Origin of the sequence: Janthinobacterium sp. PC23-8, from assembly GCF_002250505.1 — a bacterium.
GTDB lineage: Bacteria > Pseudomonadota > Gammaproteobacteria > Burkholderiales > Burkholderiaceae_D > Janthinobacterium.
Genome location: NZ_NJGY01000001.1, coordinates 599,594 through 657,264, shown reverse-complemented (window position 1 = coordinate 657,264; position 57,671 = coordinate 599,594). Strand labels below are relative to the sequence as shown.

Here is a 57,671-nt window from a genome sequence, read left to right as displayed (position 1 = left end):
GCGCGCCACCGAGTCGCTGCGCCACCTGCCGGTGATGCTGCTGTCGGCGCGCGCCGGCGAAGAAGCCAAGGTCGAAGGCTTGCGCGCGGGCGCCAACGACTATCTGGTCAAGCCGTTTGCGGCCAGCGAACTGCAGGCAAGGGTGCAGCGCCAGGTCGACCTGGCGCGCGAGCGCCGCCAGCAAAGCCAGGAGGCGTTCAAGCAGGAAGCGTATTTCCGCACCCTGATCGATGCGTCGCCCGTGATGCTGTGGACCACCGACGTTTACGGCAGTTGCACCTACCTGAGCCAGCGCTGGTCCGACTTTACCGGGCGCCGGCAGGATCAGGATCTGGGCTTTGGCTGGCTGGAAAACCTGCATGCCGACGACCTGTCGCGCACGCGCGAGCAATTCCTGGCCGCCAATGCCAGCCACGCCCCGTTTTCGTTCGACTACCGGCTGCGCCGCCGCGATGGCCAGTACCGCTGGGCGATCGATATCGGCATGCCGAGGGTCGACGACGACGGCCAGCCGGCCGGCTACGTGGGCACGGTGATCGATGTGCATGAACTCAAGCTGCTGCAGGAACGCGCCGAGGCGCTGGCGGGCGAGCTGGGCGAGAAGAACCGCATGCAGAGTGAATTCCTGGTCACCCTGGCGCACGAGCTGCGCAATCCGCTCGCGCCGATCCGCACGGGCCTGGAACTGATGCGCGCCGGCGCGCCGGCCGCCTCGCGCCACGATATTGGCGCCATGATGGAGCGCCAGGTCAACCATATGGTGCACCTGGTCGACGACCTGCTGGACATGGCGCGCCTGACCAGCGGCAAGCTGACCCTCAAGCGTGACGCGGTGACGCTCGCTGCGGTGGTCAGCCAGGCGATCGAAATCAGTATGCCGCTGATCCGCGCGGGCGGCCATCAACTGAGCGTCGAACTGCCGCCCGACAGCGTGGCGCTGCATGTGGACCGGCACCGGATCGCGCAGGTGCTCAGCAACCTGGTCAACAACGCCGCCAAATACACGCCGAAAGGCGGCGCCATCACCGTGGCCGCGCGCATTGATGCAGTGGCGAACCAGGTGGTGATCGAGGTGCGTGACAATGGCGTGGGTATCGCCGCCGAGGTGCTGACGACCGTGTTCGATCTGTATGCGCAGGCGCCCGGCACCGAAGGCATGTCGCAGGGCGGCCTGGGCGTGGGCCTGAGCCTGGCGCAGCGGCTGGTGCAACTGCATGGCGGCCAGGTCGAGGCGGCCAGCGCCGGTATCGGCCATGGCAGCCGTTTTACCGTGCGCCTGCCTTTGTTTGACCATGAAGCGGTGCCTGAGGCAGCAGGGGAGATCGCACCACCGGCATCGACTGCACCTGCGGCAACCATGAAGGTACTGCTGGTGGACGACAATGTCGACGCGGCCGAAACCCTGAGCGCGCTGATGGAGTTCAGCGGCTATGACGTGATGGTGGCCCATGACGGCGCCAGCGCGCTGGAAAAAGCGGCGCAGTGGCCGGTGCCGCTGGTGCTGCTCGATATCGGCCTGCCCGACATGGACGGCTATGCGGTGGCGGTGGCCATGCGCAAGATGGACGGTATGCAGGATGCGACGCTGATCGCGCTGACCGGCTGGGGCAGCGAGCAGGACCGGCTGCGCTCGCGGCAGGCCGGCTTTGACCTGCACCTGACCAAGCCGGTCGATTTCGCGGCCCTGCAAGCGACCCTGGCGCAAGTGGCGGCCAGGCAAGCATAGCCATTGTTCCCCTTGCTGCTGTGGGCGCTGTGGCTGCGCCGGCCGATACATCGTTCGTCGTCAGGCACGACCGGCGCACATGGCGTCGCTTACCACATGCCCGGTGCGCCTTCCTCGATGAACTTCATGACGGCGCGGCAGGCGAGGGTCAGATGGCCGTGGCGCGACATGGCCAGCGCAATGTGGCGCGATAGTTCGGGCTCCACCACCCGCGCCGCCTGCAGGCGCAATTGCGCGTTCGCGCCGGCAATCGCATACGGACCGAGTAGCGCATAAATGCCGCCGTCGCTGACGATGCGTGTCTGCAGCGCCAGCGAATCGGCTTCGGCCGCTACATCAAGCGTGATGCCGCGCTCGGCCGCGACCTGGTCGAGGCGGTCGCGCCAGGAATTGGGCCGGCAGAACAGCACCAGCGGCAGATGGTCCAGGACGTCGAAGCGCACCGTCCCCTCGCGCGTGAGCGCGTCGCCCGGTGGCCCCACCAGAAAGGTCGGCACCTGCGCCAGATAGATATCGCCATGGTTCGGCGACGGGCTGTGCCGATACAGGACCGCCAGATCGACGTCGCCGTTGTCGAGCCAGGTTTCAAGCTGGGCGCCCTGGCCTTCGCGCACGATCAGCTGGATCAGCGGATAGCGCTGTTTCAATTGATGGTAGAGCGTGCTGGCCAGCGGATGGGCCGTCGATGGCAGGATGCCGATGCGCACCGTGCCCACCGGCGTACCCGACGTGGCGCGGATATCGTTGGCCAGCTGCTCGGTCTGCGTGATCCAGCTGCGGATGCGCGGCGCGATGCGGCGCCCCAGCTCCGTCAATACCACGCCGCGCCCGGTGCGCTGGAACAGGCGGCCGCCGCATGCGCGTTCCAGTTCGCCGATCTGGCGGCTGATGTGCGGCTGCGTGGTGCCATGGACGGCGGCCGCCTTGGTCAGGCTGCCCAGCTCACTGACGTCGATAAACAGTTTCCATGCCGTGTAGTCCACCGCACCCTCCGTTATGCCAATTTACGAATATCTGAAATGCCAGATTGCTATCTTCTCGCATATCGTAGCATGGCCTACACTCGTCCGTAACACTGGTCAAGCCAGCCTATCGACGACAAAAGGAGACAAGCAATGAAGTTGGTCGCATACGAATATAAGGGGATCGCCACCTACGGCGTGCTGTCCGGCACACAAATTATCGAACCCGACGCCAGCGTGCTGGCGCGCTATCCCGACATCCGCGCCGTGCTCGACGCGCAGGCCTTGCCGGAGCTGGCCGCCGCCGTCGCCGGCCAGCCGGCCACGCGGCAGCTGGCCGAGGTGCGCCTGTTGCCGCCGGTGGGCAATCCGCGCAAGATCTTCTGCGTCGGCCTCAATTACAAGTCCCATGTGGCCGAGACCAAGCGGCCCGACGCGGCCCATCCCGCGATCTTCGTGCGCTTCGCCGACAGCTTGAGCGCCGACGGCGCGCCGATGCGCTTCCCGGGCGCCAAGTCGCAGATGTTCGACTATGAAGGCGAACTGGCGGTGGTGATCGGCAAGGGCGGCACCGATATCGCCGAAGCGGACGCGTTCGCACATATCGCCGGCTACGCCTGCTTCAACGACGGCACGGTGCGCGACTGGCAGCGCCATACCCATCAATGGACCCCGGGCAAGAATTTCGCCGGCACCGGCGTGTTCGGCCCGGCGCTGGTCACGGCCGACGAGGTTGCCGACATCACGCAGTCGCAATTGACCACGCGCCTGAACGGCGAGATCGTCCAGCAGGCGCCGATCTCCGACCTGATCTTCACGCTGCCCGTGATCATCGCCTATCTGTCGAGCTTCACCACGCTCAGTCCCGGCGACATCATCGCCACCGGCACCCCGGGCGGCGTCGGCGACCGGCGCGATCCACCCGCCTACATGAAGGACGGCGACATCGTCGAAGTCGACATCAGCGGCATCGGCCAGTTGCGCAATGCAGTGCAGGTCGTTTAAATCATCTCAACCGGAGAAATCGCATGACTAGCCCAAGCAACCCCGGCAAACGCAATGCCGGCCATCTGCGCATCGCCGTCGATATCGGCGGCACCTTTACCGATCTCGCGATCCTGAACGAAAAAACTGGCGAGCTGTCCTTTGGCAAGGCGCTGTCGACCCACGGCCAACTGGTCGACGGCATCCAGAATACGCTGGACAACGCCGGCGCCCACGTCGAAAACGGCGGCCTGTTCCTGCACGGCTCGACCATCGCCATCAACACCCTGCTCGAACGCAACGGCGCCAAAACGGCGCTGTTGATCACCCAGGGTTTCCGCGATATTTACGAGATCGGCCGCGTCAACCGTCCGGACGCCTACAATCTGTTTTTCTCCAAGCACGAACCGCTGATCCGCCGCTCGCTGCGCTACGAAGTGCCCGAGCGCCTGCTGGCCGACGGCAGCGTGCACGTGCCGCTCGACGAGGCGCGCGTGCGCGAACTGGCGCGCGAACTGAAGGCCGAAGGGGTCGACGCCGTCGCCATCCTGCTGCTGCACTCCTATCGCAATGCGGCCCATGAAATCCGCGTGCGCGAGATCGTGCGCGAAGAGCTGCCCGGCGTGTTCGTCACCGCCTCGCACGAACTGTCGCAGGAGTACCGCGAGTTCGAGCGCGTCTCGACCGTCGCCGCCAACGCCTATGTCGGCCCGCGCGTGTCGGCCTATCTGGGCGAGCTGGAAACCCACCTGACCGAGCAGGGTTTTCCCGGCGACTTTTACGCCGTGCAATCGACCGGCGGCCTGTTCCCGCTCGAGCATGCGCGGCGCGAATGCGTGCGCATGCTGGAATCGGGGCCGGCGGCCGGCGTGATCGGCGCCCAGGCCATCTGCGCCCAGCTTGGACTGGGCGACGCCATCGCCTTCGATATGGGCGGCACTACCGCCAAGGCCGGCGTGATCAGCGAGGGCAAGCCGCTCACCAGCAGCAGCGCCCTGATCGGCGGCTACGAAAAGGCGCTGCCGATCCAGATCCCGATGATCGATATCTTCGAAGTGGGCACCGGCGGCGGCAGCATCGCCCGCCTGGAGGGCGGCAAGGCGCTGCGCGTCGGCCCGCAGAGCGCCGGCTCCAACCCCGGTCCGGCATGCTACGGCCGCGGCGGCGCCGAACCGACCGTCACCGACGCCAATCTGCTGCTGGGGCGCCTGGACGAGCATAACTTCCTGGGCGGCGAAATGCTGCTCGACAAACAGGCCGCGCACCAGGCCATGGCCGAACGCATCGGCAAGCCGCTCGACCTCGATCCGGTCAAGGCCGCCGACGGCATCCTGCGCATCGCCGTCACCTCGATGTCGCACGCGGTCAAGGCTGTCACCACCGAACGCGGGCTCGACGCCGGCCGTTTCACGATGGTCGTGTATGGCGGCGCCGGTCCCCTGCACGCCTCGGCAATCGCGCGCGAACTGGGCATCCGCAAGGTGCTCATCCCTTATGCGCCCGGCTATTTCTCGGCCTACGGCATGCTGTTCTCCGATCTGCGCTACGACTATGTGCGCTCGGTGTTCCGCAAGCTCGACGAGGTCTCGTTCGAGGACATCGAGGCAATCTATGCCGAGATGGAGGACGAAGGCCGCGCCGCGCTGGCGCAGTCGGCCGTTACGCCGGAGGCCATCGTCATCGAGCGCGCCGCCGACATGCGCTATGTCGGCCAGGAGCACGCGGTGGCGGTCGATCTGGAGACTGACTACTTTGAGCGCCAGGACCGCGGCGCCATCAAGCAGCGTTTCGACGCCGTCCATGCGGTGCGCTACGGCACCTCGGCGCCGGCCGAGCCGGCCGACCTGGTCAGCCTGCGGGTGACGGTGCTGGGCGTGATGCGCAAGCCGCCGCGCCACGCGGTGGAAGAGGGTAGTGCCACGCCGCAGGCAGAGGCGCTGCGCGCCAGCAAGCCGGTGTACTTCCGCTCGGCGCAGGGCTTTGTCGACGCCAACGTCTACAAGCGCCATCTGCTGCGCAGCGGCAATCGGATCGACGGCCCGGCGCTGATCGAGGAACACGCCTCGACCACCGTCGTGCAGCCGGGCGACTCGGTGCTGGTCGACGCCTGCGGCAACCTGCAAATTTCCATCGGGAGCGAACTGTAATGAAGACCACACAACCGGTCGACGCCGTCACCGTCGAAATCATCCGCAATGGCCTGATCGCCGTGACGGAGGAAATGAAGTCCAACCTGACCCGCACCGCCTACAACCTGATCATCTATGAAGCGCTCGACTTCACTGTCGGCCTGTTCACCGTCGAAGGCGATTCGATTTCGATCGGGCTGGGCCTGCCGATGTTTATCCGTGGCATGAGCGAAACGGTCAAGGCCAAGATCCGCCATTTCGGGCTGGAGAACATCGAGCCGGGCGACATCCTCGTCACCAACGACGCCTACACCACCGGCAGCCATTTGAACCACTTCACGTTCACCATGCCGGTGTACCATGAAGAGCGCCTGATCGGTTTTACCTGCTGCATGGCGCACTGGCTCGACGTCGGCGGCACGCTGGGCCAGATCACCACCGACATCTACTCGGAAGGAATCCAGATTCCGATCGTCAAATACCGCAAGCGCGGCGTCGTCAACCAGGACCTGGTCGACATCATCGCCATGAACGTGCGCCTGTCCGAGCGCGCCATGGGCGACCTGCGCGCGCAGATCACCGCCATCACCACCGGCGAGCGCCGTTTCCTGGAACTGGTGCAGCGTTACAGCTGGCCGGCGGTGCAGGGCGCGGTGGCGCAGATCATGGACCATTCCGAGGCGCTGGCGCGCGCCAACACGCTCACCATCCCGGACGGCGTGTACGAAGCCGAGTCGTTCATGGACGACGACGGCCTGGAAGTGGGCAAGCGCATTCCGATCCGCGTCAAGGTGATCGTCAGCGGCGATGAAATGACGATCGACTTCAGCGACGTCGCCAAGCAGGTGCGCGGCTTCTACAATTCCGGCTTTACCACGGGCATCGCCTGCGCTCAGGTGGCCTACAAATGCCTGACCACGCCGACCGATTATCCGGTCAACGACGGCAGCTTCAGGCCGCTGAAGGTCATCATGCCGATGGGCACCGTGATCAGCGCCGAGCGGCCGTTCCCGATGCGGGTCTGGATGACCTTCCCGATGACGGTGATCGACACCATCTTCAAGGCGCTGGCGCCGGCCATTCCCGACCGCGCCATCGCGGGCCATCATGCCGACCTGGTGTTCCCCAACATCCACGGCATCTCGCCGGAGGACGGCCGCCTGTTTATCGTCGGCATCGGGCCGCTGGGCGGCGGCTGGGGCGCCAAGTCGCGCGAGGACGGCGTCTCGGCCACCGTCTGCATCAACGACGGCGACACCCACAACAGCCCGACCGAGCAGCTCGAGGCGAAGTATCCGGTGCTGGTCGAAAGCTACCGGCTGCGCGAGGATAGCGCCGGACCGGGCCGCCAGCGCGGCGGCCTGGGCGCCGAGATGGTGGTGCAGGCGCTGTCGCCTTTCGCCGTCACCACCCGCATCGACCGCGTCCACTGCAAGCCGTGGGGGCTCGATGGCGGCCACGATGCGGCCGGCAACGGCATCGGCATCCGCCGCAACGGCGTATGGGACGAGGAGCAGCCGAACGCCAAGATTTTCAATGTGCGGCTGGCGCGCGGCGACGCCTACAAGATGCGTTCGGGCGGCGGCGGCGGCTTCGGCCCGCCGGCCGAGCGCGATCCCGAACTGGTGGCGCACGATGTACGCGAAGGCTATGTCAGCGCCGCCCAGGCGGCCGACGCCTACCGGGTGGGGCTGACGGCCGACGGCCAGGTGGACGTGGACGCCACCGAGCGTCTGCGCGGCGGCCAAGCCAGGGAGGCTTGAGGCCATGGCGCCGTCCCACCCAGGTTCGGCGGCCAGCGATGCGCAGGAACTGCTCGATATCTGGCAACGCCTGTCGAGCCAGCACGTCGCCCTGGCGACGGGCTGCGCCTGCGGCATCGGCGGCGTCACCTTGCGTCTGCAGGACTTCGAGCAGGACATCGCCGATTACCTGCTGGCGCAGGCCGAGCGCGGCCAGCGCGCCGACATCGTCGCCTTCCTGCGCCGCCACGGCTTCGACGAGGCGGCCGGCCTCTGGCGCCTCGACGCCTTGCTCGGGGCCTTGATCGACGCCCCGGATGGCAGCGCCGCCGAAGCCGAAGCGTCCGATTTTCTCCTGTCCCGGCTGGGCAAGACATTGCGCTCGTTTGCCAAGCTGCACGGCTAAAAAAAGGAAACCACATGAACCAAGCGAACCACCCTGCGACCTTGCCCGTCACTGTGCTGACCGGTTTTCTCGGCAGCGGCAAGACCACCTTGCTGTCGCACATACTGCGCGATCCGGCGTTTGCCCGTACCGCCGTCATCATCAACGAATACGGCGCCGTCGGGCTGGACCACGAACTGCTGGAACAGACCCGCGAGGAGCTGGTGTTGCTGGCCAACGGCTGCGTGTGCTGCACGGTGCGCGGCGATTTGCTGACGGCCCTGAACCGCCTGCGCGTCGACGGCGGCGCGCTCGGCGTTGACCGCGTGCTGGTGGAGACGACCGGACTGGCCGACCCGGCGCCCATCCTGCACACGCTGATGTCGGACGAGACGCTGCGCGAGCACTTCCATTTTGACCGGCTGATCACCACGGTCGACGCCGTCAACGCCGGCTCCACGCTGGACCAGCACGCCGCCGCCGTGAACCAGGTGGCGCTGGCCGACCGGCTGGTGCTGACCAAGGACGACCTGGTGACGCAGGAAGCGCTGCAGGCTTTGCTGCAGCGCGTGCAGCGGCTGAACCACGACGCGCCGGTAAACCTGGTGCGCCATGGCCGGATCACGCCGGAGCTGCTGTTCGGTGGCGCGCCGGCCGGCCAGCACGCCGGTCACCAGCACGGCCATGACCACGGCCAAGACGATGGGCACCAGCATCCTCACGACGCACCGCACGCGCACCACCACGACGATGGCATCCGCTCGTATGCGGTGGTGCTCGACGAGGCGATTTCCCGGCAGGCCTTCGATTCCTGGCTGGCCTTGATCACCGCCATGCGCGGCCCCGACCTGCTGCGCATCAAGGGCCTGGTAAATGTGCGCGAGCATCCCGACCGGCCGCTGGTGATCCACGGCGTGCAGCATGTGTTTCACCCGCCCCGCATCCTCGACGCGTGGCCCGGCGAAGACCATCGCACGCGGCTGGTGTTCATCACGCGCGGCATCGAACAGGAGGAAATAGACGGCACGCTGACCATCTTTACTCAAAAATAAGCCAACGCCGCGCAGACGGCGGAACAACCCTAATAACGGAGACAACATGAGCACCGCATCATACCCGACGGGATCGCAACAAAAAGACCTTGACACCACCCCCTCCGGCGCGCCCGGCACGCGCGCCGCCGGCCTGCTGTTCCGACTCGAAAATGTCCACATGTGCCGCTGGCACACCAGGGCGCGCATCGTCATGGGCACCGCCACCTTCTTCGACGCCTTCGACGCCCTGTCGCTGGCCTTTGTGCTGCCGGTGCTGATCGGGCTGTGGCACATCACGCCCGGCCAGGTCGGCCTGCTGATCGCCGCCGGCTATCTGGGACAGGTGATCGGCGCGCTGTTCTTTGGCTGGCTGGCCGAACGGATCGGCCGCGTCCCCAGCGCCGGCATCACCATCGCCGTGATGTCGGTGATGAGCATCGTCTGCGCCTTCACCGGCAACCTGCACATGTTGTTTGCGGCGCGCTTCGTGCAGGGCATCGGCGTGGGCGGCGAGGTGCCGGTGGCGGCGACCTATATCAACGAGCTGTCGCAGACCCACGGCCGCGGCCGCTTCTTCATGCTCTACGAAATGATCTTTCCGATCGGCCTGCTGGGTGCGGCGCAGATCGGCGCTTTTGTGGTGCCCCGTTACGGCTGGGAGTGCATGTTCCTGGTAGGCGGTCTGCCGGGGCTGATCATCACGTATTTTGTCTGCCGCCTGCCCGAATCGCCGCGCTGGCTGATCTCGCGCGGCCGCTACGACAAGGCCGAAAAAATCATCGCCAGCGTCGAAGCGGCAACGCCCGGACGGCACATTGACCCGGCCGACAGCGCCGCCGTCGGGCAGCGCGTCGCCGCCATCACCAGCACGTTGCAGAACCAGCGCAAGCGCTCGTGGAAAGAGTTGTTCTCGCCGATCTACCGTCCGCGCACGCTGGTGGTCTGGGTATTGTGGGCCAGCGCCTATTTCATCGCCAACGGCATCAATAACTGGCTGCCCAGCCTGTATAAAACCGTGTACCACCTGCCGCTGCAGGAAGCGCTGCGCATGGCGTCGCTGTCGAATGTGCTCAGCACCTGCGCCGTCATTTGCTGCGCGCTGATCATCGACCGCGTGGGACGGCGCCGCTGGGCCATCGGCAGTTTCTGCGTCGCCGGCCTGCTGCTCCTGGGGTTGGTCGTGCTGGGCACGGAAAGCGCCACCAACGTGATGATACTGGCCTCCGGCGCCTACGCGGTGATGGGCACCACCACCGTCATGCTGTACCTGTACACCTCGGAGATCTATCCGACCCGGATGCGCGCCATCGGCACCGGCCTGGCGACGTCGTGGCTACGGGCGGCGTCGGCCGCCGCACCGGCGATGGTTGGCCTGGTGCTGGCCAAGCAGGGCATCGCCATGGTGTTCCTGGTGTTTGCCGGCGTCACCGTCGTCGGGCTGGTGGCGAGCTGGCGCATGATCGAAACGAGCAACCGCTCGCTGGAAGAGATCTCTCCCTGAGCTGCGGCGATTTCGACACTGTAAAGACTATTTGTTTGCGTTAATAAATTCCCGGGCGTGGCCTGAGACTGCACCAGGATAAAAAAAGGAGACATCATGTATAAAACCTGTTTGCCCATGCTGGCAGTTGCCGCCCTTGCCGGCGGCGCCGCCATCGACGCCCGCGCCCAGTCATCGATCGAGGTGTATGGCCTGGTCGGCGCCTACGCCGGAAAAATGCAGCGCAGCGGCGACGCGGCGGCGGTACAGCAAGTCAATGGCGGTGGCCTGACCACCTCGTTTCTCGGTTTTCGCGGCAAGGAAGACCTGGGCGGCGACCTGAAGGCGATCTACGCACTCGAGAGTTTCTTCCGTCCCGATACCGGCGAACAAGGCCGCAGCGCGGCCGATCCGCTGTTCTCCCGCAACGCGTGGGTCGGCCTGGAGGGCAGCTGGGGCGGCCTGACCCTGGGCCGCCAGACCAATCCGGCCTACGCCGCGATGACTCAACTGAGCCCCTTCGGCTCGTCGGTGGTGTTCTCGCCGCTGGTGCTGCAGACCTTTGTCGCCACCTACGGCAGCAATGTGCTGGGCGACACGGTGTGGAACAACGTCGTCCAATACACGACGCCCACCGTCAAGGGCTTTCGCGGCACGGCGCAATATGGCCTGGGCGAGGTGGCTGGCCGTGCCGGGGTGGCCAATCTCGGCCTGCACGGCGTCTACACCAGCGGCGCATTCGTGGCGGCGCTGTCGGCGCAACGGCTGAGGGTCAATGTACTGACGCCGCTGGCGGTCGAGCAGAACGCGGTGCTCGGCGGCGCCAGCTACGACTTCGGTGCGCTCAAACTCTACGCCAACGGCTCGCGCACCAGCATCGATCGCGGCCGTTCCACGCGTACCGCCGACATCGGCGTTTCCGTGCCGGTCTCGGCGGCCGGAACGCTGATGGCGGAAGTGGCCCGCTCGCGCATCGAGGCGCCGGGCGTGGCCGAAGCGCATCGCACCACCTCGTCTTTCGGCTACGGTTACCGGCTGTCGAAGCGCACCGATGTCTATGCGATCTACTCGCGCGACAAGCGCAGCGGCGCCGCCTCCGCCGGTAGCGAGGCGCTCGGGCTCAGGCATGTATTCTGAACGACTGGCGCTACCAAATCATCAAGATCAACAACTGGGAGAAAATCATGCGAACCATGTTTAAACTGGCAATGGCGTCACTGTTGATCAGCTTTGCCGGCATGTCCGTTGCAGCATCTGACCGGGGTACGGCTGACGAGGCTGTCGCGATGGTGAAGAAGGTCATCGACGACATGAAGAAAGAGGGCAAGGAGAAAGTCATCCAGGATGTGCAGGCCGGCAGTGCGCGCTACAAGGACCGCGACCTGTATGTGTTCATCAGCGGCATGGATGGCATCACCCGGGCCAACGGCGCCAATCCCAAGATCGCGGGCAAGAATCTGAACGATATCAAGGATGCCGACGGCAAGTCCATCGGCAAGGAGCGCTTCGAGTTGGCCCGCACCAAAGGCAAGGGCTGGCAGGACTATCGCTGGCCCGATCCGCTGACCAGGCAGAGCCGGATGAAATCGACCTACCTGGAAAAGTACGAGGATATGGTGGTCAGCTGCGGTATCTACAAGGACTGAGGCATTTGCTGGTGCCCGTGACATCGCGGGCGATGCGCACGGCACGTGACGTGACGTAATGGAAGGTATTTATGCGCTGGTTCTACAATCTGAAAATCGCCACCAAGCTGTTTGTCGCCTTTGGTATCGTACTGCTGTTGACGCTGGCCATGGGGATCAGTTCGATCTATTCGATGGGCCGCGTCAATCAGGCCAGCCGTGACCTGGCGCAGGACTGGATGCCCAGTGTGCAAATCGCCATGAGTCTGCGCACCGACCTGGCCGAGATGCGCCGCTGGGAACTTGCCCACCTTCTGGCGGACGATGACAAGGCGATGGCCGGCTACGAGAAGCGGATGGACGAGATCCAGGCAGTCACCAACGCCGACCGCGCCGCGCTCGAGAAGTTGATCTCGACCGCCGACGAGCGCGCCCTTGCCGCTGCCTTCGACCACGACTGGGCCACCTTCATGACCGAGCACCCCAAGGTCATGGCCCTGTCGCGCCTGCACCAGAAGGCCGAGGCGCGCGCCTTGTTGATCGGTCCGTCGGCCAAGGCGCTGACGGGCATTTTCGACACTGTCAACAAGCTCGTCAAGCTGAGCATCGCCGGCGGCGCCGCCGCCAGCGATGCCGCCGGCGTCACCTATGATCACGCGCGCCTCACCGCCGCCGTACTGCTGGTGCTGAATATCGGCATCGGCATCGCGCTGGCGGCCGGCATTGCCCGCGTCGTTTCGGCGCCGCTGCGCGAAGCGGTGATGCTGGCGCGCGCCGTCGCCAGCGGCGACCTGACGCATGATATCAAAGTCACGTCGGCGTGCGAAACCGGCCAGTTGATGCAGGCGTTGAAGGACATGACAGCCAATCTGGGGCAGCTGGTGAACCAGGTGCGCGGCAGCACCGAGACCATCGCCACCGCGTCGGCGCAAATCGCGGCTGGCAACATGGATCTGTCGTCGCGCACCGAAGAGCAGGCCAGTTCGCTGGAGGAAACGGCGTCGTCTATGGAGGAGCTCACCAGCACCGTCAAACTGAACGCCGACCATGCCCGCCAGGCCAACGAGCTTGCGCTGTCCGCATCGGGCATCGCCGTCCGTGGCGGCACGGCGGTGGCGAAAGTGGTCGAAACCATGGAATCGATCAACGCCTCGTCGGCGAAGATCGTCGATATTATCAGCGTGATCGACGGCATCGCGTTTCAGACCAATATCCTGGCCTTGAACGCGGCGGTCGAGGCGGCGCGCGCCGGTGAGCAGGGACGTGGCTTTGCCGTGGTGGCGAGCGAGGTACGCACGCTGGCGCAGCGTTCGGCGGCGGCCGCCAGGGATATCAAGGCGCTTATCGGCGACTCGGTCGATAAAGTCGGCGCCGGCTCGCAACTGGTCAACGTGGCGGGAGCGACGATGGATCAAGTCGTCACCAGCATCACGCGCGTGACGGACATCATGCGCGAGATTACTGCGGCCAGCGCGGAACAGAGTCTGGGCATCGAGCAGGCCAACCAGGCCATCACGCAAATGGACCAGGTAACACAGCAGAACGCAGCGTTGGTCGAACAGGCCGCCGCAGCCGCCGCATCGATGCAGGAGCAGGCGGTCCGCCTGTGCGATGCGGTGAGCGTGTTCAAGCTGGCGCGCGCGGGCCATCGTCCCGGCCGGCCCGGTTCGCACACGGCTGTCCGCTCCTTGGCGCCACCGGCCTGGGCAATATAGCAGCTTGCGCGGCGCGCCGTCGTTGTAGCTCAGGCCCGTCGCGCCTTACTTCTTGTGGTACACCTTGTGCGTCAGCTTGTTGACATTGACCTGCACCGATCGGCATGGCGTTGACGATGGCGTAGCCGCGCTGCTTGGCGCTCAAGGCGCCGCCGGTGGGGTGTTCGAACTGCCGGGCGCCGTCGGCGTTGACCTCTTCCGGTTGACGATCACCATCACGCTCGCGCCTGCCGATACATCGTCGGTCGTCAAGCACCATCAGCGCGCAGTGCATCGCTTGCCACATGCCCGCTGCGTTTTTTCCTCGATGAACTTCATGACGGCGCGATAGTTCAGGGCCCGCCACTCGCAACGCCGGCGGGGGCGACGAGGTGTTCGCGCCAGTCGCGGTTGACGAGATCGCCGACATCACCAGCAACACGCTCACCATCGCGGACCGCCTCTGCGAAGCCTTGTCTTGCAGGGCGACGATGGCCTGGAAGTGGGCCAGCACGTGCCGCTGCACTGCCCAGGCAGAGCCCGATGAAATCGACCTGCCTGGAACGTACGAGGATATCGCCGGTAGCGGCCGGGACGACCTGCGTGCCGGCTTTGTCACAAACTTGTTAAATGGCAGATGCTCAATTAAATGTGCTCAAATACAACAATTTACGCAAATTATTTGATGCTCTATTGAAAAACATATATGATGAATTCATCAAAAAAATAATTAATAAAACAAATTAATCAATTTTTGTGTGCATAAGAAGCAACTGTATTTTTAAATTGGAAATATTGCTCAACGATGCAGAATGGCGTACAGCGCAGGCTGGCGCCAGTAGTGGGTGCTACACGCGATGACGGCGCCTGAAATGTGATGGTGGCATCTGCCAAAAATAGCCAAAGGAGAAAAAATGAATTCGTCAAACCTCAACCAGGCACTTTCCGGCGCGGCGCGCCTGCGGGCCTTGCCACTGGCGCTCATGCTGGCCGTCGGTGCGGCCCAGGCGCAGGACGCCGGCAGCATGTTCAGCTACAGCGGTTTCGGCACCGTCGGCGCGCTGCACTCGTCGTCGAACGAGGGCGATTATGTCAGTACCCGGTTTCAACCGTCCGGCGCCGGCGCCTCGCACGATTGGGATATCGGCGCCGACACCAAGCTCGGCGCGCAGGTAAACGCCAGGTTCAGCGACCGATGGTCGGCCACCGTGCAAGTGGTAGCGATGCCGCGCACCAACAATACCTACGGGCCGCGCATTGAGTGGGCCAATCTGCAATATGCAATCACCCCCGATCTCAAGGTGCGGGTCGGGCGCACGGCGCTGGCCAGTTTCATGGTCTCCGACACGCGTCTGGTGGGCTACTCCAATACGTGGGCACGTCCGCCGGTGGAGGTCTACAGCAGCGCGCCGATGACCAATGTCGACGGTGTCGACGTCTCTTACAAGCATCGCTTCGGCAATGTCACCAATACGCTGTCGGTGTTTGGCGGAAAAACCAAGATCGACTCCCTCACTGGGAGCGGTCAGGTATTGCACGGCATCAAGATTGATCGGCTCCGGGGGCTGAGCAACGCCGTCGAGTTCGGCGCCTGGACGGCGCGGGTCGGTTATGTGCAATCGGACGTCGTCGTCCCCTACTCGCCTAAATTAATTGTTTCCAGCACGTTCAAATCGTACAACATCGGCGCAGTCTACGATCCTGGCGAGTGGTTCGTCCAAGTCGAATTCACCAGGATCGATATCCCCCGCTTGACGGGCCTAGTCAACACCGGCTATGTGCACGGCGGCTATCGCCTGGGCAATTTCACGCCGTACGCGATGTTTGCGCCTAGCACGGCGTCCAATTCGGCCCTGCCCAATCCCGCCAACCAGAGCACGACCACGGCCGGCGTGCGCTGGGATGCGCTGAAAAACATTGCCTTCAAGCTGCAATTTGATCAGGTCAACCTGAGGAAGGGAACCACCGGCGCATTTAACAACGTAAGCCCGGCGCTTGCCGGCGACAAGGTGAAGCTGGTGAGCGTTTCAGCCGATTTCGTATTTTAAGCGGGGGATTAAATCGTGTTCATTTCCAAAAAAACCAGTATGTCCATGATGGCGGCCGGTCTGCTGTTCTTGTCGCTGCCTGCGTTCGCGGAGGTTGTCGTGATTGTTTCGGCGAAAAGTACGGCCACGGCGCTAAGCGAAGAACAGGCGTCCGATCTTTTCCTGGGCAAAAACAGCAGCTTGCCCGGCGCGGGACAGGCGGTGCCGGTGGACCAGGCCGAAGGCTCGCCGGTGCGCGAGCAGTTTTATGCCAAGGTATCCGGCAAGACCGGCGCGCAGTTGAAGGCCTACTGGTCGAAGCAGATTTTCAGCGGCAAAGGCCAGCCGCCGAAGGACGCCGGCGACAGCGCGGCGGTCAAGACCCTGGTGGCGGGTAATCCCAACATCATCGGCTATGTCGATAAAAGCGCGGTCGATGCGACGGTGAAAGTGCTGCTCACCATCAAGTAAGTTTGAATCGCCACACGGCGATGCGAGGCGCGATGGCGCGCTTCGCCGTGTGGGATGTTCAAGAACATAATCATTTCACAAGAGGCTCAAGATGAGCATCAAGCAGAAAATCTGGGCCTTGCCCTTGATTTCAACCGCCGTCTTTGCGCTCGGCCTGGCGGTCAGCACCTACCTGGTGTTTGAAACACAGAAGTCGATTCACGCCACCGAGACCGTCGACTATCCGCTGCTTGATACGGCCAAGGCGCTGACGGCCGACATCGGCGCCATTTCCGATGCGCTGCGCGACTCGGTGGCCGAAGGCGACAAGAATCGCCTGTCCCAATTGCCCGAACAAGCGGCCAGGCTGCGCGTGAAACTGAAAACCTTCGGCCAGATCGATGGACAAAGTGCCAACGGCGCGCAATTGACGCAGCAATTCGAGGCCTATTTTGCGCCGGCGCTCAGGGCGGCGCGCATCATGCTGGAAGTCGAGCAGGGCGATCCCGCCAGTGCCGTGACCAGCATGCAAAGCGCGCTCAAGACCTTGAACGCCAACCTGCTCAAGACGAATGAGGATGCGCGCCATCGCTTCAGCGCCGGCATCGTGCAAAGCCAGACCAGCGTCGGCCGCATTCTGGTGAGCAGTATTGCGGTGGCGCTGATCGTCATCGGCACCCTGGCGGGCGCGTCGTTCTTCGTGGTGCGCACCATCTGGCAGCAACTCGGTGGCGAACCCGAATATACCCGCGCCATCGCGCTCGCCGTCGCCGACGGCGACCTGTCGATGGAGATCCACACCGATCCGAAAGACAGCGGCAGCCTGTTGCTGGCCTTGAAGGACATGCGCGACAAGTTGGGCAGCATGGTGTCCGAGATCAAGCGGTCGGCCGAGACGATCAATGTGGCCAGCCATGAGATTGCGGCGGGCAACGCCGACCTGGCGGCGCGCACCGAGTCGCAGGCGGGCAGCGTGGACCAGACGTCGCGCTCGATGCAGACCTTGACCGTGACGGTGCGCGAGAACGCCGACAATGCCAACCAGGCCAATTCGCTGGCCCTGTCGGCCAGGGCGATTGCCACCAAGGGCGGCAAGCTGGTGCATGAAGTGGTCGCCACGATGGGCGCCATCAACGGCTCGGCCACGAAAATTGTCGACATCATCGCGGTCATCGACGGCATCGCCTTCCAGACCAACATCCTGGCGCTGAACGCGGCGGTGGAAGCGGCGCGGGCGGGCGAGCAGGGGCGCGGCTTTGCCGTGGTGGCCAGCGAGGTACGCAACCTGGCGCAGCGCAGCGCCGGCGCGGCCAGGGAAATCAAGGAATTGATCGGCGATTCGGTGGCGAAGATCGGCATCGGTTCGAAGCTCGTCGACGAGGCCGGCGTGACCATGGGCGATATCGTCGAGTCGGTCAGGAAGGTGGCCGACATCATGTCCGATATTACCGCCGCCAGCCGCGCGCAGACCGGTGGCATCGAGAGCATCGGCCAGGCGATCGAAAGCATCGACGGCATGACGCAGCAGAACTCGGCGCTGGTCGAGCAGGCGTCGGCGGCGGCCGAGTCGCTGCGCGAGCAGACCGGTCACCTGAGCGAGGTCTTGTCGGTCTTTCAGCTGCGCGACGGCGGTGAGCCCGTCGTCGCCGCCATAGTGGCGAGCCCGGTCCGTCGCGGCCGGGCGCCGCAGCTGGCGGCCGCCATGTAGCGATAGCGCAGCATCCTGGGAGAACGCACCATGGATTTGCCGCCGCAAGGCCCGTCAATTGGCCGGCCGCGCGAGGGCATGGTTTAGTCTGCTGACAGGCTGATATGGTTGACTTTGCACAATTCCCTTGCGGCAGGCACAGGGAAAATGATGAATGCATTTTTCATCAATGGGGTATCGCGAGGGAGTCAGTCATGCTTGAAGTTCAGCCGATGGACAGGCGTGGTTATTTTATGTTGCCTCAGGCTCCAGAAGGGGCAGGCTACTATGTATATGGCAATGTTGGAGGCAGGCCCCACACTGGCCACTTGGCGCAATACGCGCATCCTTCTTTAATGTCTTTGATACTCTGCATTGAACGCGAGTGGCAGGCCATTGACGATAGAAAATTTGGAATTGGAAATATCAGTATTGATGGTGGTGAGGAGTATGACGGGCACGCTACTCACAGAAGGGGTATCGAGGTTGATATACGGCCCGTCAGGAAAGACAAAGTTACCGGTCAAGTTGCACGGGTCACACGTTTTGACGATGTCTACGACCGTGAAGCGACAACCAAGTTGATACAGCTTTTTGCGTGGCATGTGACGGTCAGAGTCATCTATTTTAATGATGAGAAGGTGCAGCGCGCTATCGGCGGCGGTCGGGTGCGTTATGCAATGCGCCATGATGATCATTTTCACGTCGAATTGCGGTGGCGCCCATGAGAAGCGTTTGCGTGCTCGTTTATTGTGTTCTTCTTCTCACATCCTTGAACATTCCAGTTGCAAACAGCGAACCGTCCGCCGAAGCCAGGTCATTGAATGGCAGTTACCAGATTTATGGCGGCAGTCTGGCGGACATGCAAGCTCCGTCAGCGGCCGATGCCCATGTGTCATTCCGGTTCAAAGGTCGCAGTGCAAGCGACTTGTTCGATTCGATAGGGCCGGACATCAAAAAGCAGGACGCCTGCAGCGGGGCGGCAGGTTATCGCGAGCGCCGCAGAGGCCATTTGCTCTGCGTGCGCACAAAAGAGGATGGCCCGACCTGCTACCTCGGGCTTGATCTGCGCAAGGGAAAAAGCGATGCTGGCGCGGTGTGCTGACGCGCTTGCGCGCATCAGGTACAGCGTCCCTTATCCACTGAGCGCCGGCGCCGCCATCGCCCCCACCACCTGCAGCAAGGTGTCGCCAAAGCCACCCCTGGCCCTGGCGTCGCGGCGCGCGCTGGTGGTCACGCGCGGGGCGGCGCTCCAGGCGATGCGCGCCCCCGTTTCTTGCAGGGCGGCGACCAGCGCCACATCTTCGCTGCAGGCCAGCGGCGCGAAGCCGCCGGCGCGCCGGTAGGCCTGGGCGCACACGCCCAGATTGGCGCCGTGGATATGGCGGTGGCCGTCTGCATCGGTATAGGTGCGGGCAAAATGCGCGCGCAGGGCGGGCGCGTGATCCGCGTGCGCCGACCAGTCGTCGATGCCGATGGTGCCGCAGACGGCGTCGGCGCGCTGCAGCAGCTGGCTGCGCAGCCAGTCGGGGGCGACGCAGGTGTCGGCGTCGGTAAATGCCAGCCAGCGCGCGCCGCGTTCGAGCAGCAGCGCCGCGCCGGCGGCGCGCGCCGCGCCGACGTTGCGCGCGTCGATGGCGATGCAGTCGAGGCGCCAGCGCGCGTCGGCCCGCATCGCGTGATGGAGCACGATGCGCTGCGAGTGGTCGCTGCAGGCGTCGAGCACGATGACGATGCACACTGCTTCGCCGGCGAGCGCATCGCAGGTGGCGGCCACCGTCAGCGCTTCCAGGCAGGCGGTCAGGCAGGTCTCTTCGTCATGCACGGGAACGACGACGCCGATCATGCGAACCCCTCTTTCTGCGCGACCGAGCGCGCATCGTTGGACCAGACGCCGAGCAGGAAATCGCTTTCCTCGTGGCGCACCAGACAGTGCAGGCCAGGCGCATGCTGGAAGGCGTCGTGCACGCGCACGGTCGACAGGATGCGCTGCGCGAATGGCGCGCGCCAGTGGCACAGGGCGATGCTGCCGCCCGGCGCCAGGCTGGCCACGGCCTGTTCGGCCAGCAGCGCCAGTTCCTCTGCCGACAGGTAGTAGGCGATCTCGCTGATGACGATCAGGTCGAATTTGTCGACGCCCTTGCCGGTGCGCGGCCAGTCCTGCGGCAGCCGGTGGCGCGCCAGCGTGACGTTATCGGCCTGCCCGGCCGCCTCCAGCCGGTGCCGCGCCAGCAGCAAAGCCTGGTCGGAAAAGTCGCTCGCCAGCACCTGCTCGCAGCGGCGCGCCAGTTCCAGCGTCAGCTCGCCATTGCCGCAGCCCGGTTCATAGGCGTTGCGATAGCGCTGTTGCGGCAGCCCGGCCAGCAGCAGGGTGCGCTTGCGCGTTTCGTACCAGCGCTGGCGCACGCGCCACGGATCGGCGTCCTGCCGGTACAACTGTTCGAAGTAGGCGCCGCGCGCATCGCCCATGGTCGATGTCGGCTTCATCGGAAATACACCTCGCAAGGATGCAGCAGGCGTTGCAGCGCATGCGGGCCAAGGATGGCGGCCTGGCCGGTGGAGGCGTCGGCCTCGGTCTGGCTGGCAAAGCAGCGCATGGCGTCGCGCTTGCGTTGCAGCACTTCGTCGGGCAGGGCCAGGCGGCGTGCGCGCAGCCATGGCACGCGCGCGTCGCCGGGCACGGCCCAGTGCCAGGTCCAGACCGGCATTTCCACCAGCAGCGCGCCGCAGGCACGCGCCGCCAGCGCGCACGCCTGGCCGCAGGCTTCATGGTCCGGGTGGCCATCAAAACGCCAGGTGGTCAGCAGCGTGTCGCCGGGGCGCAGGACTTCCTGCAGCATGGCGGCCAGCGGACGGACTCTGCCGGCCAGGCCGCCATCGGGCAGGCGCAGGCGCAGCCACGACGGCGCCACGCCGAGGGTGCTGGCCGCCTGCCGCGACTCTTCGGGCCGCACGCGGCACAGCCGCTCTTTAGTCCACAAGGCGGAACCGGGGTGGCTGGCGCCGCCGTCGGTCACAGCCACCAGCAACACCTCGCTGCCTTGTTGCGCCAGCAGTTGCAGCAAGCCGCCGCAGGCCAGGATTTCATCGTCGGGGTGCGGTGCGACGATTACCGGGCGGGCGCCGCCCGGCACCAGTTCGCGCGCCGTCACCAAAGGCAGGGCGGCCAGGCCATGCCAGGCCTGCCAGGCAGCGTCCGGCGTGCCCGCCCCTTCGATCCGGCGTTCTTGTTCAGGGATCATCTTCAAGTGCATGTCACAGGCTCCAGGGGTGGTTGGCCACGCTGGCGACACCGGCCACAATCGTGCCCAGGGTGGCCTGGTCGCGCTCGGCATGGCTCTGGCGCAGGAAGACCGGCAGGTCGGCGGCCAGGCGGGCAAAGTGGGCGTTGCGGCACAAGGGAGCGGCGCCCAGCGCGCGCGTGGCCAGGCGCAGCACCAGCGTGGCGCAGTCTTCCACGGTCAGGCGCAGGCGCAGCGCGGTAGCCATCGCGTCGCGCTGCGGCTGCGCGTCGATCTCGCGCGCGCCTTCGCGCAGCAGGGCGCCGGCGGCGCGCAGCGCGCAGTCGATCTGGCCCAGCTGTGCCAGGCGCACCGGATCGGGCGCCGCCTGTGCGGCGCGCGCATGCAGGTAGCCGGCGATGGCGCAGGCGGCGCCATACCAGCCGGCCGCGATGCCGGCGCCGCCATGCCAGAAGCCGGGCCGGGCCAGGTAGGCACCCGGCGCGCCGACGGGGGTGGCGTGGGCGGCGGCAAACACCACGTCGACGCTGGCGCTGCCGGCCATGCCGACCGCCTGCCAGCCTTCCTGCGTGACGTGCACGCCCGGCTGCGCCAGCGCCACCGACGCCAGGCAAGCGTCGCCGGCCGCGTTCCAGCAACTGACCAGGGCGTGGCTGAGCCCTGCCGCGCCCGAGCACCAGGCCTTGCGGCCATCGAGTTGCCAGTGGCCCTGCGCGGCTTGCCGCAGCCGCACGCGCGCATCGGGCATTTCCGCGCACCAGACACCCCAGCTGCTGCCGGGCGCCGCCCCGGGGCCGTCGATTTCAGCCAGGATGGCCAGCGCGTCGGTGTGGCCTTCATAAAGTTTGAGCAGCGACAGGTCAACGCCGGCGATTGCCGCCAGCGCCTGCCAGCGCCGCAAGGTGGCGCCATGGCCGGGCAGGGGCAGATCATCGAGTCCGGCATCGATCAGGCGGCGCAGGCCGTCGATGGGCGGCAGCGAGGTATCGGGCCCCAGCAGGGCGGCCAGGGCCGCAGTGCCGAAGGCGTCATGCGATGGTGGGGCGGTGGTATTGGCAGACATGGCAGGCTCCTGTTTTTTAACAGCGTAGCTTTGTCTTTTTGCTATGTATGTACGATCCTGCACAGTGCCGGCAAACGGATCCGTATTTGCCGGCGCCGCCGTACGCCATTATTTGCCGGTGTAGACGGGCAGCGGCGCGGTGCCGGTACCATTGCCAGGAGCGGCAGAAGAACCACCGCCGCCACAGGCGGCCAGCAGCGTGCAGGAGGTCAGGACGGTCAGTGTCTTTTTCATCTAATTCTGACTCCGGTTGAAACCCCGGCCTGAAGGCCTGGCGCATTTAAATTGTTGCAATCGTCATCGTTGGCTGCCAGGCGCGGCTGACGGCTTGATTGAGCGCTGACAGCAGGGCGGGCAGGGCTGCAAGCAGTGCCGTCATGCTGTTTTCCGTGAGTGCGGCCTGCGCCTCGACCTTGCCCGATGGCGGGCCCCAGACCACTTGCGCGCTCAACTGCGCGTGGCTGCCCAGCTCCGACACGCTGACCAGCAAGGCGACTTCTTCTGCGGCGTTATCGGCCACGTCGTTGAGCAGGCAAGAAATGCCGAAGTGGTAGGCCTCGAAGGCGGCGGCCGAGCCGCTGGAAAAGGCGAATACGGAAGCGAGCACCTGCGGCGCGGCCAGGCAGATGGGTGGCAGCGCGGCGCGGAACAGCGGTAACAAGGTGTTTTCCAGCTGCACGACCAGCGGATGGGTATGGCAGAGGACGGTCATGGCATCTCGGGTAAGGTGGCGGCGCCCGATGGTAGCAGTTTTTACGCCGCGCCGCCGGCCTGCTTGTCAATTGGTCCTACCAGTGAATCTGCATCGTCCATGTTGGTAAAGCGCGTGCGCACGAAATCGATATGGCTTTGCATCGCCGTGCGTGCTTCTTCAGGCCGCTTTGCGCAGATCGCCTCGCAGACGGTGCGGTGCTGCGCCAGCAACTGCTGCGAGGTGGCGTCGTCCTGCTGGCGCAAGCCGGTGCCATTGAGGGTGATGTGTTCGCGCAGCATGCCGATGATGCTGGTGTGCAGATGCAAAAACATGGTGTTGTGTGACGCTTGCGCGATGCTCTCGTGCAGGCGCGCATCGGCCTGCGCCTCGCCATGCTGGTCGTCTGCGGCACGCGCCTGTTCCAGTTCCGTCAGGAGCGACTGGATCTGCGAGCGTTCGTCGGCGCTGGCCCGCTGCGCGGCAAAGTAGGCTGTCGCTCCTTCGAGCACGCGGCGAAACTCCAGGATGTCGTCGCGCAGAGCGGGGTGGTCCGCCACCAGCTGACTCCACGGCGAGGCGATGCCCGTGCGTAGCTGGTCCGTGACGAACACGCCGGCGCCGTGCCGGCTGCGCACCAGGCCGCGCGCCGCCAGCCGCTGCACGGCCTCGCGCACGGTATTGCGCGACACCCCGTATTGCTGCGCCAGCAGGCGTTCGGCCGGCAGTTGCGCGCCGGCCGGCAGGCTACCGTCAAGCAATGCCGTCTCCAGAAGGCGCATCACCGTTTCCACTCTGCCCCGCGCTTGCATGCCTGTCGCCATCGTCACCATCGTTACGTAGAGTGTTGTTTTAAAGTGGTCCGAGCAATTTGAACTGGCCGCTGGAAGATGGAATTATGCGTCACGCAGTCCTTCTTGACAATACATCGTGGCGCCGCGCAGCCTGGCCGACCTGCTCGACGCGTGCCGGCAGCAAGCATAAACAGGCCCGGCGGCGGCGCACGCGCGACATAAAAAATACAGCAACAGCCGTTTTTTCATTCACCCGCCATCCACCGGAGGAGACCCGAGATGCAAACCTGGACCCAACTTTATACACCGCTCGGCAGCTTGTGGCTGTCGTCGCTGGCGGCAGCCGTGCCCATCATTTTCTTCTTCATCGCCCTGGCGGCACTGCGCATCAAGGGCCACGTGGCGGCGGCCGTCACGCTGGCGCTGGCGCTGATGGTCGCCATTTTCGCCTACGGCATGCCCGTGCCGCAGGCGCTGGCGGCGGCCGGTTACGGTTTCGCGTATGGCCTGTGGCCGATCGCCTGGATTATCGTCACGGCCGTCTTCCTCTACAAGATCGTCGTCAAGACGGGGCAGATCGAGATCATCCGCGCCTCCGTGCTGTCGGTCACGGATGACCAGCGGCTGCAGGTGCTGTTGATCGGTTTTGCCTTCGGCGCTTTCCTGGAAGGGGCGGCCGGCTTTGGCGCTCCCGTGGCCATCACATCGGCCCTGCTGGTGGGCCTGGGCTTCAATCCCCTGTATGCGGCCGGACTGTGCCTGATCGCCAATACGGCGCCGGTGGCCTTCGGCGCCATGGGCATCCCGATCATCGTGGCGGGGCAGGTGACGGGCATCGACCCCTTCCTGATCGGCGCCATGGCGGGCCGCCAGTTGCCCTTGCTGTCGCTGCTGGTGCCGTTCTGGCTGGTCTTCATGATGGATGGTTTGCGCGGCGTGCGCGAAGTGTGGCCGGCCGCGCTGGTGACCGGCGGCAGCTTCGCCGTGACCCAGTATTTCACCTCCAACTACATCGGTCCCGAACTGCCCGACATCACCTCGGCGCTGGTCAGCCTGGTGTCGCTGACGCTGTTCCTGAAAGTCTGGCAGCCGAAGAGCGCGAAAGTGGTCAACCTCGTCGGCGCTGGCGCGGCGGCCTTGTCCGGCTTCGGCGGCGCGTCTTCCGGCACGGTGCGCGGCAGCGGCCATCGCGCCGCCTCGCCCTACACGATGGCGCAAACCATGCGCGCCTGGGCGCCGTTCGGCCTGCTGACGGCAATCGTCACCGTCTGGAGCCTGCCCGGCTTCAAGGCCCTGTTTGCCGCTGGCGGCGCGTTGGTCGGCCTGGTCGTCAAGATCCACGTGCCGTATCTGGACCAATTGGTGATCAAGACCGTGCCCATCGTCGCCGTGCCGAAAGCGTATGACGCCGTGTTCAAGCTGGACTTGCTGTCGGCCGTCGGCACGGCGATCTTGCTGACCGCCGTGCTGTCGATGCTGATGCTGCGCATGAAGCCGCGCGACGGCGTGAAGGCGTTTGTGGAAACCGTGGTGGAACTGCGCAACCCCGTGCTGTCGATTGGCCTGGTACTGGCGTTTGCCTTTGTCGCCAATTATTCGGGCATGTCGTCCACCCTGGCCCTGCTGCTGGCCGGCAGCGGCGCCGCCTTCCCTTTCTTTTCGCCCTTCCTGGGCTGGCTGGGCGTCTTCCTGACGGGGTCCGATACGTCGTCGAATGCCTTGTTCTGTTCGCTGCAACACACGACGGCGCACCAGATCGGCGTCTCCGACACCTTGCTGGTGGCGGCCAATACGACGGGCGGCGTGACGGCGAAGATGATTTCGCCGCAATCGATCGCCGTCGCTTGCGCGGCAACGGGGCTGGTGGGCAAGGAGTCGGACCTGTTCCGTTTCACCTTGAAGCACAGCCTGCTGTTCGCCGTCGTCATCGGCATCATCACGGTGCTGCAGGCGTATGTGTTTACCGGCATGATTCCCCACTAAGGCTCCTGAAAGCCTCAGTAGAATCTCGTAGTAAAACTAGCAAAAGATTATCAATGCATTAGCGAAATTGCTTGATGCATTGCAGCATACCGAGTCTGGCCCGGTGCAATGCCGGGTTGGCTACGCGCAGCGTGGCCCTCGCATGGCCCATCCTGTGCTCAAGCGCAAGGCGAGCAGGATGGTGCTATCGGTATTGTCGCTGGCGCGCTGGGCGCGGACAGGGGTATTGTTCTTGCATGTACATCCAGGTATTGCACGATTGCTTAACGACCCAGGCCGCTCATCCAGCTTGGCTGCGGGTGGGCGCGCGACAGTTCACGCATGCGGTATTCCAGGTCATAGCGGTCGGTCGATTCGGCCAGGTAGGCTTCTTCGTAAGCACGTTCGCGGTGGTCGGGGCTTTGCGACAGGAAAGTGCCGATGGTTTTGACGATGTTGCTCAGGGTGGCAACGAGGTTGTTCGATGGGGTGCTGTGATACATGAAAGTGGTCGACATGGCAGGCTCCGGTTAGTGGGGGTGTAGCAACTGCTGCACCGCAACATAAGTATAGCCTTTTCAAGTTATAAGTATACTTTCGATTTCAAATGTCAGCTATTCAATTATCGAATAATGATGGTGAAAGCTGTGCAATTCGGGCCTTTCAGGCATAATGCACCCATAATGAAGTAGTATTACTACGATACTTGAACGCTTGCTGATGTTGTTTTCAGACCCCGACGCTGACTGATCCGCGATGCGGCGCATGACAGATATAAGCAAACTGCAAGACGACACAATCTCGGAACGGAAATGGAGAAGGTATGGAATACGTAAAGCAAGGCCAGGGCGCGCGTGCCACGCAGGCCGGCGCGCAAAACAATACAGGCGCCCTGATCATTGTCACGGTGCTGTTTTTCATGTGGGGACTGCTGACATCGTTGAATGACGTGCTGATTCCCCATTTGCGCTCGATTTACACGCTCACCTATGTGCAGGCGATGCTGGTGCAGTTCTGTTTCTTTGGCGCCTATGCCATCGTGTCCATGCCGGCTGGCGCGCTGATCAAGCGCATCGGCTACCAGCGCGGCGTCGTCGCCGGCCTGCTGATCGCCGCCGCCGGCTGCGCCATGTTCTACCCGGCGTCGACCGGCAGCTATGCGCTGTTCCTGCTGGCCTTCTTTGTGCTGGCGTCCGGCATCACGGTGCTGCAGGTGGCGGCCAATCCGTATGTGACCGAACTGGGCGACCCGCAAACGGCATCGAGCCGCCTGACCCTGACGCAGGCGTTCAATTCGCTCGGCACCACGGTGGCGCCGACCCTGGGCGGCATTTTGATCCTGTCGGGCACGGTACTGACGGTGCAGCAGTTCGATCTGCTGCCGGCCGCCGAACAACTGGCGTATCGCGCCAAGGAAGCGGCCGCCGTGCAGGGGCCGTACCTGGCGCTGGCCGCCACCCTGGTGGTGCTGGCGGTGCTGTTCGCGCTGGCCAGGCTGCCGGTGATTTCGCATGCGGACGATGCCGTCAGCCTGTCGCGCGACGGCCACCAGGTATCGATCTGGTCGCACCGCCACCTGGTGCTGGGCGCGCTGGCCATCTTCCTGTACGTGGGCGGCGAAGTGAGCATCGGCAGCTTCCTGATCAACTTCCTGGGCGAGCAGCATATCGCCGGCCTGACACCGGCCGACGCCGCGCATTTCGTCAGCTTTTACTGGGGTGGCGCCATGCTGGGCCGCTTCGTCGGTTTTGCCGTGATGCGCTATGTCAGCCCAGGCAAGACACTGGCCTTCAACGCCGCCATCGTGATCGCGCTGATTCTCGTTGCCGTGTTCGGCACCGGCCACACCGCCATGTGGGCCCTGATCGCCGTCGGCCTGTTCAATTCCATCATGTTCCCGACCATCTTCAGCATGGCCCTGAACAAGCTGGGCGCGCAGACCGGCCAGGGCTCGGGCATCCTGTGCATGGCCATTGTCGGCGGCGCCATCGTGCCGTTCATCCAGGGTTTCCTGGCCGACCACATGAATCTGCAACTGTCCTTCCTGGTGCCGGCGCTGTGCTACACCTTCATCCTCTACTTCGGCTGGAAATACGCCAGCATGTATAACGATGATGCGGCGGTAAAATAACGCGCGCCAGTTTGAATGCAAGAAAGGTGGCTGCGGCCACCTTTTTTGCATTCAGGGCTCAGAACTTCGTGCCCAGCACCTCCTGGCACACGGCCAGCCAGGCGCGCGCCGCATGCGACAGGTAACGCCCGTGCCAGATATGGGCCACCTGCCAGGCCAGCTCCGGCTCGACGATGCGCACCGCCGCCAGCGGTTCGCCGGCCAGGCGGGCGATGAACGGTTCGGGCAGCAAGGCCACGCCCAGGCCCGCCGAAGCCATGGCGACGAGCCAGTCCCACTGGCCGCTCTGGGCGGCGATGGTCGGCGTGAAACCGGCCAGCGCAAACTGCTGGCGCAGGCTGCGCGTGAGGGCAAAATCATCTTTCAGCAGCACCAGCGGCAAATCAAGCAGCGCCTTGAACGGCAGCGTCGTGCGGTCCGGCTGGAAGGTGCCCGGTTCGGCCAGTGCCCACAGCGGGTAGCTGGCCACTTGCACCGTCACCAGTTCCAGCTCCGGATCGGCCGGCAACACCGTCATGCCGATTTCCAGCTCGCCGGCCGCCACCTTGCGCTCGATCTGCTGGCCGGTGTCTTCCTGCAAGGTCAGTTCGATCTGCGGATGGCGCGCGCGAAACGCTTTCAGCACCGGTGTAAACAGCAGATTGATCATCGGCGGAATGCCGACCGTCAGGCTGCCGCGCGCCAGTGCCTGCGTGTCGCGCACTTCCAGCGTCAGCTGGCGCATGCTGGCCAGCATTTCCTGGCCATGCCGGTAGACGATGCGGCCGGTGTCGGTCAGGCTCAGCTTGCGCCCGTCGCGCACCAGCAACTGGGCGCCGACCTCGTCTTCGAGCTGGCGCACCATCTTGCTGATCGTCGATTGGGTCAGGTGCAGCGATTCGGCCGCCTGCGTAAAGCTCGACAGGCGCACGGTTTCCACGAAATAGCGCAGGGAACGGATATCCACGATAGAGGGCTTTCAAAGCATGAAAATTGCGACTGGATATGTCGAAATTAATTCATGCCATGCATGTATGCAGGATTTTATACTGAAGCCACCAATGGCGCGCAGGCATGAGCGCCAACTATTGCCATAACAGGAGACTTCGATGTATCAGGATCGCATACGCCACCCGGGCTTGCTCGACAAAATCATGAGCGCCGAGCAGGCGGCCACCTTGTTCCGCAACGGCATGCGCGTCGGCATGAGCGGCTTTACCCGCGCCGGCGACGCCAAGGCCTTGCCGCGCGCGCTGGCCGAACGTGCCCGCAAGGAGCCGTTGAGCCTGACCCTGATCACCGGCGCCTCGCTGGGCAATGGCAGCGACGGCCTGATGGCCGAGGCCGGCGTGCTGGCGCGCCGCATGCCGTTCCAGGTCGATCCTGTCTTGCGCGGCAAGATCAATGACGGCCAGGTAATGTTTGTCGACCAGCATCTGTCGGAAACGGCCGAGCAGCTGCGCTCGGGCAACCTGGCCGCCGTCGATATCGCCGTCATCGAAGCGACCGCCATCACGGCGGCCGGCGCCATCATCCCCACCATGTCGGTAGGGAACTCGGCCGCGTTTGCCCAGCAGGCCGCGCAGGTGATCATCGAAATCAACCTGTCGACGCCGCTGGCGCTGGAAGGCTTGCACGATATCTATATTCCACAATCCTTGCCTGGCCGCGAGCCGATCCCACTGACGCGCGTCGACCAGCGCCTGGGCGGCACGGCGATCGCCATCGACCCGGCCCGCATCGCCGCCATCGTCATCACCGACAGTCCCGACAGCCCGTCGAACGCCTTGCCGCCCGATGCCGAAACGCAGGCGATTGCCGGCCATGTGATCGCCTTCTTGCAAGGCGAGGTGGCGGCAGGGCGCATGGGGCCGCAATTGCTGCCTTTGCAGGCCGGTATCGGCACCATCGCCAATGCCGTGTTGCACGGCCTGATCGGTTCGCCCTTCCACGACATGACCATGTATTCGGAAGTGCTGCAGGACAGCGCCATCGAACTGCTCGATTCGGGCCAGCTGGCGTTTGCCTCGGCCTCGTCGATCACCCTGTCGGCTGGCGTGCACCGCAAGCTGATGGACAATATCGACCATTACCGCTCGAAGATCGTGCTGCGCCCGCAAGAGATCAGCAACCATCCCGAAATCGTGCGCCGCCTCGGCATCATCGCCTTGAATACGGCGCTGGAATTCGATATCTACGGCAACGTCAATTCCACCCATGTGTGCGGCACGCACATGATGAACGGCATAGGCGGCTCGGGCGACTTCGCGCGCAACGGCCAGATATCGATGTTTGTCAGCAAGTCGGCCGCCAAGGGCGGGCGCGTGTCGAGCGTGGTGCCGATGGTCTCGCATGTGGACCATACCGAGCATGACGTCGATGTGCTGGTGACGGAATGGGGCTATGCCGACCTGCGCGGCCTGGCGCCGCGCGAACGCGCACCCCTGATCATCGCGCGCTGCACGCACCCCGATTACCGGGCGCCACTGCGGGCCTATTACGAGGCGGCCTGCCAGCGTGGCGGCCATACGCCGCATCTGCTGGAGCAGGCGCTGTCATGGCATGCGCGCTACCAGGAGAGCGGCAGCATGCTCGTGCCTGAATAGTCAGGGCGCAAAGCGCAGCCGTATGCCTTCGGTCACTACCGCCAGCAAGTCGTCCAGATGGGCGCCCGGCGCCGGATGCGGCGTGTGCGGCTCGCCTTCGCCCATCACGATGCGCAGCGACACCAGGCCGTGCAGCGATTGCCAGAAGATCTGCGTCATGGCGTGCAGCGCCGCTTCGCCGGCGCGCACCTGGCCGCTGTGCGCCAGTTCGCCGAACAGGTGCAGCGCATAGGCATACGGGTCCTGTTCGATATTGCCGCGTTCCATTTCGACCGCGCCGATGGCCGCGTGGGGCCGCAGTTCCATGAACAGCAGCGCATATTCGTCGCGGTGGCGCAGGCCGTACTGTACATAGGCACGCCCCACCAGATTGATGCGCTCCCAGATGCCGGCGCCGGCTTCGCTGGCGCTGCGCATGGCGTGCACCAGGGCCAGCAGATCCTTGTCCATGGCCTCGCCGATCAGCGTGGCCTTGTCGCGGAACAGGGCGTATACCACGGTGGTGGAAAAGCCGGCCGCTTCGGCCACCTTGCGGATCGAGACGGCGCGCGCGCCGCCTTTCTTGATCAGGTCCTTGACTACCGCGATGATATGCTCGCGGCGTGCCTGCGCTTCGCGCAGTTTTCTTTCCTGGATATTGCTTGACTTCTTGTCCACACTCTTTCCTGATTAGTCACTTAAAAAAGAGAATTATAGGGGTGCCATGGGGCATGAAATGTTTCCAGTGTTGTTACAATTCAATTTTTTAACGTTTAATTTAAAAGCATGGCGTTTTTTTTCGGCGCAATCATGCGGTTTGCCAAAGATGCCCCTCAATGGTGCAAAAAAACACCGGCCAGGCTTTGCGTATGCGGCCAAAGGGCGGAAAATGGCGGGATCGCTTACACTGCGGTTTTGCCGTTGCGGCGCGCTCCAGCAGCTTGCGCCGTGGCACTGACAACGCCTTTATATCTCTACGGGATCGTTACATGACCATTAAAATCAGCCAGAACTTCGACTCCGGCGCCATCCTGGTGGTGAGCGCCGCCAGCGCGGGCGCCATCGACCTGAAGTTGCGCAAGGATAGCCACGCCGACATCCACCAGTGGTTCCATTTCCGCCTGCAAGGCGCACGCGGCCAGGCCTGCACCCTGCGCTTGCTGAACGCCGGCCAGGCCACCTATCCGGCCGGCTACGAAGGCTACCAGGCGGTGGCCAGCTACGACAGCGAAAACTGGTTCCGCGTGCCCACCAGCTTTGATGGCCAGGTGATGACGATCACGCATACGCCGGAACTCGACAGCGTGTATTACGCGTATTTCGAGCCGTACTCGTGGGAACGCCATCTGCGCCTGCTGGGCGAAGTGGCCGAGCATCCTCTGGTGCGCGTGTCCGACCTGGGCAGCACGGTCGACGGCCGCGACATGAACCTCGTTACCATCGGCAACCCGCAGGCCGACAAGACCATCTGGATCATCGCGCGCCAGCACCCGGGCGAATCGATGGCCGAGTGGTTTGTCGAAGGGCTGATCGACTCCCTGCTCGACGACGCCAACCCGATCGCGCGCAAACTCTTGCAGCGCGCCGTGTTCCATATCGTGCCGAACATGAATCCCGATGGCGCGATACGCGGCAACCTGCGTACCAACGCGGCCGGCGCCAACCTGAACCGCGAATGGATGACGCCGTCGCCCGAGTCCAGCCCGGAAGTGCTGTGCGTGAAAAACAAGATCCACGAAACCGGCGTCGACATGTTCTTCGACATCCACGGCGACGAAGCGCTGCCGTACAACTTTGTGGCTGGCAACGAGATGCTGGAAAACTTCACGCCGGCCCAGGCCGCGCACCAGAAGGCCTTCATCGAGCGCTACAAGCAGGCCAGTCCCGATTTCCAGGACAAGTTCGGCTATGCCGCCAGCAAGTACAAGTCCGACATGCTGACCCTGGCCTCGAAATACATCGGCCACCATTTCCAGTGCCTGGCGCTGACTCTGGAAATGCCGTTCAAGGACAACGCCGACTTGCCCGAGCCAAGCGTGGGCTGGAACGGCGCGCGCAGTGCGGCACTGGGTGCGGCCATGCTGCAGCCTATCCTGCTGTCGCTCGATTGAGGACTTGACCATGGGCGTCGAGATCGAACGTAAATTCCTGCTCGCCAATGACGATTGGCGTGCGCTGGCCGAGCCGGTGCTGCTGCGCCAGGGCTATCTGTCGTCCACGCGCGAGCGCGTGGTGCGCGTGCGCATCGAAGGCCATCACGCCATGCTGACCATCAAGGGCGCGAACGTGGGCAACAGCCGTGGCGAGTGGGAGTATCCAATACCGCTGGCGGACGCCAACGAGCTGCTCGACGGCCTGTGCGAGCAGCCGCTGATCGAGAAATACCGGCGCCGCATCATGTATGCGGGCATGGTGTGGGAAGTCGACGAGTTTTTGGGTGCGAACTTTGGCCTGGTGGTGGCCGAGATCGAACTGCACTCGGAAGACCAGCCGTTCGACAAGCCGGACTGGGCCGGCGAGGAAGTGTCCCATGACGCGCGCTACTACAATGCGAACCTGATCCGCCATCCGTATTCGCAATGGTGATGGCGGTGGCTTGACTCGTAAAAAAGGCGGAACCGCGGTTCCGCCTTTTGCTTTTGAAGTGCCGCCAGATCAGTGGAAATGTTCCGTTCCCTGCGGGGTATCTTCCGGCATTTCCGCATGCGCCAGTTCACCGACCGGGTCGGCAAACAGCGGGGCGCCGCAGTCGTCGCAGTATTCGCCCACATAACGCTCGGCATGGCGCTTGATCTGCGTGACGCCGGCCGTGTTCAGGTGGTCGATGATTTCATCGACCGGGGTTTTCTGCTTGTCGAGCGCAGCGATGCCGACCTGGAGCAGGCCTTCGATCGGCGTGCCGTCCTCGTCTTCCTGGCCATACAGCGGCCAGACGATGCCGTAGATCACTTCCGGCGCCTGGCGCAAGGTGAAGGCGATGCGGTATTCGTCGACCTGGCCATCCGCAGATTCTTCGCCGAAGCCGGCGATCACGGCGCGCAGTTCCGACGGCTCGATCGCCAGCGTGTGCGTCAGGTAGTGCACGGCGGCGCGCACGGAGACGGGGCGGATCAGCTTGTCTGCTTCGCGGCAGGCCACGTAATACGCTTCCGGCAGCAGCAATTCCAGGCCGCAGCCGGGCAACAAACGGGTAATCGTCGGCGTCGCCTGCACGCGCCATTGATCGAGCGCCGCGCTGCGCTCGACGATGAAGTCGTTCTGCAAGGCCGGCATTTGCCAGCGGAACAGCGGCGCGCCGCTTGGGGCCACCACGGCCACCAGCAGGTAGCGCGTGTCGGCCAGGAAGGGCGCCGTTTCAGGCTCCTTGTTTGAAGGCTTGAGCGACGAGCCCTTCAGGGCCGCCTGCGCCAGTTTTTGCGTCTTGGCATAGGTTTCGACATGGCTGCGCGGCAATTGATCGATCGAGTACAAGGTGGGCGCCATCGCCATTTTCGCGCCGTCGGCCAGCAGGTGGGCGGCAAAGTGCATCGACAGCACGCCGTGGGCGTCGGCGCCAATGCTGCCCGAGGCGATCGAGAAGCGCGTCCACGCCAGGATCGGCACGGCCACCAGCAGCGCATCGTAGCGCACGTCCTCATGCGTGATGACGGTACTTTCGCTGACGGCTTCGACGCCGTCCATCAGCACGTCATAGGCGTTCAGGTCTTCCTTGAACAGGGCGCCCAGGGTGTTGTCGATAGTGTCCTGATGACCGGTCTTGAGTAACTTCTGGAGATGCGTATCCAGGCTGTGTTCCCAGGACCGCTCTTCGAGACGGCTCGCTGCCTGCACGATCGCCTGGGCCAGGGTGAGCAGGCGCTGGCTGTCGGCAGTCAGTTTGTGGGATGAATCTTTGGAAGGACGACGCATAGCGGGATAAGAGTCTCGGAAAGTGAAAAAAATGGATCAGTCAAACAATGATAACCCCTATAACCGTATTGTAGAGGATTCGGCCACATGGATGCGCAAGCTGAATGCAGATCATGGCGCTTGTCCCGATTTCAAGTCTGCGCCAGCAAAATAGCACAAAAAAAACGCCGGTCTGAACCGGCGTTTTTCACAGGATGCGACCAGGGGTGGCTTATTCGGCCAGCAACTGACGCAGCACGAATGGCAGGATGCCGCCATGCTTGTAGTAATCGACTTCGATCGGGGTATCGATACGCAGCAGCACGGTCACTTCCTGCACGCTGCCGTCGGCGCGGTGGATCACCAGCGTTGCCAGCTGCTGCGGCTTGATCTCGCCTTCCAGGCCTTTCAGGTCGAACGTTTCCTCGCCGGTGATGCCCAGCGTCTGCACGCTGTCGTCGCCGATGAATTGCAGCGGCAACACGCCCATGCCGACCAGGTTCGAGCGGTGGATGCGCTCGAACGAGCGGGTGATCACGGCTTTCACGCCCAGCAGCTGGGTGCCCTTGGCCGCCCAGTCGCGCGACGAACCGGTGCCGTACTCTTCGCCGCCGAATACCATGGTCGGCGTGCCTTCGGCCACATACTTCATGGCTGCGTCGTAGATCGACATCTGTGCGCCGGAAGGCTGGTGGATCGTGATGCCGCCTTCGACCGCCGAGCCGTCGGCCTTGGCAGGGATCATGCGGTTCTTGATGCGCACGTTGGCAAACGTGCCGCGCATCATGATTTCATGGTTGCCGCGGCGCGAGCCGTAGGAATTGAAGTCCGCTTTCAGGACGCCATTTTCCTTCAGCCATTTGCCGGCGGGACCGTTTTCCTGGATCGAACCGGCTGGCGAGATATGGTCGGTGGTGATCGAGTCGCCGAATACGCCCAGTGCGCGCGCGCCTTCGATGCCGGTGGCCACGGCCGCCGGCGTCATCGAGAAATTGTCGAAGAACGGCGGTTCCGCGATATAGGTCGACTTCGGCCAGTTGTAGACCTGGCCGGAGACGGTGGTGACTTTTTCCCACAGCTTGCCTGGCGCGCCCTTGACGTCGGCGTAGTTCTCCTTGAACACCTTGGCGTTCATGGCGAACTTCATCATGGCCGACACTTCGGCCGAGCTTGGCCAGATGTCGCCCAGGTAGACATCGCGGCCGCCCTTGCCCTTGCCCACCGGCTCGGTCATCAGGTCGCGCGTCATGTTGCCGGCGATGGCGTAGGCGACCACCAGCGGCGGCGAGGCGAGGAAGTTCGAACGGATGTTCGGGTGGATCCGTGCTTCGAAGTTGCGGTTGCCCGACAACACGGCCGAGGCGACGATATCGTGCGTGGTGATGGCAGCGTTCAGTTCCGGCGTCAGGTCGCCGGCGTTGCCGATACAGGTGGTGCAGCCGTAGGCGGTCACGCCGAAGCCCAGTTTTTCCAGGTAGGGCAGCAGGCCGGCAGCCGTCAGGTATTCGGTGACCACGCGCGAGCCGGGGGCCAGCGAGGTCTTGATGTGGGGCGCCACTTTCAGGCCCGCTTCGACGGCTTTTTTCGCCAGCAGGCCGGCGGCCAGCATCACGCTCGGGTTCGAGGTGTTGGTGCACGAGGTGATCGCGGCGATCAGCACGTCGCCATTCGACACTTTCACGCCGTTCGTCGTTTCGTACACGGCGGCCAGGTCGGCAGGGTTCTTGTTGAAGCCGTTTTCGGTGGTCGGCTTGGCGAACAGTTCGGCGAAGTTGGCCTTCACGTTACCGATTTCGATACGGTCTTGCGGGCGTTTCGGGCCGGCCAGCGATGGCGCCACCGAGGCCAGGTCCAGTTCCACCACGCGGGTGTAGTCGATCTCGCCGGCTTTCGGCACGCCGTACAGGTTTTGCGCCTTGAAGTAGCCCTGGAAGGCGTCGATTTCAGCCTTGCTGCGGCCGGTGCCCTTGAAATAATCGATGGTTGCGTCATCGACCGGGAAGAAGCCCATGGTCGCGCCGTATTCCGGCGCCATGTTGGCGATCGTCGCGCGGTCGGTCAGGGTCAGCGACTCGGTGCCTTCGCCGAAGAACTCGACGAACTTGCCGACGACTTTTTCGCGGCGCAGCAGTTCGGTAATCGTCAGCACCAGGTCGGTGGCGGTGCAGCCTTCGCGCAGCGCGCCCGACAGGTTGACGCCGATCACGTCCGGCGTCAGGAAGTACACCGGCTGGCCCAGCATGCCCGCTTCCGCCTCGATGCCGCCCACGCCCCAGCCGACCACGCCGATGCCGTTGATCATGGTGGTGTGCGAATCGGTGCCGACCAGCGTGTCAGGGTAGTACACGTCGCCGGCTTTCTTGCCGGTGGTGTGCACGCCGCGCGCCAGGTATTCCAGGTTGACCTGGTGCACGATGCCGAAGCCCGGCGGCACCACGCCAAAGGTGTCGAAAGCCTGCATGCCCCATTTCATGAACTGGTAGCGCTCGTTATTGCGCGAGAATTCCAGTTTCATGTTCAGGTCCAGCGCTTTCTTTTCGCGGTAGTGATCGATGGTGACCGAGTGGTCGACCACCAGGTCGACCGGCACCAGCGGCTCGATCTTCTTGGCGTCGATACCCATCTTGGCGGCCACGTTGCGCATGGCGGCCAGGTCGGCCAGCAGCGGCACGCCGGTGAAGTCCTGCAGCACCACGCGCGCCACGACGAACGGGATCTCGTCGGTGCGCTCGGCGGTCGGGCTCCAGTTCGCCAATTGCTTGACGTGCTCTTCGGTAACCTTCTTGCCGTCGCAGTTGCGCAGCACCGATTCGAGCACGATGCGGATCGACACCGGCAGGCGCGAGACATTAATGCCCAGGCTTGTTGCCAGTGCCGGCAGGGAGTAGAGCTGTCCCTTTTTGCTGGCTGAAATGCTAAAGTCCTTGAGCGTGTTCAAAGTGTTGCGGGACATGACCTCTCCTTGTTGGGTATCGTCTATTTATTGATTATTGAGCGTTACAACCATGACCGAGTCCCCGGCCGGGGACTCTTGCCGCGCACATCAGCCGCCGGCCGGCTTGATGACGCCCAACGACACCGGCGCTTCGGTCGCCAGCGTCGGCTTGGCCTGCTCCGCATCCTTGCATTCGTTGGCCAGCTGGCGGTTCTGCTTGGAATCGAGCAGCATGCCTTTGGCCGGGATGCCGATCCAGATCAGTCCGTACAAGCGATTTTCAAAACGGTGGGCGCCGGTGGTGGTGCCTACCCGGCTCAGGCGGTGCAGCCGCTTTTGCCAGCGCAGGGCGATGTGGGAGTCATCGGAGGCATTGCTGTAGATGGTAATCTTGTTACCAAGTTCGCAATTGAATTCGGTGGTGGCCGAACCGGTGGTGTCCGGTTCGTCGGCTTCTTCGTTCGGCTCGGCCGGCATGGCGACCGGCTTTGCGTGCTTGGCCTTGGCCGGCGCTTTCGCCTTGGCCTTGGCGGCCTTGGCCTTGGCCTTGGCAGTGGCATTGGTCTCGGTGGCGGCGTAGCTGGCCGGCGCCAGCGCCAGCGTCATGGCGCCCAGTGCGACGCTGCAGGCGAGGGCTAATTTGGAGAGGGACATCGTGTTATTCCTGTCAGTTTTCGGTGGTGCTGGTCAAGGGCGGATTCAGTAATGCAGCGGCCGCCTCGGGCAGGCCCAGGCCCGCCAGTCTGGCGCGCTGCAAAACGGTCCAATAATATCGGTAGCTGGCGCGGTCATGCAAGCGGCCATTCTGCGCGATCGGTCCCCAGTTGGCGCGCTGCGCCTCGTTGAGGATGTTGCTCGCTTCATTCACCTCGGACAGGCGCGGCGTGAAGGCCTTGATGATCGGTTTGATCTGGTCGGGGTGGATGCTCCACATGCGCGTGTAGCCGAATTCGGCCGTCGCGCGCTGGGCGTCGTTGGCCACTACGGCCGAATCGCGCACGTCGGTGGTCACATTGTGCGACGGCACCTTGCCGTGGGCGTGGCAGGCGGCCGCCACTTCGAGCTTGGCGCGCACCACCAGCGGGTGGGTGAACTGGCCCGGCGTGCGCATGGCGGCGGCCGGCACGGCGCCGTAGTGCGACGAGATAAAATCCATGATGCCGAACGACAGGCATTCGACCTGGGGCAGGGCGGAGATCGCATACGCGTCGCGCAGCGCGCCGTGGGTCTCGATCAGGATATGCACCGGCAGGTTGTCGCGGCCGGCGAGGCGCGCATGCAGGTTGATCAGGTCGATCGCCAGCATGGCGTCCTGCACGCTGTTCACTTTCGGTACCGCGATATAGGCGATGCGCTGGGCGGCAACGCAGACGATCTCCACGTCGCGCGCGAAAAACGGGCTGCCGATGTCGTGCACGCGCACGCCGATGCGATTGAACTGATTGCCGTCGCTCGCCAGCAGCCCGGCGACCAACTGCGCGTGGGCTTCTTCGTTGCCGGCGCTGGCGCCGTCTTCGCAGTCGAAGGTGATGTCGAACAGGGGGCCAAGCTCTTGTTGCAAAGCAATCGATTTGCGCATCAGCTTTTCGGAGCCGGCGTAGTGGTCGCAAGCGGCGAGCAACAGCGGCTGGCGTTTGCCTTGGAATAAAACCTCGGAAGGGTGCATGCTGTCAGGTGTCTCCAATGATAAAGCCACTTGTTCAAACGGCCGCGCCGCGACATGCGCGGTGCGGCCTCGAAGGCGGGCGACGCAGTGTACACCGCGTCGCCGGAATTTGACTGGACTTAAGCGAGCAGGTGTTTCACGCCTTCACGCTCTTCGGTCAGTTCTTTCAGGGTCAGGTTGATGCGCTCTTGCGAGAATGCATCGATTTCCAGGCCTTGAACGATGGTGTATTCGCCGTTGTCCGTGGTCACAGGGAAGCCGAACACGGTGCCTTCAGGAATGCCATACGAACCATCGGACGGTACGCCCATGGTGGTCCATTTGCCATTCGTGCCCAGCATCCAGTCATGGATGTGGTCGATGGCGGCATTCGCTGCCGACGCTGCCGATGACAGGCCGCGCGCTTCGATGATGGCGGCGCCGCGCTTGCCGACGGTCGGCAGGAAGGTGTTGGCGTTCCATTCCTGGTCGTTGATCAGGTCCTTGACGGCCTTGCCATTGACGGTGGCGAAACGGTAGTCAGCATACATGGTTGGCGAGTGATTGCCCCACACGGTCAGCTTTTCGATGTCTTTCACGGCGGTGCCGGTCTTGGCAGCCACTTGCGACAGCGCGCGATTGTGGTCCAGGCGCAGCATGGCGGTGAAGTTTTTCGCCGGCAGCGATGGCGCCGATTTCATGGCGATATAGGCGTTGGTGTTGGCCGGGTTGCCGACCACCAACACTTTGACGTTGCGCGAAGCGACGGCGTCGAGCGCCTTGCCTTGCACCGTGAAGATCTGGGCATTGGCTTCCAGCAGGTCCTTGCGTTCCATGCCTGGGCCGCGTGGACGGGCGCCAACCAGCACGGCAACGTCGACATCCTTGAAGGCGGTCATGGGATCGGAGTGGGCCGTCATTTCCGTCAGCAGCGGGAAAGCGCAGTCGTCGATTTCCATCATCACGCCCTTGAGCGCCTTCTGGGCTTTTTCGTCCGCGATTTCAAGCAATTGCAAGATAACAGGCTGGTCCTTGCCGAGCATGTCGCCGTTGGCGATGCGGAACAACAGGGCGTAGCCGATCTGGCCGGCGGCGCCGGTCACTGCAACACGCATAGGGGTTTTTGCCATGATGAATCTCCAAAAATGGGAAAGAAAACGGGCTTGAAGCTGAGCTTACGCTGGTTCGGAAAAACTGTAATGATACCAAAATCGGCTGTCGCCACCGAATTGACAGTGGTGCGCGCCGTCGCGCCCTTGCCGTTACAGGCCAGAGTGGCTGGCCAACAACGCGCTGGCATGACACCATCAGTTTGCCGGGGGCAGTGTAGGCCGCTGATTTGTATCTGTCAATCCTATCTTATGTCTTATATAAGACAGATAAGTACGGGTGTTTTACTGGACGTACGCAGTGATTTGTGTTGAAATGTCGCACTATGAATTCCGCCTCGTCCAATCTGACCAACCATGCCACTGCTGCAAGCGGGGCGGTCAGTCCGACCGCCGGCACGCCAGCGACGCCCAACCCGCCTGACGCCGCTGCGGCGCCGGCCGCCGCGCCAGCGCCGGCCGCCGTTCCCAGCGCTCCCGCCGCTTCGCCCACCTTCAGTCCTCTCTATCAGCAGATCAAGGCCCTGATCACGCAAAGCCTGCAGTCGGGCGAGTGGAAGCCGGGCGAACTGATTCCCAGCGAAGTCGAACTGGCGGGCCGTTTCAAGGTCAGCCAAGGCACGGTGCGCAAGGCCATCGACGAGCTGGCGGCCGAAAACCTTGTCATGCGCCGCCAGGGCAAGGGCACGTTTGTGGCCACCCATCACGAGGCGCGCGCGCATTTCCGCTTTCTGCGCCTGGTGCCCGACGAGGGCGTGCCGCACTATCCTGAAAGCAAGTTCATCGAAGTCAAGCGCGTGCGCGCGCCGGCCGACGTGGCGCGCCTGATGGAATTGAAATCGGGCGACGCGGTCATTTTCATCAAGCGGGTCCAGTATTTCGACGGCGTGCCGACCGTGCTCGAAGAGCTGTGGCTGCCCGGCCTGATCTTCAAGGGCCTGACGGCCGAGCGCCTGGTCGAATACAAGGGGCCGATGTACGGTCTGTTCGAAACCGAGTTCGGCACGCGCATGATACGCGCCTCCGAGCAGATCCGCGCCGTGTGCGCCGACGCGGGCGCGGCCCAGTTGTTGAATGTCGAGGCGGGCACGCCCTTGCTCAGTTCCGAACGCGTGTCGTTCACCTACGGCGACAAGCCGGTGGAGCTGCGCCGTGGCCTGTACCTGACCAGCCGCCATCATTATCAGAATGAACTGAGCTGACAGCCGCGGGGCGCTGCGGCGCCCGCACAAGCGGACAGGCTCAAGTACATCGTTAGTAACGTGCCTGCGCAAGCAGGCGCCGGAGACAGCAGAAATCGCAGGCAAAGCGCGGCCCGCCAGGCTTACGCCAACGGCGGGTCGTTTTTTGCCAGCGTTTCTGTAATTAAATTACGTGAACTACGGAAAGTAGCGCGGTATCGTGTAGTAAAAAAACCATTTTGGTTATGTGTGACAATAGATAGTGGTAGGGCCTGCGAAAATCGGCGAAAATCGCGGCTTCCAATATTTAGTTCAGTTCAAAGGGGAGGTTTTTGTTATGTCTGAAGCCGTAAAAGAAGTGCCAAAAAAAGAACGGCCGCAATTCCGTAACATTCATGTTGCCGAATTGTCCAACTACCGCATGGCGGTCGGTTCCATCGTGTCCATTCTGCATCGCGTCAGCGGATTCATCATGTTCGCCCTGCTGCCGTGCATCCTGTACATGCTGGAACTGAGCCTGCGTTCCGAAATGTCTTACGCTTACTTCCAGGGCATCGCCGCGCACTGGTTCGTCAAGCTGATCACCCTCGGCCTGGTATGGGCCTTCCTGCACCACTTCTGCGCCGGCATCCGCCATCTGTTCATGGATGTGCACGTCGCCATCGAAAAAGAGCCGGCCCGCAAGACCGCTTCGACCGTGCTGGTCGTGAGCCTGGTGCTGACCGCCCTGGTCGCTTTGAAACTGTTTGGAGTATTTTAAACATGGCAGACAATAACATCGGACCGAAACGCCTCGTCGTCGGCGCCCACTATGGCTTGCGCGACTGGCTGGCCCAGCGCGTGACCGCCCTCGTCATGGTGGCGTATGTCGCCATCCTGCTGGTGACGTTCCTGACTGGCAAAAACTTCAGCTATGAAGGCTGGGCAGGTCTGTTTGCGCAGCAATGGTTCAAATTATTCAGCCTGGTGACTTTCCTGGCGCTGTTTTACCACGCATGGGTCGGCATGCGCGATGTCTGGATGGACTACGTGAAAGCCACGGGCCTGCGCCTGGCTCTGCAAATTGCCACCATGCTGTGGTTGATCGCTTGTGCCGGCTGGACGGTACAGATACTCTGGAGTGTGTAATCGTGGCAGCATATAAATCTGCAATTCCTACCCGCCGCTTTGATGCGGTGATCGTTGGCGCCGGCGGTTCCGGCATGCGCGCGTCGTTGCAACTGGCCGAAGCCGGCCTGAACGTCGCAGTTCTGTCGAAAGTTTTCCCGACCCGCTCGCACACCGTGGCAGCGCAAGGTGGTATCGGCGCCTCGCTCGGCAATATGGCCGAAGACAACTGGTTCTGGCACATGTTCGACACCGTCAAGGGTGGCGACTATCTGGGCGACCAGGACGCCATCGAATTCATGTGCCGTGAAGCACCAAAAGTCGTGTACGAACTGGAACACTTCGGCATGCCGTTCGACCGCAACCCTGACGGCACGATTTATCAGCGTCCGTTCGGCGGCCACACGGCCCATTTCGGCGAAAAGCCGGTGCAGCGCGCCTGCGCGGCGGCCGACCGTACCGGTCACGCCCTGTTGCATACCCTGTACCAGCGCAATGTGCGCGCACGCACGCACTTCTTCGTCGAATGGATGGCGCTGGACCTGATCCGCGACGCCGAAGGCGACGTGATTGGTGTGGTCGCGCTGGAAATGGAAACCGGCGAATGCATGATCCTGGAAGCCAAGACCACCGTCATGGCCACCGGCGGCGCGGGCCGTATCTTTGCCGCCTCGACCAATGCCTTCATTAACACCGGCGATGGCATGGGCATGGCGGCGCGTGCCGGCCTGCCGCTGCAGGATATGGAATTCTGGCAGTTCCACCCGACCGGCGTGGCCGGCGCGGGCGTGTTGATCACTGAAGGCGTGCGCGGCGAAGGCGGCATCCTGATCAACTCGGAAGGCGAGCGTTTCATGGAGCGCTATGCGCCGACCCTGAAAGACCTGGCGCCGCGCGACTTCGTGTCGCGTTCGATGGACCAGGAAATCAAGGAAGGCCGCGGCTGCGGTCCGAACAAGGACCACGTGATGCTGGACCTGCGCCACATCGGCGCCGACACCATCGCCAAGCGCCTGCCGTCGATCCTGGAAATCGGCCACAAGTTCGCCAACGTCGACGCCACCAAGGAACCGATTCCTGTCGTGCCGACGATTCACTACCAGATGGGCGGCATCCCGACCAATATCCATGGCCAGGTCGTCACCCCGACCGGTCCTGACAATTCGGCCAAGGTCGTCAACGGCTTGTACGCGATCGGCGAATGCGCCTGCGTGTCGGTGCACGGCGCCAACCGCCTGGGCACCAACTCGCTGCTCGACCTGGTGGTATTTGGCCGCGCGGCCGGCAACCATATCGTGGGCAGCGGTTTGAAAGCGAAGGAAAACAAGCCTTTGCCAGCCGGTGCCGCAGATCTGGCCATGGGCCGCCTGGCGCGCCTGGAAAACTCGACCGGCACGGAAACCGTGCAGGGCGTGGCGAACGACATTCGCGCCACCATGCAGAAATACTGTGGCGTGTTCCGTACCGACGAGATGCTCAACAAGGGCGTCGAAGAAATCATGAAGCTCGACGAGCGCCGCAAGCACGTCTCGTTCAAGGACAAATCGATGGTGTTCAACACGGCCCGCGTGGAAGCGCTGGAGCTGGACAACCTGATCGAAACGGCAAAGGCGACCATCGTCTCGGCTGCGGCGCGCAAGGAATCGCGCGGCGCCCACGCCCAGGACGATTACCCGACCCGCGACGACGACAACTGGATGAAGCACACACTGTGGTATTCGGAAGGCAACCGCCTGGACTACAAGCCAGTCGTGACCAAGCCACTGACGGTAGATACCTTCAAACCGAAACCACGTACTTTCTAAGGCTATACCATGGCACGCACTCTCAAACTGAAAATTTACCGTTACGATCCCGACCAGGATGCCAAACCGTACATGCAGGACGTCACCGTCGAGTTGAAAGACACCGACAAGATGCTGCTCGACGCACTGCAGCGTATCAAGTCGGACGTCGATGACTCGCTGGCCCTGCGCCGCTCGTGCCGCGAAGGCGTGTGCGGTTCGGACGCGATGAACATCAACGGCAAGAACGGCCTGGCCTGCACCACCAACCTGAACGAGCTGTCCGAGCCTATCGTGCTGCGTCCGCTGCCAGGCTTGCCGGTGATCCGCGACCTGATCGTCGACATGACGCAGTTCTTCAAGCAGTACGATTCGATCAAGCCGTTCCTGATCAACGAATCGATCCCGCCTGAAAAAGAACGGCTGCAGTCGCCGGAACAGCGCGAAGAGCTCGACGGTCTGTACGAGTGCATCCTGTGCGCCTGCTGCTCCACGTCGTGCCCTTCGTTCTGGTGGAATCCGGACAAATTCGTCGGCCCGGCCGGTCTGTTGCAAGCCTACCGCTTCATCGCCGATTCGCGCGATGAAGCCACCGGCGCGCGCCTGGACAACCTGGAAGACCCGTATCGTCTGTTCCGCTGCCATTCGATCATGAACTGTGTCGACGTTTGCCCGAAAGGGCTGAACCCGAACAAGGCGATCGGCAAGATCAAGGAATTGATGGTGCGCCGCGCGGTCTGATCGTTCAGAACGCATTTCGCCGGCGCCGCTGGCAGGGCAGGGGAGTGGCCCTTGCCCTGCAGGCGGCGCCGGCAAGGCAGTGGCGTGCCCTGACCGGCACGCGCAAGATGGTAAAACCAATGACAGAATCAATTTTATCCTCGCATCAGGCCGACCCGGCCAACCGCTCGCGCCTGCGCTGGCGCTCGCGCCGTGGCCTGCTGGAAAACGACATTATCCTGACCCGTTTTCTCGATGCGCACGAAACCGAATTGACCGACGAGGAAGTCGACGCGCTGACGCGTTTGCTCGATTTGTCGGACAATGCATTAATGGATCTGGTACTGGCCCGTAAAGAGCCGGAAGGCGAAGTCGATCTGCCGCATGTGCGTGCACTGCTGCAACGACTGCGCATTGCCTAGCCGCCTGGGCGATATATTGCAAACGGTGCGAGTGGCGCGCTGTAGCTCCGCAAGACGCGGGGCGAATTGCAGCCAGAATTTTTGATTTTAATTTCGACTCACTCCCGAGAAGGAAGAGCCCATGAATACCTCTGACACAAAAGCTACCCTGTCGTTCTCCGATGGCAGCCCATCGCTTGAATTTCCGATCTACAAAGGCACCGTCGGCCCGGACGTCATCGACATCCGCAAGCTGTACGCCGGTAGCGGCAAGTTCACCTACGACCCCGGCTTTATGTCGACTGCCGCGTGCAATTCGTCGATCACCTATATCGACGGCGACAAGGGCGAACTGCAATACCGCGGATACCCGATCGAACAGCTGGCCGTCAACGCCGACTTCATGGAATCGTGCTACCTGCTGCTGAACGGCGAACTGCCGAACGCGGCGGAAAAAGCCAAGTTCGTCGACACCGTCACCAAGCACACCATGGTGCACGAGCAGATGCAATTTTTCTTCCGCGGCTTCCGCCGCGACGCGCACCCGATGTCGATTCTGGTCGGCACCGTCGGCGCGCTGGCCTCGTTCTACCATGATTCGCTCGACATCAACGACCCGCGCCACCGCGAAGTGTCGGCCATCCGCCTGATCGCCAAGATGCCGACCCTGGTCGCCATGACCTACAAGTACTCGGTCGGCCAGCCGTTCACCTACCCACGCAACGACCTGTCGTACAGCGCCAACTTCATGCACATGATGTTCGCCAACCCGTGCGAAGAGTACAAGGTCAACGACGTGCTGGTGCGCGCCCTGGACCGCATCCTGATCCTGCACGCCGATCACGAGCAGAACGCTTCGACCTCGACCGTCCGCCTGGCCGGTTCGTCGGGCGCCAACCCGTTCGCCTGTATCGCTGCCGGCATCGCCTGCCTGTGGGGTCCTGCCCATGGCGGCGCCAACGAAGCGGCGCTGACCATGCTGAAAGAAATCGGCTCGGTCGACAATATCCCGGCCTTTATCGAGCAGGTCAAGGACAAGAACTCCGGCGTCAAGCTGATGGGCTTTGGTCACCGCGTCTACAAGAACTTCGATCCGCGCGCCAAACTGATGCGTGAAACCTGCTACGAAGTGCTCGAAGAGCTGGGCCTGCAGGACGACCCGCTGTTCAAGCTGGCGATGGAACTGGAAAAGATTGCGCTGAACGACGACTACTTCGTGTCGCGCAAACTGTACCCGAACGTCGACTTCTACTCGGGCATCGTGCAGTCCGCGCTGGGCATCCCGGTATCGTTGTTTACCGGTATCTTCGCCATGGCCCGCACCATCGGCTGGATCGCCCAATGGAACGAAATGATCGCCGACCCGGAACAAAAAATCGGCCGCCCGCGCCAGTTGTTTGTCGGTTCGACCATGCGTGACGTGCCACCCCTGGACCAGCGCGCGTAAGTTTTGCGACTGTCACTGCCGGGCCCTCGGGTCCGGCGCAAAAAAGCGAGCGCGATGCTCGCTTTTTTTTGCCTGCCGCGCAACACAGGTCAGCCGCCGGCGCCGCAAAGCTTACATTTGCTTGCCAAATAAAATCCAAGCAATGGTTGTTGCGTTACAATACTGCGTGCTATTCTAAATGACGGTATGCAGAAATGCTGGCGTAGTAAACAAGCCCTTCCCCACAACTTGATGTGCAATCCGCTAACCGGTCAGGCCGTGTCGCGGAAGGTTAGATTAACCCGCTAATTCCTCGCGAAGCGCGAAGAAAGGTGAGCAATATATGCAGCAATTAACGACCAACTCCTACCTGTTCGGTGGGAATGCTCCGTACGTGGAAGACCTGTACGAAGCGTATCTGAACAATCCCGGCTCGGTGCCCGACAACTGGCGTGCCTACTTCGACGCGATGCAGCACGTGCCCGCCGTCGATGGCACCAACAAGCCCGACGTCGCCCACGCTTCCGTGGTGGCCTCGTTCGCCGAGCGCGCCAAGGCCGGTCCGATCCGCACCGTCACCGCTTCGTTCGACGCTGAAATGGGCCGCAAGCGCGTCGCCGCCACCCAGCTGATCGCCGCCTACCGCTACCTCGGTTCGCACTGGGCCAACCTGGACCCGCTGCAGCGCCAGGAACGTCCGATGATCCCGGAACTGGAGCCGAGCTTCTACGGTTTCAACGATGCCGACATGGACACCGTGTTCAACATCAGCAATACCTATTTTGGCCCCGAGACCGCCACCCTGCGCGATCTGCTGAACTACCTGCGCGACACCTACACGCGCTCGATCGGCGCCGAATTCATGTACATCTCCGACCCGGCCGAAAAGCGCTGGCTGCAGGAGAAACTCGAATCGATCCGCTCGACCCCGAATTTCAGCGCCGAGAAAAAAGTCCACATCCTGGACCGTCTGACGGCGGCCGAAGGTCTGGAGCGCTATCTGCACACCCGCTACGTCGGCCAGAAGCGCTTCTCGCTCGAAGGCGGCGAAACGTTTATCGCCTCGATGGATGAAACCATCCAGCGCGCCGGCGAAAAAGGCGTGCAGGAAATCGTCATCGGCATGGCCCACCGCGGCCGCCTGAACGTGCTGGTCAACACCCTGGGCAAGGCGCCGCAGGAACTGTTCGAAGAATTCGAAGGCAAGCACGGCGACGACCTGCCGGCCGGCGACGTGAAATACCACCAGGGCTTCTCGTCCGACATCTCCACCGCAGGCGGCCCGGTCCACCTGTCGCTGGCGTTCAACCCGTCGCACCTGGAGATCGTCAACCCGGTGGTCGAAGGTTCCGTCAAGGCCCGCATGGACCGCCGCGGCGACGCGCAAGGCGCGCAAGTGCTGCCGATCCTGGTGCACGGCGACGCCGCTTTCGCCGGCCAGGGCGTGGTCATGGAAACGTTGAACCTGGCGCAAACGCGCGGCTACCACACCGGTGGCACGGTGCACATCGTCATCAACAACCAGATCGGTTTCACCACCTCCGACCCGCGCGACGCGCGCTCGACGCTGTACTGCTCGGACGTCGTGAAAATGATCGAAGCGCCGGTACTGCACATCAATGCCGACGATCCTGAAGCGGTGGTGCTGGCGACGCAAATCGCGCTCGACTACCGCATGGAGTTCAAGAAGGACATCGTCCTCGACATCATCTGCTACCGCAAACTGGGCCACAACGAGCAAGATACGCCTGCGCTGACCCAGCCGCTGATGTACAAGAAGATCGGCCAGCACCCGGGCACCCGCAAGCTGTACGCGGACAAGCTGGCGGCGCAGGGCGTGATCCCTGCCGACGGCGGCGACAAGATGGTGGCCGCTTTCCGCGACGCCATGGACGCCGGCAAGCACACGGTCGATCCGGTCATCTCGAACTTCAAGAACAAGTACGCGGTCGACTGGCTGCCGTTCCTGAACAAGAAATGGACCGACTCGGCCGACACCGCCGTGCCGATGACCGAACTCAAACGCCTGGCCACCCGCATCACCACCGTGCCGGAAGAGTTCAAGGTCCACTCGCTGGTGGAAAAAGTCCTGGGCGACCGCGCCACCATGGGCCGCGGCGAACTGAACCTGGACTGGGGCATGGGCGAACACCTGGCCTACGCCTCGCTGGTGTCGTCGGGCTATGCGATCCGTCTGACCGGCCAGGACGCCGGCCGTGGCACGTTCGTGCACCGCCACGCCGTGCTGCACGACCAGAACCGCGAGCGCTGGGATGCGGGTACCTACATTCCGCTGCAAAACGTGTCCGACAGCCAGGCACCGTTCACCGTGATCGACTCGGTCCTGTCCGAAGAGGCCGTGCTGGCCTTCGAATACGGCTATTCGACGGCCGAGCCGAACACGCTGACGATCTGGGAAGCCCAGTTCGGCGACTTCGCCAACGGCGCGCAAGTGGTGATCGACCAGTTCATCAGCTCCGGCGAAGTGAAATGGGGCCGCGCTTCGGGCCTGGTGATGATGCTGCCGCACGGTTACGAAGGCCAGGGTCCCGAGCACTCGTCGGCACGTCCCGAGCGTTTCCTGCAGCTGTGCGCCGACAACAACATGCAAGTGGTACAGCCGACCACGGCCGCACAGATCTTCCACCTGCTGCGCCGCCAGATGGTGCGCCAGTTCCGTAAACCTTTGGTGATCATGACGCCGAAGTCGCTGCTGCGCAACAAGGACGCCGGCTCGCCGCTGACCGACCTGGCCAAGGGCAATTTCCAGACCGTGATCGGCGAAGTCGACGACAAAATCGACGCCAAGAAGGTCAAGCGCGTGATCGCCTGCTCGGGCAAGGTCTACTACGACCTGGTCAACGCACGCAAGACGCGCGGCCAGACGGACACGGCCATCGTGCGCCTGGAACAGCTGTATCCGTTCCCGCACAAGTCGTTCGCCGCCGAACTGAAAAAGTTCCCGAACCTGGTCGAAGTGGTATGGGCCCAGGACGAGCCACAGAACCAGGGCGCCTGGTTCCAGATCCAGCACAATATTTTCGAAGGCCTGGAAGCCGGTCAACGCCTGGCCTACGCCGGCCGTCCCGCTTCGGCGTCGCCTGCTGTCGGTTACTATGACAAGCACTACGCCCAGCAAAAGGATCTGCTGGAAACGGCGTTCTCGAAATTAAAAGGGTTTATCCTTACCAAGTAAGCAAGGATGGAGCGCCGTGCGAGTCGCACGGCTCCTTACCAGGTAATTGATGACGGAGCGCCGCCACTGCTACGCAGCGGCGGCGCCGCAATAACAAAATAAACGGAGTTTTACATGGCACAAATCGAAGTCAAAGTACCCCAGTTGTCGGAATCGGTTGCGGAAGCGACCCTGTTGGCATGGCATAAAAAAGTCGGCGAGCCAGTGGCGCGCGACGAGAACATGATCGATATCGAAACCGATAAAGTGGTACTGGAATTGCCGGCACCAGTCGCTGGCGTGATCGTGCAAATCATCAAGGATAACGGCGCCACCGTGGTCGCCGGCGAAGTCATCGCCATCATCGATACCGAAGGTTCGGCCAAGGTCAGCCCGCTGGAAGTGTCGGCCATCCCCGCACCAGCCCTGGCCGCCGCCGCACAGGAAACCGCGACCGCGTCGGCGCCTGCCGCAGCGGCAACCAAGGGTGACGTGGCCATGCCGGCCGCCGCCAAGATCCTGTCCGAAAAAGGCCTGGCCGCTGGCGACGTCGCCGGTTCCGGCAAAGACGGCCGCGTGACCAAGGGCGACGCCCTGGCCGCTGCCGCCAAGCCAGCCGCTGCCGCGCCTGCGCCGGCTGCCGCCAAACCAGCCCTGCAGCAAGTTGCCGCACCTGCCGCCGCCAGCCTGGGCGACCGTCCGGAAGAGCGCGTGCCGATGAGCCGCCTGCGCGCCCGTATCGCCGAGCGCCTGCTGCAATCGCAATCGACCAACGCCATCCTGACCACGTTCAATGAAGTGAACATGGCGCCAGTGATGGAACTGCGCAACAAGTACAAGGACAAGTTCGAGAAAGAACACGGCGTCAAGCTGGGCTTCATGTCCTTCTTCGTCAAGGCAGCCGTTGCAGCCCTGAAAAAGTACCCGATCATCAACGCCTCGGTCGATGGCAATGACATCGTCTACCACGGCTATTTCGACATCGGTATCGCCGTCGGTTCGCCACGCGGCCTGGTGGTGCCTATCCTGCGCAACGCCGACCAGATGTCGATCGCCGAGATCGAAAAGAAAATCGGCGAATTCGGCGCCAAGGCAAAAGAAGGCAAGCTGACGCTGGACGACCTGACCGGCGGCACCTTCTCGATCTCGAACGGCGGCACCTTCGGCTCGATGCTGTCGACCCCGATCATCAACCCGCCACAATCGGCCATCCTGGGCGTGCATGCGACCAAGGACCGTGCCGTGGTGGAAAACGGCCAGATCGTCGTGCGTCCGATGAACTACCTGGCCATGTCGTATGACCACCGCATCATCGACGGCCGCGAAGCCGTGCTGGGCCTGGTCGCGATGAAGGAAGCGCTGGAAGATCCGGCACGCCTGCTGCTGGACCTGTAATGCCGGAGCTGTAGTACCGCGTTCGCCCCGGCACAGCCGCCGGGGCAGCGCAGGCAGTGCCGTTGTACCCGTGCCAGAAGACGCAGCTGGCTGATCTCAACTCAAAGAGGATTCCCATGAACGTCTCTGAAGAAATCAAGCGTCTGCATGAGTTACACCTGGCTGGCGCATTAAGCGATGCCGAATTTGCGCAAGCCAAGGCCAAGCTATTGGGCGGCATCAACCTGGACGCGCCTGGCACGAGCCATGGCGATGGTCCCGCGAATGACCTGGTACAAGAGTTCAGCCAGCTGCGCCGCTCGCGCGGCGACCGCTGGCTGGGCGGCGTATGTGGCGGCCTCGGTCGCGCTTCCGGCATGGAAGCGTGGATCTGGCGCCTGGTCTTCGTGCTGTTTACGCTGACCTTCGGCTTTGGCGTGGTGATTTACCTTCTATTGTGGATTTTCGTCCCGGACGAAGAGATTGGAATAACAAAACATGAGTACTAAACAATTTGACGTTGTCGTCATCGGCGCCGGCCCTGGCGGCTATATCGCCGCCATCCGCGCCGCCCAGCTGGGCTTCACGGTCGCTTGCGTCGACGAGTGGTCGAACGCCAAGGGCGGCGCCGCTCCCGGCGGCACCTGCACCAACGTCGGCTGCATTCCGTCGAAGGCGCTGCTGCAATCGTCCGAGCATTTCGAACACGCGGGCCACAGCTTCGCCGAGCACGGCATCGATGTCGCCGGGCTGAAGCTGAACCTGGGCCAGATGTTGAAGCGCAAGGACACCGTCGTCAAGCAGAACAACGACGGCATCCTGTACCTGTTCAAGAAGAACAAGATCGCCTTCTTCCACGGCCGCGCTTCGTTCGCCGGCGCCGCTGGCGAAGGCTATGACATCAGCGTGGTTGGCGCCGCCAACGAAACCTTGAGCACGAAACACGTCATCATCGCCACCGGTTCGAACGCACGCGAACTGCCGGGCGCGCCATTCGACGAGAAACTGATCCTGTCGAACACCGGCGCACTGGCGATCGACGCCGTACCGGCCAGGCTGGGCGTGATCGGCGCCGGCGTGATCGGCCTGGAAATGGGCAGCGTCTGGCGCCGCCTCGGTTCTGACGTGACCATCCTCGAAGGCCTGCCAGTGCTGCTGGGAGCGGTTGACGAGCAGATCGCCAAGGAAGCCGGCAAGCTGTTTGCCAAGCAGGGCCTGAAGATCAGCCTCGGTTGCAAGATCGGCGCCATCACGCCGGGCAAGAACGATGTCAGCGTGGAATACGTCGACGCCAAGGGCGAGGCGGTCACCGCCGTGTTCGACAAGCTGATCATCTCGATCGGCCGCACGCCAAACACCAACGGCCTGGCCGCCGAGAAGGTCGGCCTGCAACTGGACGAACGCGGTTTTATCGCCGTCGACGGCGATTGCAAGACCAACCTGCCGAACGTGTGGGCGGTGGGCGACGTCGTGCGCGGCCCGATGCTGGCGCACAAGGCCGAAGAAGAAGGCGTTGCCGTGGCCGAGCGTATCGCCGGCCAGCATGGTCACACCAACTTCAACACGATCCCGTGGGTGATCTACACCTCGCCGGAAATCGCGTGGGTCGGCAAGACCGAGCAAACCCTGAAGGCCGAAGGCATTGCCTACAAGGCCGGCAGCTTCCCGTTCCTGGCCAACGGCCGTGCGCGCGCGCTGGGCGACACCTCCGGCATGGTGAAATTCCTGGCCGACGCGACCACCGACGAAATCCTCGGCGTGCACATCGTCGGTCCGATGGCCTCCGAGCTGATTTCGGAAGCCGTGGTGGCGATGGAATTCAAGGCCTCGGCCGAAGACATCGCGCGTATCTGCCACGCTCACCCGTCCCTGTCGGAAGCGACCAAGGAAGCGGCGCTGGCCGTTGACAAGCGTACCTTGAACTTTTAATCGCAGTTAGCCATACAGGGGCGCTGGCGGCTGTTTTTGCCGCCAGCGCCCTTGCGCGTTGAATCGAGCCCCATGAACGTAGAAGAGTTTTACCAGAACGCGTTGCAGCAGCGCGATTTCAAGGCCGACGCGGCACAGCGCCGCGCCGTCGACCGCCTGCAACAGTGCTATGACGAATGGGTGGCCTACAAGGGCCAGCGCTCGAGCACGTTCAAGCGCCTGATCAACCGTCCGAGCGTGCCGAAAGGCGTGTACATGTGGGGCGGGGTAGGGCGTGGCAAGTCCTTTCTGATGGACAGTTTTTATTCGGTGGTGCCGCTGGTGCGCAAGACGCGCCTGCACTTCCATGAATTCATGCGCGGCGTGCACCAGCAGCTCGATGAATTGAAAGGCGTGGCCGACCCGCTCGATGAAGTGGCCAAACGGATCGCCAGGAAATACCGCCTGATCTGCTTCGACGAATTCCATGTCTCCGACATCGCCGACGCGATGATTTTGTACAACCTGCTGTCGGCCCTGTTCGACAACGGCGTGTCCTTCATCATGACCTCGAACTATGATCCCGACCTGCTGTACCCGGACGGCCTGCACCGCGACCGCATGCTGCCGACCATCGCGCTGTTGAAAGCCAGGCTCGACGTGATGAATGTCGATGCCGGCGTCGACTATCGTGGCCGCGCGCTGGAACAGGTCGACAGCTACTACACGCCGCTCGGCGCGGCCACCGACAAGGCCCTGCGCGACGCCTATGCGCGCATTGCCGAGACGGCCGACGAAGACGCGCGCATCCGTATCGAAAGCCGAGAAATCCACTGCCTGCGCCGCGCCGGCGGCATCATCTGGTTCGATTTCGCCACCTTGTGCGGTGGACCGCGCTCGCAAAATGATTACCTTGAAATCGCCAGCCGTTTTCATACAGTGATATTGTCGGCGATACCGGCCATGTCGGCGGCGCAGTCGTCCGAGGCGCGCCGCTTCACCTGGCTGATCGATGTATTCTATGACCAGAAGGTCAAGCTGATCATGTCGGCCGAAGTGCCGCCCGAGCAGCTCTATACCAATGGCATGCTGGCCAATGAGTTTCACCGCACCGTCTCGCGCATCGTCGAAATGCAATCGCGCGAATACATGGAAAAAGAACAGCGCGGCGCTGCCGACGCGATCGTTTGAAGCAAGGTAAAAAACCAGGATGAAGATCATGACGACGATGATGGGCAGGTGGAGCACGGCGCTGGCATGCGCGCTGCTGCTGTCGGCTTGCGCCACGCAACACCAGGCGGCCATGGATGAGGTGGGCATGCCGCAGGTGGTGCCGACCCTGACGATGGTCGAGGCCGACGCCAGGCTCAAAGAGGTTGCCAGCGAACGCGCCGCCGCCGAGAGCACCTATGCGGCGCGCGAACTGGCGTGTTACGACCGTTTTTTTGTGACCAGCTGCCTGGACCAGGCCAAGAACACGCGGCGCCTGACCCTGGTGCGCCTGCGCGCCATTGAAGCCGAGGCCAGCCATTTCAAGCGGGCCGAATCGGTGCGCCTGCGCGACGCCGACCTGGCGCGCACGCAACAAGTTGCGCGCGATGAGCTGGCCGAACGCACGGCCGCCACGCCGAAGACCATGAAAGTGGTCACGCCCGAGGCGGTACCGACCAGGCCGGGCGGGCCGACCCTGGCCGAGCGCCAGGCCCGGCACGCGGCCGAGGTGAAACAACAGGAGGCCAAGGATCTTGCCGAGGCCCCGCAGCGCAGCGAACGCGAGGCCAATTTTGCGCGCAAGCAGGCCGAAGCCGTAAAGCGCCAGGAAAGAGTGGCCAAGCGTCTGGCCGAGCGTGAAAAAGCGGCTGCCGACAAGGCCGCCCGTGCCGCCGCCGCCGCCAGTGCGCCGCCGCCGCCCATCGGCGTCAACTGACCGTCGATATGGCCGGCCGCAAGGGCCGGCCCTGAAATGGCGTGCCGTATCGCGCGCGGCAGGTTAAACTACGGCCTTGCCGGCGATGCCGGCGTCTGTTTCCCCTACATTATCTGGAACGCAACACATGAGCGATGCACAGCATATACAGCGGCGCCTGATTGAACTGGACGTCGAACACCGTGACCTCGATGCCGTCATCGAATTGCTGGTGCTCGATGGTCATCATGATGAATTGCAACTGCGGCGCCTGAAAAAGCGCAAATTGCAGTTGAAGGACCATATCACCTTGCTGAAAATGCAATTGGTGCCCGATGTGCCTGCCTGAGGGACGCCAGTAGCGTCCGGCCCAGTCCTTACTTAAGTTTATTTTGACCGATCACCAATTATTGCCTGCCAGCCAAGACGGCTTGCCGTCGGACCCCGCCGACGTGGTGCCAGCCGAACCTGGCAAGCACGACGCCGATATCGAGCGCCTGTTTGGCGCCGGCGGCCCGCTCGGTCCGGCGGTGGGCAGCTACAAGCCGCGCCGCTCGCAAACCGAGATGGCCAAGGCCATCGCCCACGCCATCGACAGCCAGACCACCCTGATCGCCGAGGCGGGCACGGGAACCGGCAAGACCTTTGCCTATCTGGTGCCGGCCCTGATGTGGGGCGGCAAGACCATCGTTTCCACCGGCACCAAGAACTTGCAGGATCAGCTGTTCCTGCGCGATATTCCCACCGTGCGCGCCGCCTTGCAGGCGCCGGTCTCGGTCGCCCTGCTCAAGGGACGCTCGAACTACGTCTGCCATTACCACCTGGAACGCACGCTGCAAAATGGGCGCATGACCTCGCGCGACGACGTGGGCCACTTGCGCGAGATTTCGCGCTTTATCAAGATGACCAGCTCCGGCGACAAGGCCGAGCTGGTCAAGGTGCCCGAAAACGCCATGATCTGGAATCTGGTCACGTCCACGCGCGACACCTGCATGGGCGCCGAATGCCAGTATTACCAGGATTGCTTTGTCATGAAGGCGCGCAAGGAGGCCCAGCAGGCCGACGTGGTGGTGGTCAACCATCACCTGTTCTTTGCCGATGTGGCCCTGAAAGACACGGGCGTGGCCGAATTGCTGCCCTCGGCCAACACCATCATCTTCGACGAGGCGCATCAGCTGCCCGATACCGCCACCTTGTTTTTTGGCAATACGGTGTCGACCTCGCAAATCCTCGAGCTGTGCCGCGACGTGCTGGCCGAGGGGCTGGCCCATGCGCGCGGCATCGACTGGGCGAAAACCGTCACGGTGGTGGAAAAGGCCGCGCGCGACCTGCGTCTGACCTTTCCTCAGGATATCGTGCGCCTGTCGCTGCCGCAGATCGCGCCGTCGAGCGATTTTTTTCCCGCGCTCGATACCCTCAAGGACGAGCTCGACGGCATGGTGGCGGTGCTCGACACCCAGGCCGAACGGGCCGAAACGCTGGAACAATGCCGCGTGCGCGGCGTGGAACTGGCGCAGCAGCTGAGCAGCTGGAAGTTCGACCCGAAAGCCAGGGTCGTGGCCGGCGAGGAGGCCGTGTTCTGGGTCGAAGCGTTTTCCAGCTCCTTGCAGCTGCACAAGACGCCGCTGTCGATCGCGCCGATTTTCAACAACCAGCGCGAAGGCACGCCGCGCAGCTGGATCTTCACGTCCGCTACCCTGGCCGTGAAAAATGACTTCAAGCATTTTTCGGAACAGATGGGCCTGACGGGCGAACCGTCCCACACCTGGCCGTCGCCGTTCGACTATGGCCAGCAAGGCCTGCTGTTCGTGCCGCAAAACCTGCCGCAACCCAATTCGCTGGGCTACACGGACGCCGTCATCGACTGCGCCCTGCCGATCATCGAAGCGGCCGGTGGGCGTACTTTTTTCCTGTGCACCACCTTGCGCGCGGTAAAGCGGGCGGCCGAACGCCTGGCCGACGAATTCAGGCAGCGCGGTCTGGACTTCCCGCTGTTCGTGCAGGGCGACCGTGGCCGCACCGAATTGCTGGACCAGTTCCGCGCGGCCGGCAATGGCGTGCTGATCGGCAGCCAGAGTTTCTGGGAAGGCGTCGACGTGCGCGGCGACGCCTTGTCGCTGGTGATCATCGACAAGCTGCCGTTCGCGCCGCCCGACGATCCGGTGCTGGCGGCCCGCATCGAGGTAATGGAAAAGCAGGGCAAGAACGGTTTCATGCACCATTCGCTGCCCGAAGCCATCATCAACCTGAAGCAGGGCGCCGGCCGCCTGATCCGCGACGAAGGCGACCGTGGCGTGCTGATGATCTGCGATCCACGCCTTATTTCCAAGCCGTATGGCAAGCGGATCTGGCAAAGCCTGCCGCCGTTCAAGCGCACGCGCGAGTCCTCGGACGTCATCGAGTTTTTCCGCAGTCTGCCGGCCAAAGTCTAGACGGTTTCCTGGCTGGCGCGCTTGCGCCGGCCAATTTCCCTTTGCATTCAAATAGATAGCGTATCGACGCGCAGCTTGCCTGCGCGCCTGCCGTGCCAGGAAATGGCATGAGCAAGCTTTTTTCTGGTGTAAAAAGCGTAGTCGCAAGTTCATGACAAGGTTTGCGCGTGCGCAAATTGGGACGTACTCAGCGGCTTACAGTGGGAGCATGCCTGCCGCATCCGCGTTCGCGCCAGCGTCCGCGTCCAGGAGCGGGACAGGCACGGCAGCACCAGGGTAAAGGAGCAGGGGGATGCCATGGAGATCCG

The 57,671-nt window shown here is 63.3% G+C and carries 54 protein-coding genes (2 of these 54 running past the window's edge); 38 read left to right on the top strand and 16 right to left on the bottom strand.

All coding sequences use genetic code 11. The annotated features are described in order from the left end of the window. Nucleotides 1-1,726: the final stretch of an ATP-binding protein gene (locus CD932_RS02960; RefSeq protein ID WP_254926438.1), read on the top strand. 2,099 nt of this gene lie to the left of the window's left edge; the window shows 1,726 of its 3,825 coding nt (coding positions 2,100-3,825); its start codon lies beyond the left edge, outside the window; the stop codon is at nt 1,724-1,726. Between the two features lie 89 nt (nt 1,727-1,815). Here CD932_RS02960 and CD932_RS02955 read toward each other — a convergent pair whose 3' ends face one another. Beyond that, a complete protein-coding gene (locus CD932_RS02955; protein WP_094441330.1) occupies nt 1,816-2,709 on the bottom strand; it encodes a LysR family transcriptional regulator in 894 nt (297 codons plus the stop codon). 132 nt (nt 2,710-2,841) lie between these two features. Here CD932_RS02955 and CD932_RS02950 point away from each other — a divergent pair, with 132 nt between their 5' ends. The 16 genes from CD932_RS02950 (at nt 2,842) to CD932_RS02875 (ending at nt 19,030) form a co-directional block, all read left to right on the top strand. Continuing rightward, on the top strand, nt 2,842-3,693 hold the full coding sequence (locus CD932_RS02950) for a fumarylacetoacetate hydrolase family protein (protein WP_094441329.1): 852 nt from the start codon (nt 2,842-2,844) through the stop codon (nt 3,691-3,693). Between the two features lie 23 nt (nt 3,694-3,716). Further along, the gene (locus CD932_RS02945) at nt 3,717-5,819 is read left to right on the top strand and encodes a hydantoinase/oxoprolinase family protein (RefSeq protein WP_094441328.1); all 2,103 of its coding nucleotides are present in this window, start codon (nt 3,717-3,719) and stop codon (nt 5,817-5,819) included. Further along, nucleotides 5,819-7,564 carry a hydantoinase B/oxoprolinase family protein gene (locus CD932_RS02940; RefSeq protein WP_094441327.1) on the top strand — a complete coding sequence of 582 codons (1,746 nt, stop codon included), beginning with the start codon at nt 5,819-5,821 and terminating at the stop codon, nt 7,562-7,564. Before CD932_RS02945 ends, CD932_RS02940 begins: the two co-directional genes overlap by 1 nt. 4 nt (nt 7,565-7,568) lie before the next feature. Continuing rightward, nucleotides 7,569-7,949 carry a hypothetical protein gene (locus tag CD932_RS02935; protein ID WP_094441326.1) on the top strand — a complete coding sequence of 127 codons (381 nt, stop codon included), beginning with the start codon at nt 7,569-7,571 and terminating at the stop codon, nt 7,947-7,949. 14 nt (nt 7,950-7,963) lie between these two features. After that, entirely contained in the window at nt 7,964-8,980 is a 1,017-nt protein-coding gene (locus CD932_RS02930) for a GTP-binding protein (protein WP_094441325.1), read from the top strand. Between the two features lie 46 nt (nt 8,981-9,026). Beyond that, the gene (locus tag CD932_RS02925; protein WP_094441324.1) at nt 9,027-10,463 is read left to right on the top strand and encodes an MFS transporter; all 1,437 of its coding nucleotides are present in this window, start codon (nt 9,027-9,029) and stop codon (nt 10,461-10,463) included. Nucleotides 10,464-10,559: 96 nt separating this feature from the next. Next, nucleotides 10,560-11,579: a porin gene (locus CD932_RS02920; RefSeq protein WP_094441323.1), complete on the top strand. Its 1,020-nt coding sequence runs from the start codon at nt 10,560-10,562 to the stop codon at nt 11,577-11,579. Between the two features lie 47 nt (nt 11,580-11,626). Beyond that, nucleotides 11,627-12,088: a cache domain-containing protein gene (locus CD932_RS02915; protein WP_094441322.1), complete on the top strand. Its 462-nt coding sequence runs from the start codon at nt 11,627-11,629 to the stop codon at nt 12,086-12,088. Between the two features lie 71 nt (nt 12,089-12,159). Then, nucleotides 12,160-13,782: a methyl-accepting chemotaxis protein gene (locus CD932_RS02910; protein ID WP_094441321.1), complete on the top strand. Its 1,623-nt coding sequence runs from the start codon at nt 12,160-12,162 to the stop codon at nt 13,780-13,782. 76 nt (nt 13,783-13,858) lie between these two features. Then, complete coding sequence (locus CD932_RS02905) at nt 13,859-14,113, top strand: hypothetical protein (RefSeq protein ID WP_141213155.1); 255 nt, start codon at nt 13,859-13,861, stop codon at nt 14,111-14,113. Between the two features lie 40 nt (nt 14,114-14,153). Then, a complete protein-coding gene (locus tag CD932_RS02900; RefSeq protein WP_094441319.1) occupies nt 14,154-14,447 on the top strand; it encodes a hypothetical protein in 294 nt (97 codons plus the stop codon). Nucleotides 14,448-14,675: 228 nt separating this feature from the next. Beyond that, a complete protein-coding gene (locus CD932_RS02895; RefSeq protein ID WP_094441318.1) occupies nt 14,676-15,809 on the top strand; it encodes a porin in 1,134 nt (377 codons plus the stop codon). A gap of 48 nt (nt 15,810-15,857) precedes the next feature. Further along, a complete protein-coding gene (locus tag CD932_RS02890) occupies nt 15,858-16,259 on the top strand; it encodes a hypothetical protein (RefSeq protein WP_254926437.1) in 402 nt (133 codons plus the stop codon). Nucleotides 16,260-16,350: 91 nt separating this feature from the next. Next, a complete protein-coding gene (locus tag CD932_RS29625) occupies nt 16,351-17,946 on the top strand; it encodes a methyl-accepting chemotaxis protein (RefSeq protein WP_094441316.1) in 1,596 nt (531 codons plus the stop codon). Between the two features lie 194 nt (nt 17,947-18,140). Continuing rightward, nucleotides 18,141-18,653 (top strand): penicillin-insensitive murein endopeptidase, encoded by a 513-nt coding sequence (locus CD932_RS02880; protein ID WP_176460858.1) that lies wholly within the window; start codon nt 18,141-18,143, stop codon nt 18,651-18,653. Between the two features lie 44 nt (nt 18,654-18,697). Then, on the top strand, nt 18,698-19,030 hold the full coding sequence (locus tag CD932_RS02875; RefSeq protein ID WP_141213154.1) for a hypothetical protein: 333 nt from the start codon (nt 18,698-18,700) through the stop codon (nt 19,028-19,030). A gap of 30 nt (nt 19,031-19,060) precedes the next feature. Here CD932_RS02875 and CD932_RS02870 read toward each other — a convergent pair whose 3' ends face one another. The 7 genes from CD932_RS02870 to CD932_RS02845 form a co-directional block, all read right to left on the bottom strand. Continuing rightward, nucleotides 19,061-19,771: a glycosyltransferase family 2 protein gene (locus CD932_RS02870; protein WP_094441313.1), complete on the bottom strand. Its 711-nt coding sequence runs from the start codon at nt 19,769-19,771 to the stop codon at nt 19,061-19,063. Continuing rightward, nucleotides 19,768-20,412, bottom strand: a complete 645-nt coding sequence (locus CD932_RS02865) for a class I SAM-dependent methyltransferase (protein WP_254926436.1) — start codon at nt 20,410-20,412, stop codon at nt 19,768-19,770. Before CD932_RS02865 ends, CD932_RS02870 begins: the two co-directional genes overlap by 4 nt. Beyond that, on the bottom strand, nt 20,409-21,179 hold the full coding sequence (locus CD932_RS02860; RefSeq protein ID WP_254926435.1) for a PIG-L deacetylase family protein: 771 nt from the start codon (nt 21,177-21,179) through the stop codon (nt 20,409-20,411). Before CD932_RS02860 ends, CD932_RS02865 begins: the two co-directional genes overlap by 4 nt. Before the next feature lies 1 nt (nt 21,180). Next, nucleotides 21,181-22,230, bottom strand: coding sequence for an acyl-CoA dehydrogenase (locus CD932_RS02855; protein ID WP_094441312.1), 1,050 nt, complete (start codon nt 22,228-22,230; stop codon nt 21,181-21,183). Nucleotides 22,231-22,338: 108 nt separating this feature from the next. Then, nucleotides 22,339-22,464: a hypothetical protein gene (locus CD932_RS29225; protein ID WP_254926434.1), complete on the bottom strand. Its 126-nt coding sequence runs from the start codon at nt 22,462-22,464 to the stop codon at nt 22,339-22,341. 46 nt (nt 22,465-22,510) lie between these two features. Then, nucleotides 22,511-22,942 carry a hypothetical protein gene (locus CD932_RS02850; RefSeq protein ID WP_094441311.1) on the bottom strand — a complete coding sequence of 144 codons (432 nt, stop codon included), beginning with the start codon at nt 22,940-22,942 and terminating at the stop codon, nt 22,511-22,513. Between the two features lie 41 nt (nt 22,943-22,983). Next, nucleotides 22,984-23,745, bottom strand: coding sequence for a FadR/GntR family transcriptional regulator (locus tag CD932_RS02845; RefSeq protein ID WP_094443414.1), 762 nt, complete (start codon nt 23,743-23,745; stop codon nt 22,984-22,986). Between the two features lie 249 nt (nt 23,746-23,994). Here CD932_RS02845 and CD932_RS02840 point away from each other — a divergent pair, with 249 nt between their 5' ends. Continuing rightward, nucleotides 23,995-25,698, top strand: coding sequence for a lactate permease LctP family transporter (locus CD932_RS02840; RefSeq protein ID WP_094441310.1), 1,704 nt, complete (start codon nt 23,995-23,997; stop codon nt 25,696-25,698). Between the two features lie 263 nt (nt 25,699-25,961). On the opposite strand, the gene CD932_RS02835 is transcribed toward CD932_RS02840, so the two are convergent. Further along, nucleotides 25,962-26,180, bottom strand: coding sequence for a DUF3563 family protein (locus tag CD932_RS02835; RefSeq protein ID WP_094443413.1), 219 nt, complete (start codon nt 26,178-26,180; stop codon nt 25,962-25,964). 320 nt (nt 26,181-26,500) lie between these two features. Here CD932_RS02835 and CD932_RS02830 point away from each other — a divergent pair, with 320 nt between their 5' ends. Continuing rightward, nucleotides 26,501-27,808, top strand: a complete 1,308-nt coding sequence (locus CD932_RS02830; protein ID WP_094441309.1) for a sugar MFS transporter — start codon at nt 26,501-26,503, stop codon at nt 27,806-27,808. 58 nt (nt 27,809-27,866) lie between these two features. On the opposite strand, the gene CD932_RS02825 is transcribed toward CD932_RS02830, so the two are convergent. Beyond that, nucleotides 27,867-28,754, bottom strand: coding sequence for a LysR substrate-binding domain-containing protein (locus CD932_RS02825; protein ID WP_094441308.1), 888 nt, complete (start codon nt 28,752-28,754; stop codon nt 27,867-27,869). Between the two features lie 142 nt (nt 28,755-28,896). Here CD932_RS02825 and CD932_RS02820 point away from each other — a divergent pair, with 142 nt between their 5' ends. Beyond that, on the top strand, nt 28,897-30,393 hold the full coding sequence (locus tag CD932_RS02820) for a succinate CoA transferase (protein ID WP_094441307.1): 1,497 nt from the start codon (nt 28,897-28,899) through the stop codon (nt 30,391-30,393). Here CD932_RS02820 and CD932_RS02815 read toward each other — a convergent pair whose 3' ends face one another. After that, complete coding sequence (locus CD932_RS02815) at nt 30,394-31,050, bottom strand: TetR/AcrR family transcriptional regulator (RefSeq protein WP_094441306.1); 657 nt, start codon at nt 31,048-31,050, stop codon at nt 30,394-30,396. 311 nt (nt 31,051-31,361) lie between these two features. Here CD932_RS02815 and CD932_RS02810 point away from each other — a divergent pair, with 311 nt between their 5' ends. Both CD932_RS02810 and CD932_RS02805 read left to right on the top strand, forming a co-directional pair. Continuing rightward, nucleotides 31,362-32,483, top strand: coding sequence for a M14-type cytosolic carboxypeptidase (locus CD932_RS02810; protein ID WP_094441305.1), 1,122 nt, complete (start codon nt 31,362-31,364; stop codon nt 32,481-32,483). Nucleotides 32,484-32,493: 10 nt separating this feature from the next. Then, nucleotides 32,494-32,958 carry a CYTH domain-containing protein gene (locus CD932_RS02805; protein ID WP_094441304.1) on the top strand — a complete coding sequence of 155 codons (465 nt, stop codon included), beginning with the start codon at nt 32,494-32,496 and terminating at the stop codon, nt 32,956-32,958. A gap of 69 nt (nt 32,959-33,027) precedes the next feature. Here the strand turns inward: CD932_RS02805 and CD932_RS02800 are convergent, their stop codons facing one another. The 5 genes from CD932_RS02800 to CD932_RS02780 form a co-directional block, all read right to left on the bottom strand. Continuing rightward, nucleotides 33,028-34,281 carry a DUF2863 family protein gene (locus CD932_RS02800; protein WP_094441303.1) on the bottom strand — a complete coding sequence of 418 codons (1,254 nt, stop codon included), beginning with the start codon at nt 34,279-34,281 and terminating at the stop codon, nt 33,028-33,030. Between the two features lie 211 nt (nt 34,282-34,492). After that, nucleotides 34,493-37,213, bottom strand: coding sequence for an aconitate hydratase AcnA (gene acnA, locus CD932_RS02795; protein WP_094441302.1), 2,721 nt, complete (start codon nt 37,211-37,213; stop codon nt 34,493-34,495). A 90-nt stretch (nt 37,214-37,303) separates the two neighbouring features. After that, nucleotides 37,304-37,849 carry a hypothetical protein gene (locus CD932_RS02790; protein ID WP_094441301.1) on the bottom strand — a complete coding sequence of 182 codons (546 nt, stop codon included), beginning with the start codon at nt 37,847-37,849 and terminating at the stop codon, nt 37,304-37,306. Between the two features lie 13 nt (nt 37,850-37,862). Further along, entirely contained in the window at nt 37,863-38,861 is a 999-nt protein-coding gene (locus tag CD932_RS02785) for a CoA ester lyase (RefSeq protein ID WP_094441300.1), read from the bottom strand. A gap of 119 nt (nt 38,862-38,980) precedes the next feature. After that, the gene (locus CD932_RS02780) at nt 38,981-39,970 is read right to left on the bottom strand and encodes a malate dehydrogenase (RefSeq protein WP_094441299.1); all 990 of its coding nucleotides are present in this window, start codon (nt 39,968-39,970) and stop codon (nt 38,981-38,983) included. Between the two features lie 305 nt (nt 39,971-40,275). Between CD932_RS02780 and CD932_RS02775 the strand changes: the two genes are divergently transcribed. The 16 genes from CD932_RS02775 to CD932_RS02700 form a co-directional block, all read left to right on the top strand. Continuing rightward, nucleotides 40,276-41,151, top strand: coding sequence for a GntR family transcriptional regulator (locus CD932_RS02775; RefSeq protein WP_094441298.1), 876 nt, complete (start codon nt 40,276-40,278; stop codon nt 41,149-41,151). A gap of 316 nt (nt 41,152-41,467) precedes the next feature. Beyond that, nucleotides 41,468-41,890, top strand: a complete 423-nt coding sequence (sdhC, locus tag CD932_RS02770; protein WP_094441297.1) for a succinate dehydrogenase, cytochrome b556 subunit — start codon at nt 41,468-41,470, stop codon at nt 41,888-41,890. Between the two features lie 2 nt (nt 41,891-41,892). Next, on the top strand, nt 41,893-42,258 hold the full coding sequence (gene sdhD / locus CD932_RS02765; RefSeq protein WP_094441296.1) for a succinate dehydrogenase, hydrophobic membrane anchor protein: 366 nt from the start codon (nt 41,893-41,895) through the stop codon (nt 42,256-42,258). 2 nt (nt 42,259-42,260) lie between these two features. After that, nucleotides 42,261-44,042, top strand: coding sequence for a succinate dehydrogenase flavoprotein subunit (sdhA, locus tag CD932_RS02760; RefSeq protein ID WP_094441295.1), 1,782 nt, complete (start codon nt 42,261-42,263; stop codon nt 44,040-44,042). 9 nt (nt 44,043-44,051) lie between these two features. Then, entirely contained in the window at nt 44,052-44,762 is a 711-nt protein-coding gene (locus CD932_RS02755; protein WP_094441294.1) for a succinate dehydrogenase iron-sulfur subunit, read from the top strand. 119 nt (nt 44,763-44,881) lie between these two features. Beyond that, nucleotides 44,882-45,163, top strand: coding sequence for a succinate dehydrogenase assembly factor 2 (locus CD932_RS02750; RefSeq protein ID WP_094443412.1), 282 nt, complete (start codon nt 44,882-44,884; stop codon nt 45,161-45,163). A gap of 121 nt (nt 45,164-45,284) precedes the next feature. Continuing rightward, nucleotides 45,285-46,589 carry a citrate synthase gene (gltA, locus tag CD932_RS02745; protein WP_094441293.1) on the top strand — a complete coding sequence of 435 codons (1,305 nt, stop codon included), beginning with the start codon at nt 45,285-45,287 and terminating at the stop codon, nt 46,587-46,589. A gap of 322 nt (nt 46,590-46,911) precedes the next feature. Continuing rightward, the gene (locus tag CD932_RS02740; RefSeq protein ID WP_094441292.1) at nt 46,912-49,764 is read left to right on the top strand and encodes a 2-oxoglutarate dehydrogenase E1 component; all 2,853 of its coding nucleotides are present in this window, start codon (nt 46,912-46,914) and stop codon (nt 49,762-49,764) included. A gap of 114 nt (nt 49,765-49,878) precedes the next feature. Beyond that, entirely contained in the window at nt 49,879-51,138 is a 1,260-nt protein-coding gene (gene odhB, locus CD932_RS02735; RefSeq protein WP_094441291.1) for a 2-oxoglutarate dehydrogenase complex dihydrolipoyllysine-residue succinyltransferase, read from the top strand. Nucleotides 51,139-51,254: 116 nt separating this feature from the next. Continuing rightward, nucleotides 51,255-51,626, top strand: coding sequence for a PspC domain-containing protein (locus tag CD932_RS02730; RefSeq protein WP_094441290.1), 372 nt, complete (start codon nt 51,255-51,257; stop codon nt 51,624-51,626). Beyond that, nucleotides 51,616-53,046 (top strand): dihydrolipoyl dehydrogenase, encoded by a 1,431-nt coding sequence (gene lpdA, locus CD932_RS02725; protein ID WP_094441289.1) that lies wholly within the window; start codon nt 51,616-51,618, stop codon nt 53,044-53,046. The genes CD932_RS02730 and lpdA overlap by 11 nt, the downstream gene beginning before the upstream one ends. 72 nt (nt 53,047-53,118) lie before the next feature. Then, complete coding sequence (gene zapE / locus CD932_RS02720; protein ID WP_094441288.1) at nt 53,119-54,216, top strand: cell division protein ZapE; 1,098 nt, start codon at nt 53,119-53,121, stop codon at nt 54,214-54,216. Nucleotides 54,217-54,244: 28 nt separating this feature from the next. Further along, on the top strand, nt 54,245-54,952 hold the full coding sequence (locus tag CD932_RS02715; RefSeq protein ID WP_141213153.1) for a hypothetical protein: 708 nt from the start codon (nt 54,245-54,247) through the stop codon (nt 54,950-54,952). A gap of 127 nt (nt 54,953-55,079) precedes the next feature. Further along, the gene (locus tag CD932_RS02710) at nt 55,080-55,280 is read left to right on the top strand and encodes a YdcH family protein (RefSeq protein WP_065310554.1); all 201 of its coding nucleotides are present in this window, start codon (nt 55,080-55,082) and stop codon (nt 55,278-55,280) included. Nucleotides 55,281-55,341: 61 nt separating this feature from the next. Next, nucleotides 55,342-57,363 (top strand): ATP-dependent DNA helicase, encoded by a 2,022-nt coding sequence (locus tag CD932_RS02705; protein ID WP_254926433.1) that lies wholly within the window; start codon nt 55,342-55,344, stop codon nt 57,361-57,363. Nucleotides 57,364-57,660: 297 nt separating this feature from the next. Next, nucleotides 57,661-57,671 carry the 5' portion of a toll/interleukin-1 receptor domain-containing protein gene (locus tag CD932_RS02700; protein WP_094441286.1) on the top strand. Its footprint extends 595 nt past the window's final position, so the window shows 11 of its 606 coding nt (coding positions 1-11); the start codon lies at nt 57,661-57,663; its stop codon lies off the right edge, out of view.

Excerpts from the sequence above, each read along its gene's own strand:
- CD932_RS02950 (WP_094441329.1), top strand. The coding sequence starts at position 2,842 with ATGAAGTTGGTCGCATACGAATATAAGGGGATCGCCACCTACGGCGTG.
- CD932_RS02945 (WP_094441328.1), top strand. The coding sequence starts at position 3,717 with ATGACTAGCCCAAGCAACCCCGGCAAACGCAATGCCGGCCATCTGCGC.
- CD932_RS02940 (WP_094441327.1), top strand. The coding sequence starts at position 5,819 with ATGAAGACCACACAACCGGTCGACGCCGTCACCGTCGAAATCATCCGC.
- CD932_RS02935 (WP_094441326.1), top strand. The coding sequence starts at position 7,569 with ATGGCGCCGTCCCACCCAGGTTCGGCGGCCAGCGATGCGCAGGAACTG.
- CD932_RS02930 (WP_094441325.1), top strand. The coding sequence starts at position 7,964 with ATGAACCAAGCGAACCACCCTGCGACCTTGCCCGTCACTGTGCTGACC.
- CD932_RS02925 (WP_094441324.1), top strand. The coding sequence starts at position 9,027 with ATGAGCACCGCATCATACCCGACGGGATCGCAACAAAAAGACCTTGAC.
- CD932_RS02920 (WP_094441323.1), top strand. The coding sequence starts at position 10,560 with ATGTATAAAACCTGTTTGCCCATGCTGGCAGTTGCCGCCCTTGCCGGC.
- CD932_RS02915 (WP_094441322.1), top strand. The coding sequence starts at position 11,627 with ATGCGAACCATGTTTAAACTGGCAATGGCGTCACTGTTGATCAGCTTT.
- CD932_RS02910 (WP_094441321.1), top strand. The coding sequence starts at position 12,160 with ATGCGCTGGTTCTACAATCTGAAAATCGCCACCAAGCTGTTTGTCGCC.
- CD932_RS02895 (WP_094441318.1), top strand. The coding sequence starts at position 14,676 with ATGAATTCGTCAAACCTCAACCAGGCACTTTCCGGCGCGGCGCGCCTG.
- CD932_RS02890 (WP_254926437.1), top strand. The coding sequence starts at position 15,858 with ATGGCGGCCGGTCTGCTGTTCTTGTCGCTGCCTGCGTTCGCGGAGGTT.
- CD932_RS29625 (WP_094441316.1), top strand. The coding sequence starts at position 16,351 with ATGAGCATCAAGCAGAAAATCTGGGCCTTGCCCTTGATTTCAACCGCC.
- CD932_RS02880 (WP_176460858.1), top strand. The coding sequence starts at position 18,141 with ATGCTTGAAGTTCAGCCGATGGACAGGCGTGGTTATTTTATGTTGCCT.
- CD932_RS02870 (WP_094441313.1), bottom strand. The coding sequence starts at position 19,771 with ATGATCGGCGTCGTCGTTCCCGTGCATGACGAAGAGACCTGCCTGACC.
- CD932_RS02865 (WP_254926436.1), bottom strand. The coding sequence starts at position 20,412 with ATGAAGCCGACATCGACCATGGGCGATGCGCGCGGCGCCTACTTCGAA.
- CD932_RS02860 (WP_254926435.1), bottom strand. The coding sequence starts at position 21,179 with ATGCACTTGAAGATGATCCCTGAACAAGAACGCCGGATCGAAGGGGCG.
- CD932_RS02855 (WP_094441312.1), bottom strand. The coding sequence starts at position 22,230 with ATGTCTGCCAATACCACCGCCCCACCATCGCATGACGCCTTCGGCACT.
- CD932_RS29225 (WP_254926434.1), bottom strand. The coding sequence starts at position 22,464 with ATGAAAAAGACACTGACCGTCCTGACCTCCTGCACGCTGCTGGCCGCC.
- CD932_RS02850 (WP_094441311.1), bottom strand. The coding sequence starts at position 22,942 with ATGACCGTCCTCTGCCATACCCATCCGCTGGTCGTGCAGCTGGAAAAC.
- CD932_RS02845 (WP_094443414.1), bottom strand. The coding sequence starts at position 23,745 with ATGGCGACAGGCATGCAAGCGCGGGGCAGAGTGGAAACGGTGATGCGC.
- CD932_RS02840 (WP_094441310.1), top strand. The coding sequence starts at position 23,995 with ATGCAAACCTGGACCCAACTTTATACACCGCTCGGCAGCTTGTGGCTG.
- CD932_RS02835 (WP_094443413.1), bottom strand. The coding sequence starts at position 26,180 with ATGTATCACAGCACCCCATCGAACAACCTCGTTGCCACCCTGAGCAAC.
- CD932_RS02830 (WP_094441309.1), top strand. The coding sequence starts at position 26,501 with ATGGAATACGTAAAGCAAGGCCAGGGCGCGCGTGCCACGCAGGCCGGC.
- CD932_RS02820 (WP_094441307.1), top strand. The coding sequence starts at position 28,897 with ATGTATCAGGATCGCATACGCCACCCGGGCTTGCTCGACAAAATCATG.
- CD932_RS02810 (WP_094441305.1), top strand. The coding sequence starts at position 31,362 with ATGACCATTAAAATCAGCCAGAACTTCGACTCCGGCGCCATCCTGGTG.
- CD932_RS02805 (WP_094441304.1), top strand. The coding sequence starts at position 32,494 with ATGGGCGTCGAGATCGAACGTAAATTCCTGCTCGCCAATGACGATTGG.
- CD932_RS02800 (WP_094441303.1), bottom strand. The coding sequence starts at position 34,281 with ATGCGTCGTCCTTCCAAAGATTCATCCCACAAACTGACTGCCGACAGC.
- acnA (WP_094441302.1), bottom strand. The coding sequence starts at position 37,213 with ATGTCCCGCAACACTTTGAACACGCTCAAGGACTTTAGCATTTCAGCC.
- CD932_RS02790 (WP_094441301.1), bottom strand. The coding sequence starts at position 37,849 with ATGTCCCTCTCCAAATTAGCCCTCGCCTGCAGCGTCGCACTGGGCGCC.
- CD932_RS02785 (WP_094441300.1), bottom strand. The coding sequence starts at position 38,861 with ATGCACCCTTCCGAGGTTTTATTCCAAGGCAAACGCCAGCCGCTGTTG.
- CD932_RS02780 (WP_094441299.1), bottom strand. The coding sequence starts at position 39,970 with ATGGCAAAAACCCCTATGCGTGTTGCAGTGACCGGCGCCGCCGGCCAG.
- CD932_RS02775 (WP_094441298.1), top strand. The coding sequence starts at position 40,276 with ATGAATTCCGCCTCGTCCAATCTGACCAACCATGCCACTGCTGCAAGC.
- sdhC (WP_094441297.1), top strand. The coding sequence starts at position 41,468 with ATGTCTGAAGCCGTAAAAGAAGTGCCAAAAAAAGAACGGCCGCAATTC.
- sdhD (WP_094441296.1), top strand. The coding sequence starts at position 41,893 with ATGGCAGACAATAACATCGGACCGAAACGCCTCGTCGTCGGCGCCCAC.
- CD932_RS02755 (WP_094441294.1), top strand. The coding sequence starts at position 44,052 with ATGGCACGCACTCTCAAACTGAAAATTTACCGTTACGATCCCGACCAG.
- CD932_RS02750 (WP_094443412.1), top strand. The coding sequence starts at position 44,882 with ATGACAGAATCAATTTTATCCTCGCATCAGGCCGACCCGGCCAACCGC.
- gltA (WP_094441293.1), top strand. The coding sequence starts at position 45,285 with ATGAATACCTCTGACACAAAAGCTACCCTGTCGTTCTCCGATGGCAGC.
- CD932_RS02740 (WP_094441292.1), top strand. The coding sequence starts at position 46,912 with ATGCAGCAATTAACGACCAACTCCTACCTGTTCGGTGGGAATGCTCCG.
- odhB (WP_094441291.1), top strand. The coding sequence starts at position 49,879 with ATGGCACAAATCGAAGTCAAAGTACCCCAGTTGTCGGAATCGGTTGCG.
- CD932_RS02730 (WP_094441290.1), top strand. The coding sequence starts at position 51,255 with ATGAACGTCTCTGAAGAAATCAAGCGTCTGCATGAGTTACACCTGGCT.
- lpdA (WP_094441289.1), top strand. The coding sequence starts at position 51,616 with ATGAGTACTAAACAATTTGACGTTGTCGTCATCGGCGCCGGCCCTGGC.
- zapE (WP_094441288.1), top strand. The coding sequence starts at position 53,119 with ATGAACGTAGAAGAGTTTTACCAGAACGCGTTGCAGCAGCGCGATTTC.
- CD932_RS02715 (WP_141213153.1), top strand. The coding sequence starts at position 54,245 with ATGACGACGATGATGGGCAGGTGGAGCACGGCGCTGGCATGCGCGCTG.
- CD932_RS02710 (WP_065310554.1), top strand. The coding sequence starts at position 55,080 with ATGAGCGATGCACAGCATATACAGCGGCGCCTGATTGAACTGGACGTC.